This window comes from Paenibacillus senegalimassiliensis (genome assembly GCF_001486585.1).
Taxonomy (GTDB): Bacteria; Bacillota; Bacilli; order Paenibacillales; family Paenibacillaceae; genus Fontibacillus; species Fontibacillus senegalimassiliensis.
This window is the reverse complement of sequence record NZ_LN909046.1, coordinates 1,326,444-1,384,114: the sequence shown is the minus strand read 5'-3', so window position 1 is coordinate 1,384,114 and position 57,671 is coordinate 1,326,444. Positions and strand designations below refer to the sequence as shown.

Sequence of the window (57,671 nt, the reverse complement as noted above, 5' to 3'; positions counted from 1 at the left end):
CGGCAGTTCGTGCATTTGCTCAAGAGAAGCTGGTCGAAGCGGTCAAGATTGCCGAGAAGCATGCACGTCAGGACGCCATTGATGCCATCAATGAAGCAACGGTGGTTCACTTCGAGGAGCAATACATAGAGACACCTGAGTTGCTTGGTGATGTCAAAGAGGTATTGCATGATATCGTGAAGGAAGAAGTCCGTCGTCTGATTACTCATGACAAGGTTCGTCCCGATGGACGCAAGCTGGATGAGATTCGTCCGATCGAATGTGATACCAGTCTATTGCCACGTACGCATGGGTCGGGCTTGTTCACACGTGGACAAACACAGGCGCTTAGCATCTGTACATTAGGCGCGCTGGGTGATGTGCAAATTCTGGACGGTATCGACTTGGAAGAGTCGAAGCGCTTCATGCATCATTATAACTTCCCTCCATTTAGCGTAGGTGAAGCGCGTCCGCTTCGTGCACCAGGCCGTCGTGAAATTGGACATGGTGCCTTGGGTGAACGGGCATTGTCCAAGGTAATCCCGTCGGAGACGGAATTCCCGTATACGATTCGTCTCGTATCCGAAGTGCTTGAATCCAACGGTTCTACTTCGCAGGCCAGCATCTGTGCCAGTACCTTGGCGATGATGGATGCAGGTGTGCCAATCAAAGCACCTGTAGCTGGTGTGGCGATGGGCTTGATCAAGGATGGAGAACATGTATCTATTTTGACGGATATTCAAGGGATGGAAGATCATCTTGGCGATATGGACTTCAAAGTGGCTGGTACAAGCGAGGGCGTAACCGCCATCCAAATGGACATCAAGATTGACGGCATTGACCGGCAAATCCTGACGGATGCATTGTCACAAGCTAAGGAAGGCCGGATGTTTATCTTGTCCAAGATGACAGAACGGATTCAGAAGCCAAAAGAGCAATTGTCTCAATATGCACCGAAGATCGTTATTATCCAGATCAATCCGGACAAGATTCGCGATGTCATCGGAGCTGGCGGTAAAATCATCAACAAAATCATCGAGGAAACCGGCGTGAAGATCGATATCGAGCAAGATGGACGCGTATTTATCGCATCGACTAGCCAAGAGATGAACAGCAAAGCCCAGTCGATTATTGAGGGCATTGTTAAGGAAGTTGTCGTTGGTGAAATCTATGTTGGTACGGTTAAGCGGATCGAGAAATTCGGTGCGTTTGTTGAAATCTTGCCAGGTAAGGACGGGCTGGTGCATATCTCGCAATTGTCTACAGAACGTGTAGGCAAAGTAGAGGATGTAGTCGCTATCGGAGATACCGTAACCGTGAAGGTGACCGAGATTGACCAACAAGGCCGCGTTAACCTTTCGCGCAAGGCTGTATTGACTGCGGAAACGGAAAAGTCTTCTTAATAAGAGGAAGTTCAAAAGTAACTTTTGATCACACTTTATTGGAGACTGCGGGAAAAGAGACAGAATATTTATTCTGGCTCTTTTTTAATGCTGTTTTTCCTGAATGTCGTGGGCTAAGACTTGCCTGGTTGTTGCATAATCCCGAGCTTGTCAACATAAGATGGGGACAACAACCATAGGAAAGGGATGGGCCTTTGCATGGATCGGAACAAGTTTGCCATTATTGCAATATGTATTGCCTTAGTCATGATATTGGGGCAGTTTGCGGGAGTCCGCGCGTTCGTGGAGCGTGGGAATAATACGGAAGTTGATAGTTTTGCTTTTCGATTGCTGACTGGCCTTATTGATGGGGAAGACAGCAAGGTTACGCAGGTTACAGGCGACGGTCGCGATACGTTATCTAGGGAGGAAATCCTGCTTCGCGAAATTCGTCAGGCTGCTATTCAGCGCCGAGTAGAGCCGGTGGATGCCGTGGTAGACCGGGTATGGAAGGCGATTCCCGGATATAACGGTCAGGAAGTTGATATTGAGCGGACTTACGAGCAGGCGAAGCGCTTGCCCAAGGATACGCCAATTCCGTACGTGTATAAGGAAATTACCCCCAAGGTAATGCTGGATGATTTGGGTCCTCAGCCGATTTATCGAGGCAATCCGAATAAACCGATGGTCGCTCTGATGATCAATGTGGCTTGGGGCAATGAATTCTTGGTGCCGATGCTGGATACGTTGGACGAGATGGGGGCCAAGGCAACCTTCTTCCTGGATGGAAGCTGGTTGAACAAAAATGAACAACTGGCCCTGGAAATCAAAAAACGCGGGCATCAGATTGAAAACCATGCCTATTCGCACCCGAATATGAGCCAATTGGAGTCTACACGGGCGCGCCTGGAAATTACAAAGACCAAGAATCTGCTTCAGGAGCGGCTTGGTGTAGAGAATCGTTGGTTTGCGCCACCCTCGGGAGATTTTAATCAGCAGACGGTCAAGCTTGCTGCTGAGGAAGGGTTGAAGACGGTCCTCTGGACGGTAGATACGGTAGATTGGAAGAAGCCACCGGCCTCAGCTATCGTCTCTAAAATCGATAGCAAGATTGCCGCTGGCTCCTTGGTGTTGATGCATCCAACTGCTTCAAGCCGGGATGCGCTAAAGGATATGGTCAAGGTGATACGTAGCAAGGGTTTGACCCTTGGAACGGTGGAGCAAACGCTCTCTTCAGACCGGGTAGAGCAACCGTAAAGTTGAGCTTGCTCGCTTTTTTTGATAGGATAGGAATGCATTTATGATGCTTTTTTGGAAACGGGTTTTGCGGGTTGCAAAACTTTGAAGGAGGGCCTTAGATGGATAAGCTACAATTAAAAAACGGCCTTCGGGTGGTGATGGAGCGCATACCGACCAGCCGATCGGTATCGTTTGGCATTTGGGTGAAGACCGGCTCGCGTAACGAGGTACCTGAACAAGGCGGAATATCCCACTTTATCGAGCACATGTTGTTCAAAGGAACGCAGCGGTTTGGCGCCAAAGATATCGCTGAGCAATTTGATGCGATTGGCGGGAATGTCAACGCGTTCACTTCCAAGGAATATACATGTTATTTTGCGAAGGTACTGGATGAGCACTTGCCGATTGCGGTAGATGTGTTGTCTGATATGTTCTTCCGTTCCTTGCTTGATGAGGAAGAATTGCGTAAAGAGAAGAACGTAATCGTCGAGGAGATTTCAATGTATGAAGATACCCCGGACGATATCGTGCATGATATGGTTTCTCAGGCGGCTTATGGTGAACATCCGCTAGCTTTGCCGATCCTTGGAACCGAGGAGAAGCTTCGGACGATGAGTTCTGAGCATCTGCGAAAATATATGCAGGAGCATTATACAATTGAGAACACGGTCATCAGTGTGGCTGGCAATATCGATGATGGAGTTATAGAGCTCCTTGAGAAATACTTCGGGGATTTCTCCAATCGGGGAGAGGCCGCGGTATCTAGTGCTCCAGCCTTCCTGGGAGGTTTGGAGTATCGGCGCAAGAAGACGGAGCAGAATCATATTTGCCTGTCGTTCCCGGGTCTGCGAATCGGTGATGACAAGCAATATGCGATGGCTTTGCTGAATAATGCCATTGGTGGCGGGATGAGTTCCCGGTTGTTCCAGGAAATCCGTGAGAAGCGTGGACTTGCTTATTCGGTCTATTCGTATCACAGCTCTCATGCCGATAGCGGATTGTTTACGGTATATGCCGGTACTGCACCACGCCAGACCAAAGAAGTGCTCGATTTGACCAAGGAGATATTGGCCGATGTGTCTAAGAACGGAATGACGGACAAGGAATTGATTAAAGGGAAAGAGCAACTGAAAGGCAGCTTGATTCTCAGTCTGGAAAGCACGGGAAGCCGAATGAACCGACTGGGCAAAAATGAGCTGATGTTAGGGCGCCATTATACATTAGATGAGATGATTGCTCGCATTGAGGCAGTAACTATGGATGATGTCAATGCGGTGTTGAAGGGAATGTTCCAACAGCCGTTTTCATTAGCTATGGTAGGCACGTCCGATCGGGTGATATCCGGAATAAGGAGAGATGAACTTGTCATTTGAAGTACAAATCCATCGTCTAGCAGGAAACGAAGATATTGAATTGCCACGTAAAATGTCAGAGCTGGCCTCGGGCTTTGACTTGTATGCCGCCGTCAGTGAGGAATTGACGCTGGCGCCGGGACAACGCTTGCTCGTACCGACCGGGATTGCTATTGCTATGCCCGGGGGCTTGGAAGCACAAATCCGTCCACGCAGTGGGCTGGCTTACAAGCATGGGATTACCTGCCTAAATTCGCCAGGAACGATCGATGCGGATTATCGCGGCGAAATCAAGGTGTTGCTGGCAAATCTCGGCCAGGAGGCTTTTGTCATTCGCCGTAATGAACGCATAGCCCAAATGGTCTTTCAAATTGTGCCTGAAGTAGAACTTATCCAGGTGGACGAGTTGTCTGAGACTATCCGCGGAGCGGGTGGCTTCGGACATACGGGAACGAAATAGGAATAGCAGGTCCCAATAGAAAACCTTCAATGACCGCCTTGAGCGGATATCATTGAAGGTTTTTTGCGTTTCACCACATTTCGGCTGGCGGCATAAGATGGTTTATACTGTGTTGCTTGGAAGGAGTGCCATCTGCGAATGCTGACCGGAATATCGATTGTATTCCTTGGTGGAGACGCCCGTCAGGTAGAAGTCATTAATAAATGCGTGGAACTGGATGCTGGAGTATCGGTCGTTGGCTTCGACCGGCTGAACCCTCCGCTTACGGGAGTATCTCAGGAGAAGATAAACCCTGCTTTGCTGGCTAACGCTGATGTAATCATACTTCCAGTAACCGGTTGTGATGATCAAGGCGCCATTCCGGCACCGTTCTCGGCAGAACAGCTTGTCATTGAGCAGGAGTGGTTCTCGTCTATTCGGCAAGGCACCTTGGTGTATACAGGCATTGCCAAGAAGCTGCTCAAGCAAATGGGAACAGAGCATGGTTTCCGTATTATTGAGTTGCTGGAACGTGATGATATCGCTATTTACAATTCTATTCCTACGGCCGAAGGCGCTGTAATGATGGCGATTCAGAATACGGATATCACGATTCATGGCTCGACATGCATCGTGCTGGGTATGGGACGAACCGGATTTACCCTGGCCAGCACATTGCAAGGGTTGGGAGCAACGGTGAAGGTTGGAGTGCGGCGGGAGGACGATGTGGCAAGGGCTGTGCAAATGGGCTGGAAGCCTTTTGCAACAAGGGATTTGGCTGCGAATATCGGGGAAGTTGACTTGATTTTTAATACAATTCCGACTATGATAGTCACAGCGCAAATCATCTCGAAATTGCCCCGTAGAACAGTTGTCATTGATCTGGCTTCCGCTCCCGGAGGAACGGACTTCCGCTTCGCGGAGAAGCGGGGGATCAAGGCAATTTTGGCTCCCGGCATCCCCGGAATCGTTGCTCCCAAAACGGCTGGAATCATTATGGCCAATACGACGTGTCAGTCGATTTTGGAAGAGTATCATTTACGGGGGGATGAAGAGTGAATTGGCAAGGGAAAACGGTAGGATACGCCATTACGGGCTCGCATTGCACGTTCGCCGAGGTTATGCCGCAGGTTCAGCGCTTTGTGGACGGAGGCGCGAAGGTGGTGCCGATCATATCCCATACGGTGCTGATGACAGACACCCGTTTTGGTAAATCGGAAGATTGGCGGAAACAGTTGAAAGATATTACCGGGAATGATATCATTTCTTCAATTGTGGAGGCTGAGCCGCTTGGTCCAAGCAAATTGCTTGATGTCTTGGTTATTGCTCCCTGCACAGGGACTTCAACAAGCAAGCTGGCGAATGCCGTAACGGACAGTCCTGTATTGATGGCGGCGAAGGCGCAATTGCGAAATGGACGGCCGCTAGTTATTGCAGTGTCCACCAACGACGGTTTAGGATTTAATCTGGCGAATATCGCCAAGCTAATTGTAGCGAAGAATGTGTACTTCGTGCCGTTTGGTCAAGATAATCCTACAGCCAAACCTAACTCGCTGGTAGCGGACATGAGTTTGGTGCCGGAGGCTTGCTATGCGGCGCTGGAAGGCAAACAGCTTCAACCTTTAATTATTGAACGCTTTCATGCTTGAATTTCGTCGCATTCATCATACAGTGGTGTTTCGGAAGAGAAACTACGCACCGGATGAGCAACAGAACATGAATATCGCGGGGGAAGCCCTGCGATTCCGAATCAGTGTACTTGGAACAGGTGGAACGTGCCCTGTAGATTGCTCTGGGGGCGCAGCTCGGAATGCTGTAGGATTGCGGAGAGATCAGAAAGCCAGGGGACCAGGGGGAACGGTACAATTGATTCCATCTGGTGCCCCTGGCATTTGAACAAACGGAATGAAGTCATCGCTTTACTCCGCATTTATTAACTGGAGGAATACCCATGCGCATTTTGGTGCAAAAATTTGGCGGCACGTCTCTATCTACGCAAGCAGCCAGGGAACATGTCGTTTCACACATTCGCCGGGAGCTGAACAATGGTTTCCGGCTCGTCGTAGTGGTGTCGGCCATGGGACGTAAGGGTGATCCTTATGCCACGGATACGTTGCTTGGATTGGTAGCCGAAGGGGGCGGGAGCTTGCCGCCTCGGGAGCAGGACATGTTGATGGCCTGCGGAGAGATTATATCGGCATCCAAGCTTTGCAGCCTATTGACAGAACGGGAGATTTCATCAGTCGTTCTGACTGGAGCACAAGCAGGCTTCCGCACGGACGGTCAATATGGCAATGCAAGAATTCTAGATATTGTCCCAACCAGAGTGCTTGAAGAAATGAAGCATAAGGACGTCGTCATCGTAACAGGCTTCCAAGGACAGAACCAGAGCGGAGACTTTACGACGCTTGGACGCGGGGGCAGCGATACGTCAGCAACGGCGCTTGGGGCCGCTCTGCATGCCGAGATGGTGGATATTTATACGGATGTGAACGGCATTTTAACGGCAGACCCGAGAATCGTGGAGGATGCCAAGCCGCTAGAGTATGTCAGTTATGCAGAGATATGCAATATGGCGCATCAAGGTGCCAAGGTCATTCATCCGCGTGCGGTCGAGATTGCCATGCAGGCGGGCATTCCGGTGCGCGTACGCTCCACGTTTTCGCAGGGAGAGGGAACCTTGGTGGCTAACCCGGAAGGCTTTCGGGATGTGCAAATGGGTGTGGTTGACCGCTACGTGACAGGCATTGCTTATGTGGCTAACATTACGCAGATTCGCGTCGAGTCTGCGGATACGGGAGTCCATCATCTGCAACTTCAGGTCTTTAAAGCGATGGCGGAAAACGCGATCAGCGTCGATTTTATTAATGTGACCCCGTCGGGGGTCGTTTATACTGTTTTTGACAAGGATGCGGACAAGGCACTGGCGGTACTCAAAGCCTTGAAGCTATCACCGCAAATATGTTCGGGCTGTGCCAAGGTATCTGTGATTGGCGGGGGCATCAACGGGGTTCCAGGCATCATGGCCAATATTGTTGAGGCTTTAACGGATCAAGGCATTCAGATTCTGCAGTCAGCGGACTCCAACACCACCATTTGGGTGCTTGTGCATAAGGATGACATGGTTGATTCCTTACGAGCCTTGCATGCCAAGTTCGAACTCGCACGGTAATAAAACAACAGGGATTATGAAATGAACATAAATCGCACAGCGGGAGATGGGAGGAGGGAATGGCGTGATTGATTTTGGACGAATGATTACAGCCATGGTAACGCCTTTTGATGAGCAAGGAAAGATAGATTGGGACCAAGCGGCAAGCTTAATTGACTACTTGGTGGAGGAGCAGAACTCGGATAGTCTTGTGGTCTGTGGTACGACGGGGGAATCACCAACTCTGACGGACGAGGAGAAGCTGGAGTTGTTCGCTTTCGCCGTGAAGCATGCGGCAGGGCGTTGCAAGATCATTGCCGGTACAGGCAGCAATAATACGGCTCATTCCATTCATTTAACCAAGCAAGCTGAAGAGCAAGGGGCTGATGGCATATTGCTGGTCGCTCCTTATTACAACAAGCCAAATCAGGAAGGGCTTTACCAGCATTTCAAGGCGATAGCAGAGGCGACAACGCTCCCGGTGATGTTATATAATGTGCCAAGCCGTACGGCTGTCAGTCTGACCGCAGAAACGACGTTGCGTCTGGCTCAAATCACTAATATCGTAGCTACTAAGGAATGTGCCTCACTGGACCAAGTGGCGTCTGTGGTCGCGGCAGCTCCTTCTCATTTCAGAGTGTATTCTGGCGATGATTCTTGTGCATTGCCGGCCATTTCCGTAGGGGCTTACGGAATTGTCAGTGTAGCCAGCCATATTGCTGGCCGTTCCATTCAAGACATGATCCATTGTTACCTGGAGGGTAAAGTGGAGGAGGCGGGCAAGCTGCACCGTAAGTTGCTTCCGTTATTCAAGGGGCTGTTCGAGTGTCCAAATCCGGTAGCGGTCAAATATGCATTAAACGAGATGGGCCATCCGGTGGGCTCGGTGCGGTTACCACTGGTACCGCCAAATGAGCAGGAAGCGTCTCGCATTCGCGGCTTATTATAAAGTGAGCAAACTCCACAACCAAATCTGTGCTGTACTTCCAGAAACCGATGTCTTCTTAGAAGGCATCGGTTTTTTTCATGTTGAGCAAGGTAATGTTAAAGAGAGGTAAACCTATCTGACTTGTGTTTTGCCAAAATAATCATGTATAATGGTGTCAAGTGACTGGGTGCGGTGAATTTTTATGAAGATAATGACTTTGAGACTCGGCAAGACCGTCCATATATTCGAGGCGGTTGTTTATTCCTGCGAATATGTTGTCGCCATGCAGTGATCGGAGCCATTTCCATATGAAATAAGAAAACAACGTCCAATAAATTAGGAGGGTTAGATAGACTTGTCTAAAAAAATGAATAATGAAAAATTGACGATCTTCGCTTTGGGCGGCGTCGCAGAAATCGGGAAGAACATGTATGTCGTCCAATATGGCAATGACATTGTAGTCATTGACTCCGGCTTGAAATTTCCGGAAGAGGACATGCTGGGCATTGATATCGTCATTCCCGATATCACTTACTTGACGGAGAACCGTGACAAAGTAAGAGGGATTGTGCTGACGCACGGACACGAGGATCACATTGGCGGATTGCCTTATGTACTGAAGAATTTGAACGTGCCGGTTTACGGGACGAAGCTGACCTTAGGGCTGGTGGAGAACAAGCTTAAGGAAGCGGGATTACTCGGCGAGACCAAGCGGATACTCATTCATGCCGATTCCGTCATTGAACTGGGTTCGACGATGAAGGCCAGCTTCTTCCGTACCAACCACAGTATTCCCGACTCGGTCGGCGTATGTATTGAAACACCGGAAGGCAATGTTGTTCACACGGGGGACTTCAAATTTGATCATACACCAGTCAATGATCAATATGCAGACTTGCACCGAATGGGCGAGATTGGCAAGAATGGCGTGTTAGCTCTTTTGTCGGATAGTACCAATGCAGAAAAACCAGGCTTCACTCCTTCGGAGAAAAATGTCGGCCTTGTGCTGAATGATATATTCTATAAAGCGAAGCAACGTGTGGTTGTGGCTACATTCGCTTCCAACGTGCACCGGGTTCAGCAGGTGATTGATGCAGCTTATGCAACGGATCGCAAATTGACAATTATCGGTCGGAGCATGGTGAATGTAGTGAACATCGCAAGCGAGCTTGGTTATCTGAATGTTCCTGACGGCATATTGATTGAGCCGGAGGAAGTTAACAAGATGGCTGCAGATCGTGTAGTTATTTTATGCACCGGTAGCCAAGGGGAACCCATGTCCGCTCTGACGCGCATGGCGCGCTCGACACATCGTAAGGTTGATATTTTGCCAGGAGATACCGTGATAATTGCGGCTACGCCGGTTCCGGGTAACGAGAAATATGTGGGACGAACCATTGACGAACTGTTCCGTCTGGGAGCGGAAGTGATCTACAGTGGCTCCAATTCGGGAGTTCACGTATCTGGTCATGGTAGTCAAGAAGAATTAAAGCTGATGCTGAATTTGATGCGTCCGAAATATTTTATTCCGATTCACGGCGAATACCGTATGCTACGTAAGCATGCCCTGTTGGGTGAATCCGTCGGGGTAGATCCGGAGAATATTTTCCTGATCGATATCGGCGAAACGATTGAAATTCAGAATGGTCAGGCACGTAAGGCAGGCAAAATCCCTGCAGGGAACGTCCTCATTGACGGTCTGGGTGTGGGTGATGTCGGAAATATTGTATTGCGCGATCGCAAGTTGTTATCGCAAGACGGTATACTGGTCGTTGTCGTTACGTTAAGCAAGCAAGACGGCAAGATCGTGTCAGGACCGGATATTATTTCGAGAGGTTTTGTCTACGTTCGGGAGTCCGAAGGGCTGTTGGATGAAGCGAACCGTATTGTCTCAAGCACGCTTGAGAAGCTAATGAGTGAAAATGTGAATGAATGGGCTTCCCTGAAAACGAATGTTAAAGATTCTCTGGGACGTTTCCTGTTCGAGCAAACGCGCCGTAGACCGATGATCCTGCCGATCATCATGGAAGTATAAATACAAAGATAAATGCACACAGTCGCCTCTTCTTCCCACTGGTAATTTTGGACGGTTACCAGTCGGGAGAGGGGGCTTTTTTTGTTTTGTGCGCGCTGGGGAGTTTTTCTTCTGTATAGAGTCGGGAAGGTTGTCGGCATACTAAAGCTTATATATTGTTGACTACCTCTAACAAGGCTAATGGCTGAACCGAAAGGAAGGCTTACCATGAATCCCAATCCAAATCAACCAAATTCTCGTGAAGAATCAGAGCTGCCCGCCATCCAACCACCGCCTGTTGCCGATCCTGGGCCCAAGGAGGCTACGGTTCCCGAAATCATTCAACAGCTAGGACAGACCAGTGTGCCAACGCCGGGGGAATCCAATGTCTACTGCTTGACGATTATCGGTCAAATTGAAGGCCATCTGGTGCTACCGCCACAGAACAAGACGACCAAGTATGAGCATCTGATTCCTCAGCTTGTAGCCGCCGAGCAGAATCCACGGATTGAAGGGTTGCTTATCATTTTAAACACGGTAGGTGGCGATGTGGAGGCTGGCCTAGCTATTGCAGAGATGATTGCTTCTCTGACGAAGCCAACCGTCACGGTCGTTATTGGAGGCGGGCATAGCATTGGTGTGCCTATTGCTGTGGCCTCGGATTATTCTCTGATTGCGGCGAGCGCAACGATGACTATTCATCCCATCCGGATGACGGGCCTGGTCATTGGTGTTCCTCAGACCTTCGAGTATATCGAGAAGATGCAAGAGCGGGTCGTGCGCTTTGTGACCACTCACTCGCATATTACGGAGAAGCGCTTCAAGGAACTGATGTTCAAGACGGGCGAGTTAAATCGGGATATCGGAACCGCTGTCGGAGGCAATGACGCGGTGAAGTATGGCCTTATCGATGCCATCGGCGGGATCGGGGAGGGACTGACCCGGCTGCAATCGTTGATGGATACCAGGCGGCAAACAGGGGCTCCAGGAGGGATGCCGCAATGACTCATTACACGATATTACCCGAAGAAGTCTATTGGGAGAATGCCGAGAACCAGGCGGCTTACAACGAGATAGAAATGCAGGGAATTCTAATGCAGGTCAGAATGGAGGGAGGTAATCGGGCTACGATCATCCGCTTGTTGCGTTGTCAACTGGACGATTACCTGAATCCGGATTTGGCACCGGGCCAAGAGATCGCTTTCTACCCGGTACTTATGGCGAAACAGCAAAATTAAGAACATATGCCCGCATTCCTCCTAGGTTCCCCCCAGATGAATATGGTATAATATTCATCTGGGGGGTGTTTTCGTTTTGGCACGGAAACGGAAGAAGAAGAAAGCTGCCCTGGGCAGCATGCTTAAATATGAAATATACGGAATCATCCTGATTACGTTATCCATTATAGCTTTGTCGGGGGAAGCGGCTGTCGGCAGGACATTGTCCAAGATGGCAGCACTGGTCCTCGGCAAGTTTTATTTTGTGATACCGCTGGTTGGCATTTACATAGGCCTGTCCGTAATGATTCAGCGGAAATGGCCCAATCGCTGGAATACGCGGCGAAGTGGGGTGCTACTGGGCGTGTTAGCCCTTTCGCTCATGAGCACCATATCCGCCATGGGGCAGAAGCTCGCTCCTACCGGATCGCTCGGAGCGGGTAGCATTCTTGGACAGATCCACCGTGATTTACAGGGAGCATTGTTCCAGTCCGCTTCGCCAGATGCAGGCTTCAGCTTACTTGGGTTGGACATAAGCGGCGGCTATGTGGGCGGCTTGGAATTTGCAATGTTGTTCTCTTTGTTTGGTATGGCAGGAGCTAAATTAATTATGATCGTCATGCTCGCAATCAGCTTTATGCTAATTACCGGACTTTCCTATGTCGATTTGTTCCGTCTTCTGCGCAGCAAATTAGGCACGCTGGGTGAGCAATTGGGGCAGAAGATACGTATGCTTCGTCCGGTGCCGGTTCGCGGAAGAGCGAAGAAGGTGAAGAAGCCCGCTCCGGTCGTAGCAATGGCAGAGCAAGCGATGCAGGATGAGGAAGAAGAACCGTACGTTGCCGGTAGCGAGGAAGAAGTTCCCGCGATGGCCTCGGCTCGCAAGAAGCCGGTGTTCTTCCAGTTGTTTGGTTTTAAGGGACGCCAGGAGCGCCCTGAGACGCAAACCTCCAGCATCCCGGAGACCGAAGAAGCTGGGAATCATGGAGCCGATACGATGGCTCATGACATACCAGGGGGAGCAGTCAACTGGAACGAGCTGAGTTATGCGGGCAAAGGAACACCAGAATCCTTCGGAGCTGCCGGACCGGATCTTACCGGGGAGTCTGAGGGGAATACGGGTCCGATTATTCGTGATTTCTTCGATCATATTCAACGGGAAAGCTTGCATAGCGACGAAGAACAGGATGACAGCGAGTTTGACGCAACTGCATCTCCAGTGGCATCGTTTGACGAGGGCATGGAGCTAAACACTGACTTATCCGCTGTTCTGGACGAAGCTCATGGTAACGTGGGTGAGGGAATAGACGGACCGTTGGATGGAGAGCTACAGGGCAGTGGTGAAGCTGTTCTGGAAGCACCTCTTCCACCCAAGCCGGCTCCGAAGCCGTACAAGCTGCCCTCCTTCCGCTTGCTAGCGAAGCCGGCGGGCTCGGGCAAAGCTGGAGATCAGGCCGATTATATGCAGACAGCACGCAAGCTGGAAGCGACGCTCGAAAGCTTTGGTGTTCGTGCCAAGGTGCTAGAGGTTGTGCGGGGACCGGCGGTTACCCGTTATGAAATTCAGCCGGACATCGGGGTAAAGGTGAGCCGGATCGTCAACTTGACGGACGACATCGCGTTGGCACTCGCTGCCAAGGATATTCGGATGGAGGCACCGATCCCTGGCAAATCGGCCATTGGTATTGAGGTGCCGAATAATGAAGTCTCAGTAGTTACGATGCGTGAGGTGATGGAGACCCCGACGTTTATGGATGCCGAGTCCAAGCTGACAATTGCCTTTGGGCGGGACATTTCAGGACAGACTATTGTGGGTAACCTGGCCAAGATGCCCCATTTACTAGTCGCAGGGGCTACAGGCTCAGGGAAGTCGGTGTGCATCAATGGGATTATTACGAGCATTCTGTTCAAGGCCAAGCCGGACGAAGTGAAATTTCTGATGGTTGACCCGAAAATGGTTGAGCTCAATGTATATAATGGTATTCCCCATTTGCTAGCTCCGGTTGTTACCGATCCGCGCAGGGCGTCATTAGCATTGAAGAAGATCGTTGTCGAGATGGAGAAGCGTTATGAGTTATTCTCCAAATCGGGGGCTCGGAATGTAGAAGGTTACAATCAGATGATGAAGGATAATCCGGAGGCGATTCTGCCTTATATCGTGGTCATTGTCGATGAGTTGGCCGATCTGATGATGGTGGCAGCCAGTGATGTTGAGGATGCGATTGCCCGCTTGGCCCAAATGGCCCGTGCCGCTGGTATTCATCTAATTATCGCTACGCAACGTCCTTCTGTAGATGTCATTACCGGTGTAATCAAAGCGAATATACCGTCACGGATTGCGTTTGGCGTGTCCTCCCAGGTTGATTCACGGACGATTCTCGATATGGCGGGAGCCGAGAAGCTGCTGGGTCGCGGAGATATGCTGTTTATGCCGATGGGAGCCTCGAAGCCGGTTCGGGTGCAGGGTGCTTTTATGAGCGATCAGGAAGTGGAGACGATTGTTAATTACGTCAGAGGCCAAGGTCAGGCTGAATATGACGAGAGTCTGGTGCCAGAGGTAGACGACGAGGTGCAGGAGCATGAAGAGGTATTGGACGAGCTGTATGATCAAGCCGTTCAGATTGTACTTGAAGCCAAGCAGGCTTCGGTCTCTCTCTTGCAACGCCGTATGCGTGTCGGGTATACCAGGGCAGCCCGGCTCATTGATTCCATGGAAGCTCGGGGAATCGTAGGCCCCTATGAAGGTAGCAAACCACGTGAAGTGTTGATGTCGATTGAGCAATATAAGATGGGCAAGAGTGGGTAAGATAAAGCCGACATGTTGGATTTTCCGCATGTCGGCTTTTTATTATGGGAGCCGATATATTTGACATTAGGTAACTGGTTGCCTATTATAAAGGTAACTAGTTACTTATATGTGGAGGGGTAAGGATGGAGGAATTGGAAAAACAAGCTTATATCTTCGGGGGGATTCTAACCTTGGCTAATCGGTTGCAAGTGCTGGGAGATCAACTGGATAAGCAGGTTACGCTCAAACAATGGCTGCTCGTTGCCATCATCATGAAGATGGAGCCATCTGCTCCCACCCTAAGCGAAGTTGCCAGCATCACGGGCAATTCGCGACAAAATGTCAAGAAAATGGCGACTATTTTGGATAAGCAAGGGTTTGTGAGTTTAGTTAAAGATGATCTGGATGCAAGAATCGTCAGAGTTCATCTGACAGCAAAATGCAAAGCTTACTTTGAGAGCAGGGCTGAAAAGGAACAGAGGTTTATGAGTGAACTGTTCGACAACTTCGATGGAGACTTAACGGACGGTCTGTACCAAGGGATGATGAAGCTGGCAATAAATGTGAACCAAATGGAGCAGAAGTAATGAGAAGGAGGCACAGAAGGATGTGGTTGACGATTTCGGTCGTTGCGCTGTTCGTAAGTGGAATGGGTCTGCTTCTAGGATGGCCCCATTCCAGAACGAAAGCTGAATTTGTACGTTTGGCTGCAGATCATGTCAGCAGCCTGGCGCTCAGTGAGTCCAATGAGTTCACACTAGAAGATATCAAAGAACTCCCAGCCCCGGTTCGGGCCTATTTCAAATATTCCGGATTTCTAGGCCAGCCCAAGATGGCCTACATGAAAATAAGTTTCCAAGATGTTGATTTTGTGATGTCACCTCAAAACAAGAAGCTGAAGATGGATTATACGCAATATAATCTTGCTTCTCAGCCTGTTAGACTGGCTTACATTGATGCAGCCATGTACGGCATTCCCTTTGAAGGACTGGATACCTATATTGGCGGCCATGGAGGAATGAAGGGGGTATTAGGCAAGTGGATATCCTTATTTGATCAGCAAGGAAAAGAGATGGATCGGGCGTGTCTCGTTACCTTTCTATCGGAAAGTCTGATTTTGCCCAGTGCAGCCTTGCAGCCGTATGTGGTCTGGGAGTCGATGGATGATCCCAATCAGGCCAAAGCGACGATTACCTACGGAGGACTCTCGGCCAGCGGCATCTTTACGTTCAGCGAAGAGGGGGAACTATTGGTTTTCACTACAGAGGACAGGGCTTTGATTACAACGGATGGTGAACAACGGCATATCCCTTGGTCGGCTTTATTTAAGGACTATAGATTAATTAATGGAATAAGGCTCCCAACTCATTTGCAAGCGGTATGGAATCAGGAGCAAGGCGATCTTATCTATTTTGACAGCAATCATTTTATGGTTAGTTACCACTAGCTTCAAATAAAAGGTGTTTGGCTTGTCTGAATTTTAGGGTGCATAGGAAGGGATAGTGCTTGTCATACTAAAGTTACCCATCCTTGTTAATCCACTAAAAGAAAGGTAGAGCTAAACGTATGAATAAAGCGAAAATCTGGTTAGCCTTCGGTCTAGTGCTGCTTCTGTTCGGAATCGGATACGGAGCAGGTACGTTATGGCATACAATTCAGGCCAGCGGCTTCCCCTCCCAGGAAGCGGAGCCAGCGTTCAGCGATCAGATCATTGATTACGGGGCATATGGCAAAGACGTGTATGAGCTCCAGGGCCGGTTATCCTACCTTGGCTTTTACCATGGTAAGCTGGATAGTCAGTTTGGCTCCAAAACCCGAGATGCTTTGAAATGGTTTCAATCGGAGTTCGGGATGACGGTCGATGGTCTGGCTGGTCCGAAAACGAAGCTGAAGCTATACAATGCTACGAAAAATTGGAAGCCGGGCATGGAATACGCAAATAGCGGCGGCGGTAAGGGCAGCGGGAATGCAGGTTCCGGGGAAAAGGCCAAGCCGGAATCCGAGCTGGCTCCGTCCAATGCTATGGGATTATCGGAAAATGACCTGAAGATTATGGCTAATGCCGTTTACGGTGAGTCGCGTGGCGAGCCCTTTGAAGGACAAGTAGCTGTAGCGGCAGTCATTCTCAATCGGGTTAAATCTCCAAGCTTCCCGAACACCGTGTCGGGTGTTATTTTTCAGCCAGGTGCGTTCACTGCGGTAGCCGACGGGCAGATTTGGCTGGAGCCTAATGAGACAGCACGGAAGGCGGTGCAGCAGGCGCTTAATGGTTGGGACCCTAGCGGCGGATGCTTGTACTACTTCAACCCCAATACGGCCACATCCAAATGGATTTGGACCAGACCACAGGTCAAGACCATCGGGGAGCATATCTTCTGCATGTAATTGAATAAAGGAAGTGAAGGGAGCAGCCCGTCGTTGTCAGGTTGCTTCTTTCCTTTGAATTGGTATAGAATGGAACTGAATTTCAGGATTGATAAAGTCTCTGGCAAAGGAGTTTTCGTTTTGAACAAAACGGTATTTGAGCGCGGCAGTGTGGGGCATATTCGGTTGCATGTATTGCCGACCACCCGATTTAAGACGTTTGCGATATCCCTCTACGCAGGTTTGCCGCTGGATGAACAGAAGGTAACAACTACGGCTCTTACCCCCTTTGTTCTGCGGCGGGGCACGGAATCCTATCCGGAAACGACTCAGTTCAGGGAGCAATTGGAGCATTTGTACGGAGCCGGGTTCGGGTTTGATGTATATAAACGCGGGAACTATCAGCTTATTCAGTTTCGTATGGACACGATCAATGATTCCTTTGTACAAAGTGAAGGATCATTACTGGACAAGAGCTTTGCTTTTCTAGGTGAGGTACTTACCAAGCCTGCTCTGGAGAATGGGGCCTTCCGTAAGGGATATGTCAATTCAGAACGGGAATCGGTGCGCAAGAAGCTGGAAGGTATTATTAATGATAAAATTCGCTATGCCGCCGAGCGCTGCATGGAGGAGATGTTCAAGAACGATCCCTACCGGTTGCACCCGCTGGGAGAACGCAGCGAACTGGATGCCATTACACCAGAATCGCTTTATGGTGCTTATCAAGAATGGCTGCAGCAAGCTCATTTGGATTTGTATGTGGTGGGAGACACAACTCTGGCCGAAGTGGAAGAGCTGGTTGCTCAGCATTTTAGCTTGAGCCGTTCAGCCACTCCGCAGTATGAGCCGGAGAAGGTGAGCTTAAGCTCAGGAGAAGTAAGATCAGTTAAGGAAGTACTGGATGTCAATCAAGGCAAGCTGAATCTGGGGATGCGAACATCGATTACCTATGGAGACGAACGTTACGCCGCTGCCTTACTCTATAATGGTGTGCTCGGAAGCTATCCACATTCCAAGCTGTTTATCAATGTTCGGGAGAAGGAAAGCCTGGCTTATTATGCATCTTCAAGGTTTGATGGTCATAAAGGGATTGTAAGTATTCAATCCGGGATCGAAATTGCTAACTATGAGAAAGCCCTGCAAATTATCGAAGCGCAATTGGCCAGCATGCGTGCCGGAGAGATCAGCGAACTGGAGATGTCGCAAACCAAAGCCATGATCCGCAACAGTTTACTGGAAATGCAGGATTCTGCTTTTGAAATGATTGCGTACGACTTCAACCGCGTATTGTCGGGCAAGGAGCGTTCTGCTGAGCAACTGCTGCAGCAAGTCGAGCAGGTGACCGTTCAGGATATCGTGCAGGCGGCGGAAGCCGTACAACTGGATACGATATACTTTTTGACAGGTCGGAAGGAGGAGTAGCCGGATGGATACCATTCGTTACGATGCGTTGCAAGAGACGCTTTATCATGAAACGATGGATAACGGGTTGCAGGTCTATGTGCTGCCCAAACCCGGATTCCAAAAAATATATGCAACGTTCTCCACGAAATATGGATCAATTGATAACCATTTCCGTGTAGAAGGCGAAGAAGACATTGCCGTCCCGGACGGTATTGCTCATTTCCTGGAGCATAAAATGTTTGAGGAGCCGGAAGGCGATATTTTTGCTACCTTTGCTTCCCAAGGGGCATCAGCCAATGCGTTTACGAGCTTCGATCAGACGGTCTACCTCTTCTCTGCGACAGACAATATTCCAGCTAATTTGGAGACGTTGATTAATTTTGTGCAGAATCCTTACTTCACGGATCAAAATGTGGAGAAGGAGAAGGGGATTATTGGCCAAGAGATTGGCATGTACCGTGATAATCCGGATTGGCGGGTTTACTTTGGATTAATTGAAGCGATGTATAAAGTGCATCCCGTCCACATTGATATCGCCGGGACGGTAGAATCGATTACAACGATTACCAAGGAAACCTTGTACACGTGTTATAACGCTTTTTACCATCCTAGCAACATGCTGTTGTTCGTTGTAGGGGGCGTTCAGCCAGAGGATGTATTCGACCTGGTTCGCCGCAATCAAGCGGAGAAGAAATATGAGCTGCAAGGTGCCATCGATCGTTTGTTTGATGATGAACCTGGCGAGGTTTCGGAGAGACGTCGGGAATCGCGCTTACCAGTCTCGCAGCCTAAATGCTTGTTCGGGTTCAAGGAGACCAAGTTAGGATTAAGTGGTGAGGAACTGCTGCGCCGCGATTTAACGACCAAACTGGCACTGGATTTGTTGTTTGGGGCCAGCACGAAGCTGTATCAGAAGCTGTATGATCTGGACCTGATCTCCGATAGCTTCGGTCATGAATACAATAGCAATCCGAACTACGCGTTCTCAGCCATTGGTGGGGATACAAAGGACCCGGACCAACTGCTTGCTGTCATTCGTGAGGAGGCAGATGCCTTGTTATCCGCGGGCTTAAAGCAGGAGGACTTCGAGCGGGCACGCAAGAAGAAGATTGGTGGTTACTTGCGTATGTTGAACTCGCCGGAGAACATTGCCCATGAATTTACCCGTTATCGGTTCAGAGGTGGGGACTTGTTCGCCATATTGCCACTGTATGAATCGTTAACGCTAGATGAGGTGAATGCCCGGCTGCGCGAGCACATGGATTGGGAGCAGTTAGCGGTGTCCATCGTGGTGAGTCCTTAAATGGAGCAGCTGCATGGGGGAGGAAAAAAGTTCAGCGATATGACCGTATTGATTACTGGTGCAAGCCGGGGGATCGGAGCTGAGGTGGCTCTGCGGTTTGCTTCGGTAGGCATGAATGTGGTCATTCATTACATGAATTCTCACGAGGCGGCCAATGAGGTCGCCCGTAAATGTTTGGAGCTTGGGGCCAAGGCCTACACTATGGCAGCGGATCTGAGAAGCAGGGAAGAAATCGTCAGAATGAAGGAACGACTTGATCATTATGAATTATATCCTGACATTCTGGTGAATAATGCCGGGATATCCCATTATGGCATGCTCTCGGACGTAACCGAAGAGGAATGGGACGATATGATGAACGTGAATCTGAAAAGCGTCTTCCTCTGCACGCAATTATTCATGCCATATATGATCGGTCAACGTTTTGGGCGAATTATTAATGTTTCCTCCATTTGGGGAATCTCCGGCGGGTCTTGCGAGGTGGTCTATTCGGCGGCCAAGGGTGGAGTTAATGCCTTTACCAAAGCGTTAGCCAAGGAGCTGGCGCCTTCGGGCGTGACGGTCAATGCTATAGCGCCAGGTGCGGTGAAAACGGATATGATGGGAAGATTTGACCCGGAGGAACTGCGGCAACTGGAGGAAGAAATTCCAGCCGGACGCCTGGGTTCGCCGGAAGAGATATCGTCGCTCGCTTATTTCCTGGCCTTGCCGGAATCGGGGTATATTACGGGGCAGATCATCAGCCCCAACGGCGGTTGGCTTACTTAAAGAGGTAATTCTTCATCGCATAAAACCACCGGCATTTTCGCATATTACAACTGTTGATCTTAAATCGTCAACCAAAGGAGGATTTATCATGTCAACAGTACTCAAAAATTTTGATAACTGGAAGAAGTTCCTTGGGGAGCGCGTGGAGGATGCCGAGAAGGTGGGCTTTAGCGATGAGACCATCACTAATTTGGCCTACGAAATTGGCAGCTTCTTGGATCACAAGGTGGATCCACAGAATGAATCCAACCGTGCCATCAAGGAAATTTGGGATGTGGGTACCGAAGAAGAGCGGAAAACCATTGCTCGTTTGATGGTCAAGCTGGCCAAGAAAAACGCATAGTTGGACCCTTGAAAAGCTCCCGATCTGGGAGCTTTTCACCCATTTATCCCATTGGCTTGCCTTTCATTTTCATTTTATATATCATAAAACACATATGCACATGCCCGTTAAATACGTGCGTCAAAAATCATTCTCCAGCTTTTGGAGATTTTTTGACAAACAAGCAGGAATTAAGACCTAATTTGTCGAATGGTGCATGAGGAACTGAAGAAGGTGTTTGGCTATGACGCAGAAACAATGGTATCTGGAGTATACAATACATAAAAATCGCCCGGGACTTTTGGGGGATATTGCTTCTATGCTAGGGATGCTGGAGATCAATATTTTGACGATCAACGGTGTAGAAGGCAAAACGCGGGGTCTGTTATTGGAAAGCGATGATGATGGCAAAATCGAGCAAGTCAGCAAAATTCTGAGCAAGGTGGACAGCATTACGGTGACTGCCCTTCGCAATCCGCGGCTCGTTGATTTGCTGGCCGTTCGTCATGGCCGCTATATCGACCGTGATTCCGATGACCGCAAGACGTTTCGGTTTACAAGAGATGAGCTTGGCATTCTGGTCGATTTTCTCGGGGAATTGTTCAAGAGGGAAGGACATCAGGTGATCGGGCTTCGGGGAATGCCGCGCGTTGGCAAGACGGAATCGATCATAGCTGGTAGCGTTTGCGCCATGAAGCGGTGGACCTTTGTGTCCTCGACATTGCTACGACAAACGGTACGAAGTCAGCTATCTGAGGATGAAGTCAATCCGCATAACGTATTTATCATTGATGGGATTATCAGTACCTTGCGATCCAACGAGAAGCACTATCAGTTGCTTCAGGATTTAATGACGATGCCATCCACCAAAGTGATTGAGCATCCTGATGTTTTTGTGAAAGAATCGGAGTACAGTTATGACAACTTTGATATAATTATTGAATTGCGTAACAATCCGGAGGAGCAAATCGTATACGATACGTTTACGACAATTTATACAGACGATGTGTAATGACTAACAAACATAACTATGATTGCAGGAGGTGATGGCCGTGTCGGATTTGGGACAACAGTTGCGGGAAGCCCGTCTTGCCCGGGGTTTGTCGCTTGATGATGTACAGGAAATGACTAAAATTCGCAAACGCTATTTGGAAGCCATCGAATCGGGTGATTATAAAGTGTTGCCGGGGAGCTTCTATGTCCGGGCCTTTATTAAAACATATGCGGAAACGGTTGGGGTAGATGCGGATGAACTGCTGGCCGAACACCGTCAGCATGTACCCGCTGCGACTCCCGAGGCGACCATGGAGCCGGTGATGCAGAAGCGCCGGAGCCGCCAACATTCGGAGCGCAATTCGAAGTGGCTGTCTACGACACTGATGTGGTCGTTTGCCATTTTAATTCTTGTCGTTATTTATATGTATTTTACCGTATGGGGCAATCCGAGCCGGAATGCGGACGGACATGAGCCGGACCCTACGCCGGTAACGCAAGATAGCAATATTGATAGCAACAAGGGGAATACAGGCAATCCGCAGACCGACGGGGATGCCGTGGGTGGCGACAACGGTACGGATAGCGAAAGCGGGAACGATTCGGGTACGAATGCCGGAAATAATCAGGGTAATCAAGGGACCGAAACGGGCGAGCCTGGGGATGAAGCAACAGGTGAGTTGACGCTTGTACCGGACGGTAAGCAAGGAAGCACAACCAAATATAAGGTGCAAAATGCTGGGAATACACCCGTCATGGTTACTATAACGGCGAGCGGCGAAAGCTGGGTGGAAGTTAGAAAAGGTAGCCGGAATGGCGATAAGCTGTATTTTGGAGGAACCAAGGACGGCGATGTGCTGACCTATGAGATTGGTCCAGAGGGCTTGTTTGTGATCTCCGGGGCTTCCAAGAATACGACAATCACGGTGGCAGGAGAAACGCTGGAGGATGGTAAAGCAACCTCAAGATTTTTGCTCAATCTCGATAACGGCGAGTCTGCTGGCGGTGATTCCGCAACTGGGGAAGAAGAAAGTACAACTAGCGGCGGCGAATAGTCAGGGTATGGACATGCCGCTGGGATGCGATTAGAAAAGGATGTGTGAATGATGGCTTCAGAAAGTGCTTTTGATATTGTCTCAAAAATGGATATGCAAGAATTAACTAACGCCATTGATCAGACAGAACGAGAAATTGCTAACCGCTTTGATTTTAAGGGAAGCAAGAGTGAACTTAAGGTGGAGAAAGATGTGCTTGTCGTTGTCTCGGATGACGATTACAAGCTGAGCGCCGTCATCGATATTTTGCAATCGAAGATGATTAAGCGAGGACTGCCGATCAAGAACTTGGACTATGGCAAGGTAGAGCCGGCTTCTCTTGGCACAGTTCGTCAGCGCATCAATTTGAAACAAGGTATCGATCAGGAGAATTCCAAGAAGATTAACATCTTGATTCGCGACTCCAAGCTGAAGGTAAAGAGCCAAATCCAGGGCGATCAAATTCGCGTAACTGGCAAAAGTAAGGATGATCTGCAGCAAGTTATGCAAATGTTGCGCAAAGCGGATTTGACGGTAGATTTGCAATTTACCAACTTTAAATAATCGTTATGAATGGTCTCTTGCAGTCCCTGACGGGCTGTGTGAGGCCCTTTTCATATTTTTGACAGCCTATGTGGTGGAATATTATACTTGTATAGGTTGTTGAAATCCTTGCTAGAGTGGGATGAATGGGGTTAGAAATATGATGGAGGATAGGACGGATGACTGAAAAAGTGAAAATTTGCAAGGATTCGATTGGCGAGTTGACTAGAGTGCAGATGACACATGCTTATGATTATGATTTGTCCGGGGAGGCCGTTTTGTGAATTTGCCCAATCGTATTACATTAACACGTATTTTTATGATTCCAGTAATGCTGGTGTTTCTGCTGGTGGATGTTGGCTGGCTCTCTTACGAGCTTGTTCTGGGCAGCTATTCCTTGCCGGTACATCAGTTAATCGCTGCGATCTTGTTCATTATAGCCGCCAGCACCGATGGTATCGATGGCTATATCGCCCGTAAATATAATCTGGTGACCAATCTGGGCAAGCTGCTTGATCCGTTAGCGGATAAGCTGCTGGTAGCTACGGTACTGATTGGACTTGTTGCCATGGGCAAATGCGATCCCTGGATTGCGGCCATCATTATCAGCCGTGAATTTGCCGTTACCGGCCTGCGTGAGGTTGCGCTTCTGGCGGGCTCGGTCATTGCGGCAAGCAAATGGGGGAAGGCGAAGACAGTGACGCAGATTATTGCTATCTCCGCCTTGTTGTTGAACAACTTCCCGTTTGAATGGTTATCCATTCCGTTTGCTGACATTGCTATGTGGCTGGCGGCTGTTATTACGCTCTATTCGGGTATAGACTACTTTGTGAAGAACAAAAGCGTGCTTTCTTTTTCCAAAGCGTAATCCGGGCATAAGCCGGAAGCTATTAGAGGGGGCTTATTGAAAAATGAAAGCGGAAATTATTGCGGTGGGCACAGAACTGCTGCTGGGCCAAATTCTCAATTCCAATGCGCAGTACCTGTCTCAGGAACTGGCCGCTCTAGGTATTGATGTGTACTTTCAAACTGTGGTAGGCGATAATATGACCCGGCTTGCTCATGCCGTAGAGACCGCAGCGGGCCGGGCGGATATATTAATATTTACTGGAGGAATCGGACCTACTCAGGATGATCTGACCAAAGAAGCACTAGCGGGTGTGCTCGGGCGTTCCTTATATGAGGATGCTGAAGCCATGGAGAACGTGGACCGTTTCTTTCAAGGACGTGGTGTTCCGATGACGGAGAATAACCGGCGTCAAGCCCTCGCGATTGAAGGGGGGACGCCGCTACCTAATGAGACAGGCCTGGCCGTAGGGAATGCTATCGAACAGGATGGCAAGTTCTACATTGTGCTCCCCGGTCCGCCGAAGGAAATGAAGCCGATGTTTGAGCGTCAAGCTAAGCCCTGGATTTTGGAGCGGGCATTAACTGGAGAGCAGCCCATCTTCTCGAAGATGCTGAAATTTGCCGGGATTGGTGAATCGGCTCTGGAGACCAAGCTGCTTGACTTAATTCAGGCGCAAAGCGATCCGACGGTGGCCCCTTATGCAAAGGAAGGCGAGGTTACGATTCGCATATCAACCAAAGCACTGGATGAACGGGCGGCTATGTTGAAGCTGGATGCGGTAGAACGAGAAATTGCTTCGCGCTTGCCAGAGTATTTGTATGCTAACGTTGATGTGCCTATCGAGCAGGTGATTCTAGACACTATGCAGGAGCGTGGCTTGAGCTTGAGTGCGGCGGAGAGCTGCACCGGTGGCCTGCTTATGGAGATGTTCACGGCCTTGCCAGGCAGCTCTGCTGTCTTCCAAGGTGGGATCGTTTGCTATTCCAATGCGCTCAAGGAGAAATTGCTGAACGTTCCTCATGAGTTGCTGGAGGGAGAAAATGCGCCCGGCGCAGTGAGTGCGGAAACGGCTAAAGTGCTGGCAGAGCAGGTTCGTCTCATAACAGGCACCGATTTCGGTCTATCCATTACAGGGGTGGCTGGTCCGGGGCAATCGGAGCGCAAGCCTGCTGGCCTTGTCTATATGGCCATTGCTAGGCAAGATGCTGATACGGCAGTGTTCGAGCTTAATATTAAAGGAAACCGTGATACGGTGCGTATACGTTCGGCAAAGACGCTATTATATCGCCTCTGGCGTGCTCTTCAGGACTAGGAACGCAGGGCCCTTGACGTTATTACGGATACTCACATATAATCAGGGTACGGAAGAACCGTGGCAAACTGACTCAGTTGTGCTGCGGTTCTTTTTTTGTCGTCTGGCAACAAAAGCAAATAAAACTACAAATGCTGATGAAGAAAGGGGGAGTGAAAAATACGAATATATGTTCGAAAAAAGTGCTTGGCAAACCTACCAAAACAAGGTACAATTATAAACGAAAAGATGAAATAAGCGGTTATTAATCATGTATTTTATATAAGGATGTGAGCTGATTGTCAGATCGTAAAGCAGCGCTGGAGATGGCGCTTCGCCAGATAGAAAAGCAATTCGGTAAGGGGTCGATCATGAAGCTGGGCGAATCGACACATATGCAAGTGGAGATCGTTCCGAGTGGTTCAATTGCTCTTGATATTGCGCTTGGCACAGGTGGACTTCCACGTGGACGGATTATTGAGGTCTACGGACCGGAATCGTCTGGTAAGACGACAGTAGCGTTACATGCAATTGCAGAAGTACAGAAGATTGGTGGACAAGCTGCCTTTATTGATGCCGAGCATGCGCTTGACCCGTCCTATGCAAGCAAATTGGGCGTTAACATTGATGAATTGCTGTTATCCCAGCCAGATACGGGAGAACAAGCGCTGGAAATTGCGGAAGCACTTGTGCGCAGTGGTGCGGTGGATGTCATCGTCATCGACTCCGTAGCAGCTCTCGTCCCTAAGGCTGAAATTGAGGGCGAAATGGGTGACTCTCATGTGGGTTTACAAGCACGTTTGATGTCGCAGGCTTTGCGGAAGCTTTCCGGGGCAATCAGCAAGTCCAAGACAATTGCGATCTTCATTAACCAGTTGCGTGAGAAGGTAGGCGTGATGTTTGGTAATCCGGAGACAACGCCGGGTGGCCGGGCCTTGAAGTTCTATTCGACGGTACGTTTGGATGTGCGTCGTATTGAGACAATCAAGATGGGCAACGATATGGTTGGGAACCGTACAAGAATTAAGGTAGTCAAGAACAAGGTGGCTCCACCGTTCAAACAAGCAGAAATTGATATTATGTACGGTGAAGGTATCTCCAAGGAAGGCAGCATCATCGATATCGGGGTAGAACTGGATATTGTGGACAAGAGCGGAGCGTGGTATTCCTATGCTGGCGAGCGTTTGGGTCAAGGCCGTGAGAATGCCAAGCAATATTTGAAGGAGCATGGAGATATTGCCGATGTGATTGAACAGAAGATTCGGCAGGCCAGTAACTTGACCACCTCGGTAGCTCCGGCTTCCCCTGAAGATGTGGAAGCCGAACTGCAGGAAGAACAAGCGCTTCTTGAAGATAAATAGTCTTTTAGAGTAGACGCTAGTGAGCGCTCTGATCCTTGGCTGTTGCCAGGGCAGAGCGTTTTTTATTGAAATTAGTCGTCAGGGAGGTAGCTGGTTTGGATAATGGTATGAAGAATCAAGGTAACTCGTGGCAGCAGAGGGCAGACAAAGCCAGAGGACCGAGAGAGGAACGGGAAATCGTTGATATCTCAGACGAATCCTTTTGGCAACCTCTCCCCAAATCAGCGGACCAGGGGCGGCCTCAGGAGATTGAAGAGGATATTCAGGGGTTGGACGCTCTCCCGGAAGACATGGAGTTGACCATTACCTCTGTACTGATGCTGAAACGCCCCAAGCATAGGTATCAAATCCGGTTTGGTAGCTACAGCCTGGAGGTTCATGAAGATGTGATGATTAAATACCGGATGATCAAAGGTACGGTATTTACTAAGGCTGAGCTGGAGGAGATTGTGGCTGCAGACGAGCGTCAGCAGAGCTACGCCGATGCCCTCAAATATTTGAGCTTAAAGCCAAGAACAGCCTACGAAATTTCTCAACGTTTAGGGGAGAAGGGATGGGGGCAACTCACCATAGAGGATGTTTTGGCACGTTTGCAGAGCGAAGGGTATATCGACGATGCTGTATACGCTCAGGAATGGGTCTCCCAGCGAGTGAGAAACCGTGGCAAGGGGAAGTTATGGGTAAGACATGAACTTCGCCAGAAGGGCGTCTCTAAGCCTCACATCGAGGAGGCCTTGGGCCGTTTAAGCGAAGATGATGAATATGACAGTGCTTTGCAGCTAGGAAGCAAGAAATGGAGAAGCCTATCAGGGGAACTGTCTGACAAGAAGCGGAAGACAGGGGCATTCTTGCAACGACGAGGATTTAGCGGTGGTGTTGTCTCCCGGGTGATGCGCGAGCTAAGCGGGCGTAGCGATATGAATGGATTGGACGATTGGGAAGAAGAATAGGAAAAGGGAGGTAACTCCTGTCATGGCTTGACAATATCTTTTGTCAAATAATAAAATGAAATATGAACCTATATCGCATCATCCCTTTTTTCCTTCCAAAATAACGGGTGGCGATGGATTCTGTTCTTCAATCATGAAGGCAAGGCACGGCCTTAAGCGGTGCGTTGCTACATGAAACCGCCGAACTAAATGGGCAAGTCATGTACGTTTTTAAATGATGATGAACTAAGAAACGAAAGTAACTAAAAACTGCAAACATCCCAAGGAATGCCTTGGAGGAAACAACGGGGAGGTGAACAGATGAATTCTGTAACCTGGAGCATTCTCGTTGCAGCCGCATTATTCTTTGGGTTCGTGATCGGATATTTTATTCGCAAGTCTCTTGCAGAAGCTAAAATTTCCAGTGCCGAGCAAGCTGCCATTCAAATCGTAGAAAATGGCAAGAAAGAGGCAGAAGCACTGAAAAAGGAAACGGTTCTGGAAGCTAAGGATGAAGTCCATAAGCTAAGAGCCGAAGCTGATAAAGACATTCGTGAACGTCGGAATGAAATACAACGACAAGAAAGACGATTGTTGCAAAAAGAAGAGTCGCTGGATAAAAAATTGGATTCGCTAGAACGTAAAGAAGAACAAGTGGTCAGCAAAGAGAAACGCATTGAAGAGACACAACAGCAGATTGACTTGATTTACAAAAATCAAGTGCAGGAGCTTGAACGTATTTCCAACCTCTCGATGGAAGATGCTCGTACGATCATCTTGAACAACGTGGAGCAGGAAGTTCGCCATGAGACTGCACAGATGATTAAGGACATTGAACAGCAGGCAAAAGAAGAAGCGGATAAGAAATCCCGCGAAATTATTACGCTCGCTATTCAACGTTGCGCAGCCGATCATGTTGCGGAGACTACGGTGTCTGTTGTAACGCTGCCTAACGAGGAAATGAAAGGCCGGATTATTGGTCGGGAAGGCCGGAATATCCGTGCTCTTGAGACGCTTACCGGGATTGATCTTATTATCGATGATACGCCGGAAGCGGTTATTCTGTCAGGCTTTGACCCGATTCGCCGCGAAATTGCTCGTACGGCATTGGAGAAATTGGTCGCAGACGGACGAATTCACCCGGCAAGAATCGAAGAGATGGTCGAGAAATCGCGTCGGGAAGTGGACGAACGTATTCGCGAATACGGCGAGCAGGCTACCTTCGAGGTGGGCGTGCACGCACTGCATCCTGATTTGATCAAAATTTTGGGACGTCTCAAGTTCCGGACAAGCTATGGTCAAAATGTATTGAAGCACTCGATGGAGGTTGCTTACCTGGCAGGCTTAATGGCCGGGGAGCTTGGCGAAGACATTACACTCGCCAAACGCGCAGGTTTGCTGCATGATATCGGTAAAGCGCTGGATCATGAAGTGGAAGGATCTCATGTCGAAATCGGCGTAGAGCTGGCTAAGAAATACAAAGAGCATCCGGTAGTCATTAACAGTATTGCCTCGCACCACGGCGATTGTGAAGCAACATCCGTCATTGCCATGCTGGTTGGCGCAGCCGATGCATTGTCGGCGGCCAGACCAGGAGCACGTCGTGAAACGCTGGAAACGTACATTCGCCGTCTTGAGAAGCTCGAAGAAATTTCCGAGTCTTTCGAAGGTGTCGAGAAGTCGTTTGCTATTCAGGCGGGCCGTGAAGTTCGCGTAATGGTACAACCGGACAAGATTGATGACGCAGAAGCGTTCCGGTTAGCCAGAGATATTACGAAGACCATTGAAAGTGAACTGGATTATCCAGGTCATATCAAAGTTACCGTGATCCGCGAGACGCGGGCGGTTGAATACGCCAAGTAAAGGTTATGCTGAAGAAGTGGCCCCTCGCGGGCCGCTTTTTCATTGCCCGGCAGGGCCAAGCGATCTGCTGCGTTCAAGCGGCTGGTTGGTAAGTGGAGGAGGTAATATCATTAAAGTTCTATTTATCGGAGACATTGTTGGAAATACGGGACGCAAGGCACTTAAGGCAACATTACCCCATTTGAAGTCCAAATATAATCCTCATATTATTGTAGCCAACGGGGAAAATGCGGCGGCAGGCCGGGGAATCAACGCTAATATCGCCAAAGAGTTCTTCGAGCAGGGCATTCATGGCTTAACGATGGGCAATCATACCTGGGACAATAAAGAAATTTTTGATTTCATTGACGATGAACCTCGCATGGTTCGTCCGGCGAACTTCCCTCCGGGTACGCCCGGCCTGGGATTTACCGTGGTCAAAGGAAACGGTAAAGAGCTGGCGATTGTCAATCTCATGGGCCGGACCTTCTTGCCAGCGATCGATGATCCTTTTCGAGCAGCGGATGAAATCGTGGCCCAATTGGCCAAGAAACATAAATGCATTTTGGTGGATTTCCACGCCGAAGCGACCTCGGAGAAAATCGCTATGGGCTGGCATCTGGATGGCAGAGCCTCTATGGTAGTGGGTACGCATACTCATGTGCAGAGTAATGATGACACGATCCTTCCACAAGGGACGGCCTATTTGACCGATACAGGTATGGTAGGCTCACGTGAAGGCATTCTTGGCATGGAGCGTACAGCGGTGTTGCGCAAGTTCACGACCCAGCTTCCGGTTCGCTTCCAGGTCTGTGAAGGCAAATGGCACTTCCATGCGGTCATTGTCGATATCGATGAGGCCACAGGCAAAGCGCAAAAAATCCAAAAGATTCGTCTGTTAGAGGACGAGTGGTTGATGGACTAAGCAGCCGAGACATGGAGTACACCCCGGGAAAAAGGAGGAATTATTTGAGTTCTCACGAATATCTTCTAAGTAGTGGAATTCAACCAATTTCCCAGGGAGGTACGAACGATGGAAGTATTAAAGGTTTCAGCAAAATCCAACCCCAATTCCGTTGCTGGCGCGCTTGCTGGAGTTCTTAGAGAACGCGGCAACGCTGAGTTGCAAGCCATTGGGGCAGGTGCTCTCAACCAAGCCATTAAAGCTGTAGCGATCGCCCGGGGATTTGTTGCTCCAAGCGGTGTGGACCTGATTTGTATTCCGGCGTTCACGGATATCGTCATTGACGGTGAGGATCGTACGGCCATTAAATTGATTGTAGAACCAAGATAATTATTTCAATAGAAAGACTGCCTGTTTACAACCGTAAACAGGTTTTTTTGTGTTTATTTTTCATAACCTAAGGTATAAGCGCGTGTTTTGAAGGAGGAAGTCCTATGAGGCTAACGGTAAGTGATTTTCACTGTGATGCTTTATCCAAGCTGCAATTGAACCCCAAGTTGAATTTTGCCAGCTCCCGGAAGCTGGATGTGAACCTGCGAAGGATGAAGCAAGGTGGCGTTAGGCTGCAATGTTTTGCTATTTATTTATCTGAAAAGCTAGGTACGTCCCGTTATGGATACGTCCAGGAACAAATAGACCTGTTCTATCATCATATCGTTCGCTTGGGAGTACGTCCCATAGGCTTCGTTGAAGATTTGGAAGAATTGGAACAGTCTCAGGGAATAGGTGGATTATTATCGATTGAAGGAGCAGATGGCCTAGAGGGAAATCTTGATCATGTACGTGAGAGCTATGAACGGGGCGTACGTATACTAGGATTAACCTGGAATTACGCGAATTGGGCGGCTGATGGTATTCTTGAGCCGAGAAATGGAGGGCTGACACCGGCAGGAAGAAATCTTGTGAAATTGTGTCATGAGCTTGGTATCATTCTCGACGTGTCGCATTTGTCGGTGAGGGGATTTTGGGAGCTGCAAGAACTGGCGGCCGCCGCGGGTCGCCCATTTATAGCTTCGCATTCCAATGCCTTCAGTGTGTGTGATCATGTCCGCAACTTGCGGGATGATCAGATTGAAGCCTTAATCAGTCTAGGTGGGCGCATCGGCTTGACCTTTGTTCCATGGTTTGTGAAGAAGGGAAGAAACCCATCAAGCGAGGATCTTCTACCTCATATTGAACATGTATGCGCACTCGGCGGCGCTGATCATATCATGTTTGGCTCAGATTTTGATGGGATTGAGTCACATCTTAGGCATTTAAGGCATGCAGGCGATTATGCCAAATTCCAGGAAATGCTGCTAAAGCATTATCCGGAGGGGCTTGTTCGCGGGTGGTTGTCCGGCCATGCAGCCGCATTCCTATGCGATTGGCTACCCTTACGAAAGAAAGCGCTTTAATTGATCCAATTACGAGATAGGAATGATCGAAAACTACTATATGAAAAAAGGCGCGAAAACGCTTGCTTTTTACGTAGATGCGACATAAAATTGACATGAATCCGAAACACAATGTTCGCAAATGTTCATGTTTATATTATATTTTTCCATTGCGATACGATTAAAGGGGTGGGCGATCTTGATTAATCAATTGTCTTGGAAGATCGGTGGTCAGCAAGGTGAAGGAGTTGAAAGTACGGATCGTATTTTCTCGACAGCCTTAAACCGGTTAGGGTACTATCTGTATGGATATCGGCATTTCTCCTCTCGGATCAAAGGGGGGCATACCAACAATAAAATACGGATCAGTACTCAGCCGATTCGTGCGATTTCCGACGATTTGGACATCTTAGTCGCTTTTGACCAGGAAAGTATCGATTTGAATGCGCACGAGCTTCGTAGTGGTGGGGTGATTGTGGCTGACGCCAAGTTCAACCCGACGGTTCCGGAAGGCCAGAAGGCCCGCTTGTTCCCGGTTCCAATTACGCAACTAGCTGAAGAACTGGGTACATCATTAATGAAGAACATGGTTGCTTCTGGAGCCTCTTGGGCTTTGCTCGGACTTCCACTGGAAGTGTTCAATCAAGCCGTGGAAGAAGAGTTCGGCCGCAAAGGTCAAGCTATCGTGGATAAAAATATTGAAGCGGTAAAGCAAGGTGCAGAATATGTGCTTGAGTTGGCAGGAGGGCCACTGGAGGAATTCCGGCTTGGGCCTGCGGACGGCAAGCAGAAGTTGTTCATGATCGGAAATGACGCGATTGGCTTGGGGGCCGTTGCGGCAGGCTGCCGAATTATGAGTGCTTATCCTATTACGCCAGCTTCGGAAATTATGGAATACCTGATTAAGAAGCTGCCTAAATACGGCGGAACTGTGGTACAGACGGAAGATGAGATTGCGGCCATCACGATGGCAATCGGCTCCAGCTATGCAGGTGTGAGAACCATGACCGCCTCGGCTGGCCCTGGTCTATCTCTGATGATGGAGGCCATTGGTCTGGCTGGTATGACGGAGACTCCGGTTGTCATTGTGGATACGCAACGTGGCGGACCGAGTACAGGTCTTCCAACCAAGCAGGAGCAAAGTGATATCAATGCACTGATCTACGGGACTCACGGGGAAATTCCGAAAATCGTCATTGCGCCAAGTTCTATTGAGGAATGCTTCTACGATACGGTGCAGGCATTTAACCTGGCAGATAAATATCAGGTACCAGTCATTGTGGCTACGGACCTGCAATTGTCCCTTGGTAAGCAATCCTGTGAACCGCTGGATTACAATCAAGTGACTATCGATCGGGGTTATCTGGTAAAGGATATTCCGGACCGCGACGATTCCACTATATTCAACCGTTATGCATTTACTGAAAACGGCATATCACCGCGAGTCTTGCCAGGTGAGAAGAATGGTATTCATCATGTTACCGGGGTAGAGCATGATGAGTCGGGACGTCCGTCGGAAAGTCCGATCAACCGGAAGAAGATGATGGATAAACGCTTGCGGAAGTTGGCTCAACTGGAAGTGAATGATCCTATTCATTTGCAGGCCCCTCATAGCGAGCCAGATTTGCTCATTATCGGTATGGGCTCAACAGGAGGGACCATCGATCAAGCGCGTTTGCGTTTGGCTGAGGCTGGAGTCAATACGAACCACATGACGGTACGGCTGATGCATCCGTTCCCGACAGAGCAGGTGCTACCGCAAATCGTCAAGGCGAAGAAGGTAGCGATTCTGGAGAATAACGCCACCGGCCAGTTGGCCAATCTGATTAAGCAGAATGTTGGGTATCATGATAAATTAGTTAATATCCTTAAGTATGATGGGAATCCTTTCCTTCCTTCGGAAGTTTATGAAGAGTGCCTGAAGGCCGTCTCGGATCAAGCCAAAACGCAGGAGGAGTTGGTGAGAAATGGCAACCTTTAAAGAGTTCCGCAATAATGTAAAACCGAACTGGTGCCCAGGCTGCGGCGATTTCTCCATCCAGGCTGCTATCCAGCGGGGAGCGGCAAATGTTGGCCTGGAGCCAACAAATTTAGCCGTCATTTCCGGGATTGGTTGTTCCGGCCGAATATCCGGTTATATTAATGCTTACGGTCTGCATGGTATCCATGGACGTGCGCTTCCCATTGCTCAAGGGGTGAAGCTGGCTAACCGGGACCTGACCGTCATTGCCTCCGGGGGCGATGGAGATGGCTTTGCCATTGGGATGGGGCATACTATCCATGCTATACGCCGTAATATTAACATCACTTATATCGTGATGGATAATCAGATCTATGGATTAACCAAAGGGCAAACTTCTCCGCGCAGTGGAGAGGGGTTTAAGACCAAGAGCACGCCGGAAGGCTCGATAGAATCGACGTTGTCACCGCTGGAAATTGCGTTGGCTTCGGGTGCAACATTTGTAGCTCAGTCGTTCTCCAGCGACATTAAGCAATTAACCTCATTAATTGAACAAGGGATTCAACATGAGGGCTTCTCCTTGATCAACGTATTTAGTCCATGTGTGACGTTCAACAAGGTGAACACCTATGATTGGTTCAAGGAGAACATCGTTAATCTGGATACAATTCCGGATTATGATGCCAGCAACCGTACGTTGGCAATGACGAAGCTGATGGAGACGGGGAGCATGATTACCGGCCTGATCTATCAGAATAAGCAGAGAAAGAGCTACGAGGATTTGGTACATGGCTTTAAGAAGGAGCCGCTTGCTCATCAATCCTTGGCTTTGCCTGAAGAGGAGTTTGACAATCTTGTAGCAGAATTCAGATAATCAGTCAAAAAGGCGTCCATTTCTCATGGACGTCTTTTCCTTTTTTGCGGCAATAGGTGTATAATGAAGGACGATGTCAATTGTTAACGATATAGAGAAAATACGAGGAGTGTTAGTAGACATGAGCAAAAATGTACCTGTCGGCGTATCTGCACGTCATATCCATCTGACCCAGGAGCATATCGAAATTTTGTTTGGACAAGGATATCAGCTTACTGAATTCAAGCCTTTGTCGCAACCTGGCCAATTTGCTGCCAATGAGCAAGTAGCCGTCATCGGAACAAAAGGGCAGTTCGATAAGGTTCGCATTTTGGGCCCAGCTCGTCCAGCGTCCCAATTGGAAATTTCCCGTACAGATTCCTTCGCCATCGGTGTGAAAGCTCCGGTTCGTGAATCCGGGAACATTGATGGAACACCTGGAATTACGGTTAAAGGTCCAGCGGGTGAAATCGAATTGAAGGAAGGCGTCATCGTCGCAGCACGCCACATTCATTTCCATACCTCGGATGCCGAGAAATGGGGCATTAAGGACAAGCAAATGTTGAAAGTTCGTTTGGGCGGAGAACGTGGTCTCGTATTGGAAAATGTCGTTGCTCGCGTGTCGGACAACTTTGCCTTGGATATGCACATTGATACAGATGAAGCGAATGCTTCGGGTGCCAAAACGGGCGATACGGCTGAAATCATCGACTAATTCGGCCAAACATTACTTTAAAATGAACATAGGGCTAGCCTTGGCGCAAAATTCGCCGAAGGCCAGCCCTTTTTGATTCCTCCATCTAAGGGTAATCGGGTTTAACTTTAATGCTGAGGCATTCGCTTGGCCAATCCCTTCATCTGATCAATCACTTGTTCCAGCGTGGATGAGCAATTCCCGTAGAGCTGCTTGGTCTTATCATCGGCGGCTGAGTGGGCCAGTGATTGCAGCACCTTTTCGCATTTCTTGAGTTGAGCTAACAGAACGGCTTGCTCCTGCGATTGGGGAATATGGATTCGGTCATCGTACAAGTCGACGTAAAATTGGCCATAAGCGTCAACTTGGCCTAGGTTGACCTGCTTGAGCGTCACGCCCAGCTTGTTGAGTTCGTTATGCAACCAGCGATGGCTAAGCCCTAGATTGGCTAGTGGCTCGTTCATGATGATACCATCGAGAATAATGGTCTGCGGCTCAGACTCCGGGGCAACCTCAAGTCCAAGCTGCGCGGGGGTGAGTGGCTGGTGTTCTGTTTTCAATAAGGCGTTGATTTGCCCATCGGGCTCCATCACAGCAAATTCTACCTCGGCTGTCTTGAAGATACTCTTCTTTCTTAGTTGCTCCAGCAGTTCCTCATTGGTGAGTCGCTCTTTTTTTAGATTACCCTCCAAAATCTTTCCGTCCTTGATCAACACGGTACTTGTGCTGTCAATCCAGCTTCGAAATCGTTTGCTCTTAAGTTGCACATATTCTACGCCAATGGAAATGAGAAACCAGACGCCTACCGCCACCAGCCCAATGTACCACTTGACATCCACATCCAGTGAGATGTAGGCAGCAAGACTGCCTATGGTGATGCCGGTTGTGTATTCAAAGAAGCTAAGCTGGGAGATTTGCCTTTTGCCGAGCAAACGGGTGATGATGAACAGCACCACCGCGGCTACCAGCGTACGCAGAATGACTTCCACCCATGTGGGCATAAATAGGCTCCTTTCAGCAGAGACCAGATTGGAAATATATGCTGATTATTTGCAAAAAAAGGAGTTTTTAATAAATCCAATATATGGAGAATATTCACTCTCGCATTCCAGGAACGATGGATGCAGCGCCCATAACCCCGGCTTGTTCACCCAATCCAGCAGGGTAGAGGTGAATTCCATCGCCTTGATATACAGGCATGACCATCCGGTGTAACGGCTCCCGAATGTTTTCCAGCAGAAACTCGCCTTGCCCAGTAATCGCTCCGGCGAGCAGAAAATGGCGGGAATTAAGCGTATGTGTCAAATTGGCCAGGCCTATGGCAATCCGCTCTCCATACAGAGCTACGATCTCCTTTGCTAGCGAGTCGCCGCCTCGGGCTTGGGCGAACAGTTCTCTCGGATTCTCAATCCAGAGTCCCGGAGCCCCTTGCTCACGCATCAGTAGCTTCAGTCCACTCACAGAAGCATAATTCTCCCAGCAGCCGCGATTGCCGCAACTGCAAGGGAGTCCGCCCATGGCGATGATGTGGTGCCCGAAGCCACCGGCATAACCGTCGTCTCCTGCAAATATGGCGCCATTTCGGATGATACAACCACCGATTCCCGTTCCGAGAGCAACGCAGATTAAATTAGCCATGCCTTGGGCCGCGCCTTGCCATTGCTCACCGAGCGCAATCGCGTGCACGTCGTTCACAACGACGCAAGGCAGCCCGAACTCTTGCTCCAGCAGCTTGCGGAGCGGGGTCCCCGTCCATCCGGGCAGATGCTCGGTCGCGTAGGCTACGGTTCCGAACGAATCCACCGTTCCTGCGGTTCCTACACCGATGCCTAGCAACGGCCAGCCTTCTTGCTCAGCAGTTCGGCGATGATCTGCAATAAGCCGGAACAGCTTGGACAGCAAGGCCTCCCGGCCTTGTCCCGCTTCTGTGGGTACGGTGTGAAAGTGTTCTACGCTGCCATCTGTGCCAACCAGCGCTGATTTGATGCCGGTGCCGCCTAGATCGATGGCGATAGCGTAGCGTTGGCGGCTCATCGACCTTCCTCGATCTTGCTGGCTCCCGCGCGCAGAGCGTGGGCAAATTCTCCAGTGATTGTATGTGGACGAGTGATGACAGTGCCGACCACCACAGCATATGCTCCGGCTTGGAGGGCCGCTGCTGCTTGCCCGGGTGTGCGGATTCGACCTTCGGCAATCACGGGAACCTCTACGGAGCTGGACAGCTCCTCTAGCAGCTTGAAGTCCGGGTCCTTACTTTGCGTGCTGTAAGGAGTGTATCCAGACAGGGTGGTTGAGATGAGGTCGAAACCAAGTTCTGCTGCTGCCAATCCTTCTTCCAGGGTGGACACATCAGCCATCAGCAAACGTCCTGGTTGCCGTTTGACACCGGCTATCAGTGCTTCCAAGGTCTCACCTCCAGGCCGTACCCGTCCCGTCGCATCTACAGCTACAATGTCGGCACCAGCGGCGAAGAGCAGCTCTACGTCAGATCGGCAGGGCGTAATGTATACCTCCGAATCGGCATAGCTTTTCTTCCAAATCCCGATAATGGGCAGCCCGCAGCCTTCTTTGATAGCAGCGACGTCCTGCGGGGAATTGGCCCGAATAGCGGCGGCTCCGCCATCTTTGGCGGCATTCGCCATAGCGGTCATAATATGACTGCCGTATAATGACTCTCCTGCGTAAGCCTGACAGGATACGATAAGTTGCCCTTTTAACTGCTCCAGTAGTTGCTCCATGATCAATTACGACTCCTTTGACTGTATAAATTTTGTGGGAATAAAACGCATACATTAATCTATTACACAGTATAAAAATTAGAGATCAATAAGTAAAGAAAATAATTTTCTAAATTAACGGAAATTAAGAAAAAAATAAACATAATCATTTACAAAGCGAATTTGATCTGTTAATTTAGTACACATGAAACAGCCAAACCGCAAATAAGGAGGAGTAAAACGGATGGAAGCATTGGACGTCATTGTGGTAGGAGGCGGCATTTCCGGCGTCATGGCTGCTGTAGCAGCCGCCAAGTCGGGAGCAAAGACACTGATCGTAGAATCTCAGGGCTATTTGGGAGGGACTCTGACCGCTAACGGCGTAGGTCCCATGATGACCTTTCACGCTGGAGAGAAGCTGGCAATTCAAGGCTTGACCAACGAACTGATCGAGAGATTGAAGAGAATAGGGAAATCACCAGGACATATTTTCGACACCGTAGGATTCACGTATTCGGTCACCCCGTTTGATGCTGAAGCGCTTAAGGTGGAACTGGAATCAATGATTCTGGAAAATGGGGGACAAATTCTGTATCACACTATGCTGGCCGAGGTGCATACTGAAGACCAGCGAATCACAGAGATTACCGTATGCAACAAGTCTGGCTTAAGCAAGCTCGCAGCCAAAGTCTTTATTGATGCGACCGGCGACGGAGATCTGTCCGTCCGTGCAGGTGCAGCCTTCACCAAGGGGCGGGAAAGCGATGGAGCCATGCAGCCGATGACGTTGAAAATGAAGATGATCAATGTGGATATCGCTAAGGTAAAGGCCTATATCCATGCCCACCCGGAAGATTTCCCGTTATACAAAGGGGATACTTCCATTATTGAGGATGCTCCAAGATTGTCAACCGCTGGCTTCGTCAGCCTGTTCAAGCAAGCCAAGGAGCGAGGCGAAATCTCCATTCCGCGCGAGGATATTCTCTTCTTCGAGACCAATACCCCCGGCGAGGTGATTCTGAATACAACGCGCATTCTCGGACATGACGGAACAGATGCCTGGAGCCTAAGCCGCGCGGAGACCGTGGGACGGAAGCAGTGCAGAGAATTGGAGTTATTTGTTAAGAAGTATATACCGGGTTTTGAAAACGCTATCGTAGAATCAACCGGCCCTTCGATCGGTGTGCGAGGTTCCCGTCAAATCGTTGGCCTATACACGCTGACTGCGGCTGATATCCTCTCCCAGACTCCATTTGAGGATACGATTGCCCATTCGGGATATCCCATTGATATCCATAACCCTGACGGGGAAGGGACGAAGCACGAGAAGCTGGAATGGGGCGGGATGTACAGCATTCCGTACCGCTGTCTTGTGACGCCGTCTCTTCATAACGTCATCGTAATTGGACGTTGTCTGTCGGCTACCTTTGAAGCCCAGGCTGCGGTGAGAACGACGCCGACCACCGGGGCCATTGGACATGCGGGCGGGGTTGCTGCTGCGCAGGCCGCTTTGCATGACTTGAACGTTCAGGAGGTGGACGTCGCCAAGGTGCAGCAAGTATTGAAGGAGCAGGGAGCTTATCTGGAGGTATAAGAGGCTGGAGGAGAACTCCAATTTGAACATTAAAAGGAGATTTGAACGATGAGTTCGATAATGTGGATACAGGCGATTGGTATATTACTCGTATTTATTCTGTTTGCAGCGTTAATGATGACCCGGAAGCTGCCTACCATCCTGGCGCTGCCAAGCATGGCGATATTGTTTGCACTGATTGCGGGCGTACCATGGTCTTCAGGTGCTCCTGATACAGCTACGATTAGCGGGACGATCCTGGCTCAGGGGTCCATGCGGCTCTCTACCGCAATAGCAGGCTTGATCTTTGGTGCCTGGTTTGGTCAAATTCTGAACAAAGTAGGCGTAACTAAAGCAATCATTCGTAAGGCTGCCGAACTGGCAGGGGATAAGCCGATTCTGATTGCGCTGCTGTTCTTTGTAACCGCTTCGGTGATCTTCTCCGCCGCAAGCGGCCTGGGAATGGTTATCCTCGTGGGTACCATTATTATTCCGATTATGCTGACCGCCGGGATTAGTCAATTCTTGTCCTCAGTTGTATTACTGACCTCCGTTGGCGTGGGTGTCCTGTTTAATGTCTCGAACTGGGCGGTTTATGTGGATGTGATGGGATTGCCGGTAGCTACGATTGCTAATTACACGCTCATTGCAGCTCTGCCGCTGATTGTGATTAGCATGATCATGATCGTATTTTATGCCCGCCGGGATGGAAAGGGCCGCAAAGCATGGGCGATGCCGGCGAACTCACCGTCTTCCGATGGTCGCAAGGTACCTACGATCGCGCTGATCAGTCCAGTGGTACCTGTAATTATGGTGTTCGTATTTAAAATGGATATCGTGCCTGCTGTTATTATCGGCGCGGTGGCTACGTTGTTATTGTCCTGGCCGAAGCGTCCTGTGCACGTGCTGTCCAGTTCGCTGGTCGAAGGTATTCAGGATGTAGCCGGGGCTTTGGGATTGATGATCGGCATCGGTATTCTGGTAAATGCCGTTATGGCACCACAGGTGACGGCTATTATTTCGCCGTTGATTGAGGCGGTACTGCCGGGAAGCCCACTCATGTACATCCTGTTCTTTACGATCTTGTCACCGCTGGCTATTTACCGTGGTCCGTTGAACGTATGGGGACTTGGGAGCGGCATCGCAGCCTTATTTGTTGGCGCAGGTATGACTCCAATTGCAGCCATGCTGGCACTTCGGGTAGTCAGTAATGTGCAGGCGGTATCCGACCCTACCAACTCCCATAACGTTTGGGTAGCTGACTTCACCAAGAGTGATATCAATGACATTCTGAAGCGGACATTGCCTTGGATGGTGACGGCTGTACTGATTTCAATGATCTGGGGTGCGTTTGTTGTTTTTTAACGGTGCGAGAGCACTTTGGGCAGCATGGTAAACAAGTCGCCAAGCTTATAGAGAGATAGGAGGGAGCAATGAAATGGGTAGAAAAGTAAGGGTGGGCATCGACGTCGGTGGAACATTTACAGACGCGGTCGTGCTGGACAATGAAACATTCGAAATTATTGAAAAGATGAAAATTCCGACCACCCATCATGATGAAGATGGTGTGGCCAAGGGGATCGTTCAGATCTTGCAGACGATTCTGCAAAGCAAGGGTATCGCTCCGGAGGATGTGGCCTTTATCGCTCACGGAACCACGCAGGCAACGAATGCACTTTTGGAGGGGGATGTGGCGAAGGTGGGCATCCTCGGCATGGGGGCAGGCATTGACGGCCTCAGTGCGCGTAGTGAATCCAATCCGGGGCAAATTGAGCTGGCGCCGGGCAAGTATCTACACAGCTACCATACGTATCTGGATTCCAAGCATCTGAAGGATGAAGCGGTGGAGCAAGCTCTGGACGAATTGCTGAGCCAAGGGGCGGAAGTCATTGTGGCATCGGAAGCCTATAGTGTGGATGACCCGGCTAATGAGCTGGCTATCGCCCAGACGGCGGCGAGACGCAATGTGTTTGCAACAGGCGGGCATGAAATATCGCAATTATATGGTCTGCGTACAAGAACAAGAACGGCAGTTATTAATGCCAGCTTGATTCCGAAAATGATGGAAACCGCCAATATGACCGAGAAATCCGTCATTAATGCCAACATCACTTCTCAATTAATGATCATGCGTTGTGATGGCGGGGTGATGAGCATTGAGGAGGTGCGGAAGCGCCCTATTCTGACGATGCTCTCCGGACTTGCGGCAGGCGTTGCAGGAGCGTTGATGTACGAGAAAATATCCGATGGTATTTTCTTTGAGGTTGGCGGCACCAGCGTAGATATTTCCGTCATCAAGAACGGGAAAGTCATGATTCAAAATGCGCAGGTCGGTGGACACCGTACTTACCTGCAGTCGCTGGATGTCCGTACTCTGGGGATTGCGGGCGGCAGTATGATTCGCGTCGCGGGCGGCCGAATTACCGATGTAGGTCCACGAAGCGCCCATATTGCCGGGAAGGCCTATGAGTGCTTTGCTTCCCCGGCTGGGCTGCAAGACGCTGCCGTTGTATTTATCAGCCCGCGTGAAGGAGACGCCCAGGAATATGCCATCATTCGAGGTGGTTCCGGCGAAGAGTTCTCGCTGACTTTGGCGGGAGCGGCCAATCTGCTTGGCTACGTTCCTGAGGGGGACTATGCTTATGCCGGGAAAGAAAGTGCCCGCTTGGCCTGGGATGCGCTCGGGGTACACCTTGGCATTTCCGGTGAGGCGGCGGCGCGGCAGGCTCTGGATCTCGCCATCGAGAAAACGATGAAGACTGTGAATGAGATGATCGCAGATTATGAACTGGATCGCTCTTTCGTCACTTTGGTTGGCGGGGGTGGCAGCGGGGCTGTCTTGATTCCGGCCATGGCGGAGAAGGAGAACATGAAGTGGCAGATCGCCAAGAATGCACCGTATATTTCAACAATTGGCGTGGCACTGGCCATGGTAAAGGAGCAGATCGAACGCACGGTCATCAATCCTACCGAGGCAGATATCAAGCGGATTCGCAGTGATATTATGGAGAAGATTGTTCAGTCCGGAGCAAGTGAGGACACGGTAGAGGTCACGATTGAAATTGATAATCAGAAGAACATCCTGCGTGCTATCGCTACCGGATCAACGGAACTTCGGTCCAAGGATTTAGGGCAAGCCGCTATGACGGAAGCGGAGATGCGTGCCATCGCTGCAAGCTCTGTAGATGCCGCGGTAGATGCTATGTTCCTGGCGGCTCAAACGGGTCGTTGGCATTTGTTCGTCAGTGAAGAGGTACGTAAAGCGTTCTTTGGCTTGATCAAGAAGAAGCGGACTTCGGTCAGTGTGGTGGACAGGGAAGGCGTTGTTCGCTTTAAGCAGGCCGGGGTACATTACGGGGAATTCAGCAAGAAGCAGCGGGATGAGGGGTTTGTTGGTTTTCTTGATGAGCATACGATATATTCAGACGCCAACGCGACGATTCCGAAGGTCTTCTTGTTCTTCCGTGAGAAAATGCTGGATCTGACGGGCATGCAGACCAAGGAACAATTGCTATCGATTGTGGACATGGAGACGGAGATGCTGAGTGAAGAGGAAGCGTGGCTGGCGGTAGCTTATCAGTAAACGGGCTAAGGGTAAAGGTTAAGCAAGGAGAGGTGATGTAGAGATGGCGGGCGGGCAAAATGAGGTGCAGGCGTTCGATCTTTGCGCTTTGGGGCTTGATGATGACATATTGGCTTTGGCCGAATTGGAGCGGGACCCGGTATTCCATAAGCTGGACTCCGGCAGATATGGCTATTATCTTGAACAGTCCTTGGGGGCGGGGAGACGTGCTGCCCTGCCGCTTCAGGGTCAGGATATCCGCGTGCTTCTGGAGGAAGCGGGTATTGAGTTCAGGCTGGCTGAGTCTGCGGGAGCGGGGACAATGAAGGTGGCGCTGCGGGCTCAATTGGATTGGAGCGGGAAAGTGCCGCATATTACGGTGTATCGTGAGTCGCTGCGTCAATTGCAGACTGCGGCTGAGACAAGAGGTGCCCTCGGTCCGGTTACCTTTGATAGAATTGTGGACATTCATTTGGCTCATGAATACTATCACTGGCTGGAGTATCGCAGCGGACAATTTACTAATGAGCTTCTGGAGTCGGTAGAGTGCCTCAGAATCGGCCCGTTCCGCAGGAAGGCAACAGTCTTGCAGACCAGCGAAATTGCGGCGCACGCCTTCTGCAAGCAAATGCTTGGACTTCCCTATTTGCCGAGCTTACTGGACCATATGTACCTGATACAAACGGGTGAAATCAAGATGGAGCAATTCGCAGAAAATGTGAAAAAGTGGAAGGAAATTTTAGCTAGTATGGACTCCGTATGCTATAATAGGTAAATCGTTATTGCGCGAGACCGTTTTCGAAAGAATCGGTATTCGCACAAGCAGGAGGACATGTCATGGCTTCGCAAGTACCCGCGGTAATTGCAAAAATTATTTCGCTGAACAAGAAGTTCACTTATGGTGAAAATCAGATTGCCCAGTTCGTCATTCACCAACCCGAATTTATTACCCAACATACGATTACGGCGCTGGCCAATGAGATTGGCGTCTCGGAGACTAGCATTAACCGTTTTTGCAAAAAGATTGGCTTCAAGGGCTTTAACGACTTCAAGATTGCCATCGCCCAGGATACCTTCTACCGGGAAATGCAAACGCGGAAGAAGGAGCGTCGGGAGATTACCCCGATCGACGGGCTGGCACTTGATTACAATGAGCTTGTAATTAATACCTCCGCGATGATCACCGAGGATGCGCTGCGTTATGTAGCGGAAGCGCTCAAGCAGGCCAGACGCATCCATATCTTCGGCATCTTCGATTCCTTCCTGTCGGCTATGGCTCTTAAGAACCGCCTGTCCTTGATCGGAATCAGTGCCGAGGCGAGCAGTGACAGCCGCGCGATGAAGATTGCTGCGTCGCAGGCTACGCCGGAGGACGTGGTGATTGCCTTTTCCCGTTCGGGGGCAACGCAGGAGATTATTGCTGCGGTGTCAACGGCCCAGATGAATCAGGCGAAGACGGTGGCGATTACCTGTTATGACTCATCTCCCATCACGGAAGCAGCCGAGATGAACATCATCGTACCGGACAAGATGTCCGTCAACAACAGCGCCATGATGTCGAACCACATTACCTTTTTATTCGTTGTGGATGCAGTCATGAGTCTGTTGATCACTTCGGACAAATCTTATCTGAAGAAGAAGCTGGATAGCGAGGGAATTATCTCTAGCCGTCCTTCGGTCACAGAATACTATTAATCTCTCTTCTAATCATGTATTAAAATAGGAAGCGGCCCGCCATGATGGCGGGCCGCTTCTGTAATATATACACAAGTGCTGAACGAGCGTATTAATCAGGTTACGATTTGCTCAATACCAGTTCAAGGCGAACCTGAATGTCATTTTCAGCAGATAAGACGACACTATGCGGGTTCTCCAAGCCGAAGTCGTCAAAAGTGACCATTGTGCTGCTGGACAGCAGTAGCTCTTCTCCTTGGTACATGGCTGTACCTGCAAAGGTAACCTCTTTATCAATGCCTCGTACATTCAGTGTTCCTGTCATCGTAAAATAGTAGGCAGTGCCTTCGGTCCAGTCTGTTGGCAGTCCCTCAAAGCTTGCGCCCTCAAAGGTTGCATTCGGATATTGAGCAACATCGAAGTAATCCGCAGATTTGATATGCTCGTCCCGCTGCGCATTGCTGGAGTCTACCGCGTTCATGTCGATTGTTCCTATGGCTGTGCTTTGAGCCAGGTCGTTCACATCAAGCTGCCACTGTCCGCTAACGATATTGTTAACGAAGTTAACTGTTTCTTTGGAGGTGGTAACAGAGAAATACACTTTGGAAGCGTCAGTAATACTCCAATTGCCATTCACCAAATCTTGCGAGACCACTTCTCCGGCAGCGGCGCTGGCGGTTTGTTTAGGATTGCCCGAAGCGTTATTCGCAGGAATGACGGTCTCAATCTCAACGTTGTTTCCCAAATAATTGTTCATTAGGGCATAACCACCGCCGCCGATGACACCTGCTAGTACAACACCCGTAATTATCCATGTCATTGTTTTTTTCTTCACTGTAGGTTCCTCCTGAAAGCTTTATTTTTTCTCTATTGAATGTTGCTTGCGTAATAGTCTAACAAATAAATAAGTCAGGCAAATGTCAAACTAAAATTTGTTAATTAAGTTTCTATTTCCCCTTGCAGGGCGGGACTGTCTATGTCAAATTAAAGATTACATTAAGCACTATACAAAGAGCTGGAGGGGTCAGTGTGAAGTCGATCCTGATTGTGGAGGATGAGGAAGCTATCTCGCGTGTGCTTGCAGCATACTTGAAGAAGGCAGGGTTCCAGATTGCCCGAGTTCGTGATGGACAAGAAGCGATGGAGCAATTTGAAGCGGGAGATTACGCTCTCGTCTTACTGGATGTGATGTTGCCGGGGATGAATGGATGGGAACTGCTGAAGCAGATTCGCTCCAAAAGTCCTTGTCCGGTAATTATGCTAACTGCTCTTGGACAATTAGAGGAGCGTTTGGAAGGGTTAGAGAACGGGGCCGATGATTATATGACCAAGCCATTTGTTCCCGAGGAAGTCGTTGCCCGGGTACAGGCTGTGCTGCGAAGAAGACCTCATTGGACGGATGGCGATAGCAAACGATACTTTGGCAATCTGCTGCTGGACTACACCTCGCGTTCTGTTTATTTGAATGCAGCCGAGGTGGCCCTGACGCCGCGAGACTTGTCGTTGCTACTATTTCTGGCTGAATATCCAAATCGGATTTTTACCAGGGAGCAGCTTATTGAGCAGGTCTGGGGCAACGATTATGACGGTAGTGACCGGGCGGTTGATTTATCGGTTAAAAGATTGCGTCAGGCTTTGACCCACTGGCAGACAGACGCAGGAGAAATACGCACATTGCGAGGAACGGGGTATCAATTTTGGATCGGAGAGTAAAGCCGCGGAAATTGACTTCCATTTTGACCTATTGGACGGTTCGTTATTGCATCATCTTGTGTGTGGGATTTGTGATGATCTGGCTGATCGCCATATATGGCGTGCGGGCTACAGCTATGGATAGCAGGCTGAACACTGCGGGTCTGCTCGGGCAAGAGTTAGCCGATTATGTGGTGTCAACGGATGGTCAATTGGTGATCCCCCAGAATATTAATGAACGCCTGAAGAGTCGGCTTGACTATTTCAACTTTAAAGGCGATCTATGCCTGTTTATCTCGGATCAGGAGGGACGTCTCTTGTTCTCCGTTCCCCAAACGACCCAAGAGATCATTGATCGGCGAATGAATGAGGATTATTCCGATGTGGAAGAGCCGCAGACCAAGGCGGTGATTACTCCTGTGCAGCATAACGGAGCCCCATTAGGACAGGTCACCTTCTTGCTATCGAAGCAGTCCTTGGCCTCCAATCCGCATGAAGTTACGATAGCCGTCGTCGCGTTGTTTACCTTGATTATGGCTGGTTGGCTGACGCTTTACCTGCTGTCGCGCAAGTTAAGTCGCCCCATTCGCCAAGTCGCAGAGGGCGCGCATCTAATTCGCGAGGGTCATTATGATATTAGGCTGGAGGTAGCTACAGGGGAACGTGAAATTCAGGAATTGGTGGACGCCTTTCGTGAGATGGCGCAACGCCTGAAGCAGCTTGAGGAATGGCGTGCCTTATCCCTTGCAGGAGTGACACATGAATTGAAGACACCGGTTACCTCCATTAAAGGACTTCTGCTGGCGGTGCGTGACGGGGTTGTAACCGCAGAGGAGGGCGGGGAGTTTCTGGACATTGCCCTTCAGGAGTCAGGTCGGCTGGAACGGATGGTGGCCGATTTGCTCGATTACAACGCCATGTCTGCCGGAAGTGTTCAAATATCAGCTTTAGAAGTGGATTTGAACGGACTGATCTCGGAAATAGTGTATCAATGGGAGATGACAAATAAACTTCCCGGTGCCGAGATCAAGCTTGTGCTGTCGGAAGAGAAAATACGGAGCATTGGTGATCCGTTGCGTATTCAGCAAATCATACTGAACTTGCTCAACAACGCGCGTCAGGCTCAGTCCGAGGCTTCTTCCGCATTGATCGAAGTCCGTGTGTCTGTAGCATCCGGAAGAGCGATAATTGAAGTCCAAGATGATGGCACCGGAATTGCTCCAGAGGAAGCGCCGTATATCTTTGATCGTTTCTTTCGAGGAGCGCAGAAGAAGCTGCGTACAAGGGGGCTAGGCTTGGGATTGACCTATAGTCAGTTGCTTGCGCGGGCACAGGGAGGAGAGCTGGAGCTTGTCCAAACTTCTGTAGAAGGAAGCGTCTTTCGCCTGATTCTTCCTCTTGCTCATGAGTAAGGAATAAGTCGCGTTATTTCCAGATTTAGCATCAGGAGTTGTGGAATCGCCAATAAGCCTATGGTATAATTTTTTATTGATGCTTATAGAAGTTTTGAAGCGCACGCATGAATAGCAAACTCAAGAATTAATTGACGGTTTGATATGAAATATAGAGCGATATCGAAACGAGGAAGTGAAGTTAAACGATGAAGGACCCCAAACCGCAAAACAAGCCTCTTGATAAGGACTATTCCCAATATTTCAACTTCAGCGATGCCAAGCTGATCAGTGAGGAAGAGGGGAAGACGACTTACCGTATCCGTGGGCGCAATATTCAGATTAACTCCAACCCTGACTATAAGGAAGGCAAGCGTCGGGGTAAGGAAGACACCCAGGTGCATTATGACTTCAGTATTCCCGATGAGATGAAGAGCTTCGGGGAAGGCAAGCTTTACAATATTACGACCTATGGTTGTCAAATGAACGAGCATGATACGGAAACCATCAAGGGCTTGCTGGAGCAGATGGGCTACCGCTCCACCGAGGATCGCAAGCAGGCTGATATTATCCTGCTCAATACGTGCGCTATTCGCGAAAACGCCGAGGATAAGGTGTTTGGCGAACTAGGGCATCTGAAGGGGCTGAAGACAGAGAAGCCTAACCTATTGCTGGGCGTCTGCGGCTGCATGTCGCAGGAAGAAGGTGTGGTCAAGCGAATCATGCAGAGACATGGATTTGTCGATATGATCTTCGGAACCCATAATATCCATCGGTTGCCTCATCTGATTCAGGAAGCAATTTTCAGTAAGGAGATGGTCGTCGAGGTCTGGTCCAAGGAAGGCGACATTATCGAGAACCTGCCGAAGAAACGGGAAGGTATGCGAGCCTGGGTGAACATTATGTACGGCTGCGATAAGTTCTGTACGTATTGCATCGTACCGTTTACGCGGGGGAAGGAACGCAGTCGGCGTCCTGATGATGTCATTGCCGAGGTACGGGAGCTGGCTAGGCAGGGCTATAAGGAAGTTACCTTGCTGGGACAGAACGTGAACGCTTACGGCAAGGATTTTACCGATATCAGTTACACCTTTGCCAATTTAATGGATGATATCCGTCAAATTGATATTCCGCGCGTAAGATTCACTACTTCGCATCCACGAGATTTTGATGATGCGCTTATTGAGGTGTTGGCTAAGGGCGGCAATCTGGTGGAGCACATCCATCTGCCCGTGCAATCGGGTAGCAGTGAGGTACTGAAGAAAATGAGCCGCAAATATACGCGTGAGCACTACGTGGAGCTGGCGCGTAAGATTAAAGCCAACATTCCCGGTGCCGTCCTGACAACGGATATTATTGTAGGATTCCCAGGAGAAACGGAAGCCCAATTTGAGGAAACTCTATCATTAGTCCGTGAGATCGGCTATGATTCGGCATATACCTTCGTCTACTCACCACGGGAGGGAACGCCGGCAGCGGTCATGGAGGACAACGTGCCGCTCGAAGAGAAGAAGGCCCGGTTAGCTCGCTTGAACGATACGATCATGGAATATAGCCGGCGCAGCAATGATGGGACGAGGGGCCAGGTGGTGGAAGTGCTGGTTGAAGGGGAGAGCAAGAACAACGCCCAAGTGCTGGCGGGACGTACTCGCAGCAACAAACTGGTTCATTTCGAGGGAGACAAGGATTTAATCGGCACCTTTGTGCATGTGGAAATAACGGACCCGATGACTTGGTACATTAAAGGCAATTTAGTGAAAGAGACTGCCAATTTAGCATAGTCCCAAGGAGGTTGTAACGGTGGAACATAAAGACCAAACCGATTGCGGGATTCCCAAGTTTGATTCCCGGGATCTAGTGATTCGCGAAGATATTATGTATAAAGCCAGAGAATTGGCCGAATTGATCGGCACAAGCGAGGAAGTACAGCAATTTCAGAAGGCGGAAAAGCTGATTCAACAGCACGAACGGGTGCAAGGGCTGATTAGTATGATTAAGAAGAAGCAGAAAGAAATCGTCGCCTTCGAAAGCTTTCAGAACCAGTCGATGGTCCAGAAGATCGAACGGGAAATCGAGGAACTGCAAGACGAACTGGATGGCATTCCAGTGGTTACCGAATTCCAGCAAAGCCAAAGCGATATCAATTATTTGCTGCAACTGGTCGTTTCGGTGATTCGGGATACCGTGTCGAGCAAAGTCAATGTAGAATCCGGCAGCGAACCGGCGGTAACATCCGGTTACGGGGAATAAGCTGAATTCGTCGGTGCGCAAGGCATGTTGAGGCATGTCCTTCCGCACCTTTTTGAATCTTCTTCAAGAACATGATATTGATAAATAGACAGAGACAGAGATAGGATAGGAGGACCATGCATGGAATGGAATGAAGAGGTAAGTCGCCGTAATGAGCAGTCCTTCTGGGGACTGCTGGGACTCAAGATGATTAATGCTGATTCAAGCCAGGTAGAACTTGGACTTACGGCGGGGGATTCACATTTAAATGCGATGGGCATTGTCCACGGGGGCGTATTATCGTCCATGATGGATCAAGCCATGGGAACGATGGTGGCTACGTTGAAGGGCAAGTTTGGGGTCACTACCCATCTTAACGTCAACTTCCTCAGCCCGATGCGGGCTGGAGAGCTGGTGGCTACGGCCTTCCCTCTGCACGAGACGTATCGTACGATCACGCTTCGCTCAGAGGTGCGGGATGAAGAGGGAACTCTCGGCTGTATCTCCACCGCCACTTTCCGGCTCCTGAAACAAGAGTAAACCCGAAATGCCAGGCCGGGCTGAGTAAGTTGAACTTGAAATATGCAGATTAAGCAAGCGAGAAAAATGATTCTGAAGAAGGTCAAAGCTTTCTGTAAGAAAGCTGCATCGGAAGCCTACGCTTGTTCGCCTTTGTGAGTGGATTTCTACTTCATCTGAATTTATAAAACAAGAGAAATCCATGAACAACAGCGATCGTAAGAACATTTTCTCGTCTGCTTCTTTGCATATAATAATAAGTTCAACTTACATAAGACATGGTCGGCGTTATCATATGACTGATGTGGTGATACGTGATGAACAATGAACAAGAGCATGGCGAATCAATTAATGAGGTTAAGAAATATCGTACACCTGACGGGATACCGGCAGATATTGTGATGTTTACATTAACCCGGCAGGAGCGTAAAGCCTCCACCAAGTCTTTGCCCCACTTCGACTTGAAGGTCATGCTGATCCGCCGACGCAGTTGGCCGTTTGCCGGGGCTTGGGCCCTGCCCGGAGGCTTCTCACAAGAGGATGAATCCCTGTATGAAACGGCTCGCCGAGAGCTCAAGGAGGAGACGGGGGTGGATGGCTCCCATCTGGAGTATCTGGGGGTATACAGCACGCCCGGGCGCGATCCACGCGGCTGGATAATCTCTCATGCTTTCTTTGCGTTAGTGGAAGAATGGGTGCTGGAGAAACGCCAATCTGCAGATGATGCACAGGAGGTAGGCTTGTTCACTGTGCGCGAGGCCCTGGAGGAGTTGCAGCTTGCCTTCGACCATCGGGAGATTTTGCAGGATGCCTATAAGCGTATTCAGCAGCAGATGCTTCATACGACGATTGCCAAGCAATTCCTGCCACCACATTTCACACTAGGTGAACTGTATCAAGTGATTCAAACCGTTGTTCCCGATTTTGCCGAACTTAATTTTATTCGAAAAATAACGTCCACACGCAGCCGCCAAGGCATATTGGAAGAGGTGCGCGACGAGAATGACAAGCCGATGCTGTCCAATCAGTATTCGCAGCGGCCGGCACAATTGTACCGGTTTACCGACTTTACCCCTCAGTTGTCGATCTATACATAGCAGGGTACAGAAAGGGATGAACGTACATGCCAGCCACGGGGTTAGCATTGCATACCGATAAATATCAGATCAACATGATTTATGCCCATTGGGTGAATGGCACGCATCTGCGGGAGACGGTGTTCGAAGCCTATTTCCGTAAGCTTCCGTTCGGTAATGGTTATGCTGTATTCGCAGGTCTCGAACGAATAGTCAACTATATTCGCAGCCTACGCTTTACGGAGGAGGACCTGAACTATCTGGACAGGCAGGAAGAGAATTACAAGCCTGAATTTCTTAAGCTCCTGCGCGATTTCAAGTTTCAGGGAACGTTGTCTTCGCTGCAAGAAGGCGCTATCTGCTTTCCCAATGAGCCGTTAATTCGGGTACAGGGCACCATCATGGAGACTCAATTGATCGAAACGGCGATGTTGAACTTTATGAACTTTCAGACCTTGATTGCAACGAAGGCTTCTCGCGTCAAGCAAGTAGCTGAACAAGATGTGCTGCTGGAATTTGGTACACGCCGTGCCCAGGAAGCCGATGCCGCAATTTGGGGAGCAAGGGCAGCTTATATTTCGGGCTTTGACGCTACGTCCAATCTGCTCGCAGGAGAGCGCTTTGGCATTCCTACCAAGGGAACGCATGCCCATTCCTGGGTGCAGATCTTCGATTCGGAGCAGGAGGCCTTCGAACTGTACGCCAAGGCATTGCCTGATCAGGTATCGCTGTTGGTGGATACATTTGATACGTTAAAGAGCGGAGTACCAAATGCGATACGGACGGCACGGATTCTGGAAGCAGCCGGGAAGCGACTGAGCAGCATCCGTCTGGATAGCGGCGACCTGGCCTACCTGTCGATTAAGGCTCGTAACATGCTGGATGAGGCCGGTTTGGATTACGTTAAAATTGTGGCCTCCAACGATTTGGACGAGAACACAATCTTCAACCTTAAGGCGCAGGGCGCACGCATTGATATATGGGGAGTGGGCACCCAATTAATCACTGCTGCCGACCAACCGGCGCTTGGCGGGGTCTACAAGCTGGTGGAGAGGGAGAAGAATGGTCAGATGGAGCCGACCATCAAGATCTCTGGCAATCCTGAGAAAGTGACGACACCGGGCAGGAAGGACGTATGGCGCATTGTGAGCAAGGAGAGCGGCAGGGCTATTGCCGATTACGTCTGCTTCCCGCATGAAGAGCAAGCCCGTACCGGGAATAACCTTCGCTTGTTTGATCCGGTGCATCCTTATATTAAGAAGACGGTGAAGAATTTTGAAGCGGTAGCGATGCTCGAGACCATATTCGAGAACGGTGAACTGGTCTTCGAGCTTCCGAGACTGGAGCAAATTCGGCAATATCATCGTGAGCAATTAAACTTGTTTTGGCCCGAGTATCTGCGTAAGATGAATCCGGAAATCTACCGGATTAGTCTAAGCCAGGAGGCTTGGGAATTGAAGCAGAAAATGATTGAGGAATACGTACAACAGCACGACGAGTAACAAACCATAGAGCAACAAGAATTAAGGACTTGCCTGACCGCCAGAGCGGAGGCAGTCCTTTTTTGGCTTGTTGATTATTTCTCGGGAAAGCGCAAAAAACGCTATAAATCGGCGGTCCACAGGCGCATTCGACAAAGTGGTCAACTGGTGACCATCGCTCCGCCGTTGACATGAATGACTTGGCCGGTGACATAGCTGGAATCATGGGAGGCCAGGAAGACGTATACAGGTGCCAGTTCAAACGGCTGACCGGCCCGTCTCATCGGCGTATCCAGCCCAAAGGTCGAGACATATTCAGCGGAGTAGCTGGAAGGGATGAGCGGTGTCCAAATGGGTCCGGGTGCGACAGCATTGACCCGAATGCCCCGGTCTACAAGTGACAACGAGAGCGAGCGGGTAAAAGAAACGACGGCTCCTTTGGTAGACGAATAGTCGATCAGCAGCGGGGCTCCCTGGTAAGCCGTCACGGAGGCGGTGCTAATAATGGTGCTGCCAGGCTTCAAGTAGGGCAGGGCGGCTTGAGTGAGATAGAACATCGGATAAATATTGGTAGCATAGGTCTGATGGAGTTGTTCGGCAGAAATATGCTCAATGCTATGCTGTGGATACTGTACGGCCTGATTCAGTACTAAAATATCAATTGTGCCGAAATAGTGAAGCGTGTGTTCCACAATGGACTTCGAGAAGGCCTCTTGCCGCAGGTCCCCGCAAATCAGCAGGCAGCGTTGGCCTAGCTCCTCCACTCGGTCTTTAGTTGCCTTGGCGTCCTCGTGTTCGTACAAATAAACGATGACGAGATCTGCGCCTTCCTTGGCAAAAGCAATGGCTGCCGCCCGGCCGATACCGCTGTCGCCTCCCGTAAGAATGGCCACCTTACCCTTGAGCTTACCGCTGCCCACATAATCAGGATTCTCCGAGATGGGACGGGGAACCATCAGCGTTTCCAGTCCAGGCTGCTGCGGCTGATGCTGGGGCGGAAATGAAATCGGCTGGACGTGGCACTTCACTTGCGAGCCGTAGTAGGGATACATCGGGATCATCAATTTTTTCCTCCTAAGATATCGGTGTTAACCTATCTTATTCCTATAGCCTAGGGGCGGTGCATTCGCCTAGAACGAGATTGTCTTTATGACATTAGTTACATAAGTCACAACACATTTATGATAAATTTTAAAATTAAGAAAGAAATATTTTTCTGCATTTATTTGACACTTATAAAAACGTCGTTATGAACTCGCCATGTGCGAAGAAGGGAGTCAAACGCGTGGTACAACTACCCAAATTAAATGATCTAGGTTTTTTTGAAATCCGTTTGGAATCCATTGGTGGGCTAGGTGCAAACCTGGCGGGGAAAATGCTGGCTGAGGCCGGAGTAGAGGGGGCTGGGCTGAATGGAGTAAGCTTCTCTTCCTACGGCTCGGAGAAGAAAGGTTCGCCGGTCAAGGCACATATTCGCTTCTGTGATCTGAACACGCCAATTCGTGATACATCGCCGGTGGAACGCCCACATATCGTAGGTATATTCCAGGAGGCGCTGGCCAAGACGGTCAACGTCATCAGCGGCATTTATGAAGACAGCACGGTGCTCGTTAATTCACGCAACACGCCGGAGGAACTGAAAGAACGGATGAAGTTAGTAGGTGGAACCATCGCGGTCATCGACGCTACGGGTATTGCTTTGGAAGAGAAGAACCGTGTCAATATGGCGATGCTGGGCGCGATGTTCCGTCTGTGTTCATTCCTGGACCCGGACACGATGAAGGATGTTATCCGCAAATCGCTGGAGAAGAAATATCCGCAGACCGTGGCTCCGGCTTTGGCTACGTTTGATCGGGGCTACAATGAGGTTGTTTTTGAGACGTTCGCCTTGCCGGAAGGGGTCAGCATGCCTGCCTTTGTCCGTGCTGATACACCGGTGTTGGGTTATGAAACCCAGCCAATCGGCGGGATTGTGGTTAATCCGGGCAACAGCATCCTGAAGGACCTTAGTATTTCGCGTTCCGGGATGATGCCTCACTTCAAGGAAGAGACCTGTATTAACTGTGCCCAGTGCGATAATGTATGTCCGGATAACTGCTTTGTGTGGGAGGAACGTCCCGACAAGAAAGGGCGCCCGCAAATGTTCCTCAAGGGGATCGACTATCAATATTGCAAGGGTTGCCTGAAATGTATTCACGCCTGTCCGACCGATGCTTTGTCAGGAGAACGGGAAGAAGAGGGATACTCGGCTGAGCATAGGGTTCCACATTTATTCGATTTAGCGGCTCGCTAATAGAGGTAGTTCCCTGTAAACCCGACTTTTTGAACTTGTATTAATAAAGCAGAAAGGTGGCAGAACAATGGCGATCGATTTAGAACAAGAACGCCGCGCGGGCACTGTCGAGCAACGCGTGGTTTATGAGTCAGGCAATGAAATGGCAGCCTATGCGGCTAGCCAAATCAATTATCATATCATGGGGTATTTTCCGATCTCCCCATCCACTGAGGTAGCCCAATACCTCGATTTGATGAAAGCAAGCGGCCAACATGATATCAAGTTGATTCCATCGGATGGCGAGCATAGCTCCGCAGGGATTTGCTACGGTGCATCCACAGGCGGGGGCCGGGGATTTAATGCAACCAGTGCGCAGGGATATCTCTATATGCTGGAACAGATGCCGGTTCAATCGGGTACACGGTTCCCGATGGTCATGAACCTGGTTTGTCGTTCCATTTCAGGACCGCTGAATATTCACGGCGATCACTCGGATTTGTATTTCTCACTGAACACAGGATGGCCGATTCTGATGTGTCGTGATCCGCAAGCCGTTTATGACATGAACCTGATTGCGCTGAAGCTGGCGGAAGATCCTGAAGTCAGACTTCCCGTGCTGGTGGCTTCGGACGGTTATTTCACCTCTCACCAGAAGCGCCGGGTACACACCTTTGCCAAGCAAGAGGATGTGTGGAAGTTCGTAGGCAAACACGCACCAGAGGGCTTCGCGCATACATTGGATCGCAATAATCCTATCACCGTTGGACCTTACATGAACGAACCAGATTATATCAACAACTGCTATCAACAGTCGGAAGCCATGTATAATGCGGAGCATGTATTCGAACGGATTTCCGATGAATATGCGATGTTGACCGGACGCGAATACAAAATGCTGGACCTGTACCGGATGGAAGATGCAGAAGTGGCTGTCTTCTTGATGAACTCGGCCTCCGAGATTATCAAGGACGTTGTTGATGACCTGCGTCGTCAAGGGATCAAGGCCGGATCGATTGCGCCGAACATGATTCGTCCGTTCCCGCAGAAGCAAATTGCTGAGGCATTGAAGAACGTCAAGGCGATCACGGTAGGTGACCGTGGCGATTCTTATGGCGCTTACGGTGGCAATATGGTCAATGAGATTAAAGCGGCGTTGTTCACACATGGTAATCACACTACTCAAGTCATTAGCCGGATTTATGGACTGGGTGGCAAGGAATTCTATGCCGAGGACGGACATCATTTGTTCGAGCTGGCTATCGATGCTGTGAAGAAGAACCGTGTTGAGGTTCCGTTTGATTATTACGGCCATACTGCTGGTGATAAAGAAAAGCTGCCCAAGCGTGTTCTGAATCCATTGAAATTCGAGGATTTGAAGACCGGACTCATAACAGTAACCCGCAATGAAGAAACAGGTAAGCTGGGCGTACGTATTCCGCCGCTGCGTTCCTTGACGAAGAAGCCGAAGCGGATTGCTCCAGGACATGGAGCGTGTCCAGGCTGTGGCATATTCTCGGGACTGGAGCTGTTCTTCAAGGGGATTGAGGGGGATATAGTCGCTCTGTTCCATACGGGCTGCGCGATGGTGGTAACCACAGGTTATCCTTATTCCAGTCATAAAGCGACGTACATTCACAACCTGTTCCAAAATGGTGCAGCTACCTTGTCCGGCGTGGTCGAAATGTTCTGGGAGCGCAAACGCAGAGGCGAACTGGATGATTTGGGCTTGCAGGATGACTTTACCTTTGTCATGGTAACCGGCGACGGCGGAATGGATATCGGTATGGGACCAGCTATTGGTGCTGCACTACGTAATCATAAGATGATTATCATCGAGTATGATAATGAAGGTTATATGAATACAGGGGCGCAATTGTCCTATTCCACACCGCTGGGACACCGCACTTCTACGTCCAATATCGGCAAGGTACAGAAGGGGAAGACGTTCCAGCATAAGGATACAGCGCAAATTATGGCTGCGACGAACATTCCGTATGTCTTTACCGGTAGTGAAGCTTATCCGCAGGACTTGGTGAAGAAGGCAGCGAAGGCTCAATGGTATGCGCAGAACGAAGGCCTGGTTTACGGTAAAATTCTGATCGCCTGTCCGCTCAACTGGATCTCTCCGGATGATCAAGGAAC

Annotated in this window: 53 protein-coding genes (2 of these 53 cut by a window edge); 48 read left to right on the top strand and 5 right to left on the bottom strand. The window is 49.6% G+C overall.

Features of this window, described 5'->3' with window-relative positions; translation table 11 throughout:
• From pnp to pduL, 34 genes are all read left to right on the top strand, one after another.
• Positions 1-1,382, top strand: the 3' portion of a protein-coding gene (pnp, locus tag BN3279_RS20410) for a polyribonucleotide nucleotidyltransferase (protein ID WP_059053458.1). It extends 721 nt beyond the left edge of the window; only the last 1,382 of its 2,103 coding nucleotides appear in the window; its start codon lies off the left edge, out of view; it ends in the stop codon at positions 1,380-1,382.
• A 198-nt stretch (positions 1,383-1,580) separates the two neighbouring features.
• The gene (locus BN3279_RS20405) at positions 1,581-2,618 is read left to right on the top strand and encodes a polysaccharide deacetylase family protein (RefSeq protein WP_059053456.1); all 1,038 of its coding nucleotides are present in this window, start codon (positions 1,581-1,583) and stop codon (positions 2,616-2,618) included.
• A gap of 101 nt (positions 2,619-2,719) precedes the next feature.
• On the top strand, positions 2,720-3,973 hold the full coding sequence (locus BN3279_RS20400; RefSeq protein ID WP_059053454.1) for a M16 family metallopeptidase: 1,254 nt from the start codon (positions 2,720-2,722) through the stop codon (positions 3,971-3,973).
• Complete coding sequence (gene dut, locus BN3279_RS20395) at positions 3,963-4,412, top strand: dUTP diphosphatase (protein WP_089153493.1); 450 nt, start codon at positions 3,963-3,965, stop codon at positions 4,410-4,412. The genes BN3279_RS20400 and dut overlap by 11 nt, the downstream gene beginning before the upstream one ends.
• A gap of 138 nt (positions 4,413-4,550) precedes the next feature.
• Positions 4,551-5,450 (top strand): dipicolinate synthase subunit DpsA, encoded by a 900-nt coding sequence (dpsA, locus tag BN3279_RS20390; protein WP_059053451.1) that lies wholly within the window; start codon positions 4,551-4,553, stop codon positions 5,448-5,450.
• Positions 5,447-6,040, top strand: a complete 594-nt coding sequence (locus BN3279_RS20385) for a dipicolinate synthase subunit B (protein ID WP_059053449.1) — start codon at positions 5,447-5,449, stop codon at positions 6,038-6,040. The genes dpsA and BN3279_RS20385 overlap by 4 nt, the downstream gene beginning before the upstream one ends.
• Positions 6,033-6,287: a hypothetical protein gene (locus tag BN3279_RS24085; RefSeq protein ID WP_187377825.1), complete on the top strand. Its 255-nt coding sequence runs from the start codon at positions 6,033-6,035 to the stop codon at positions 6,285-6,287. The genes BN3279_RS20385 and BN3279_RS24085 overlap by 8 nt, the downstream gene beginning before the upstream one ends.
• Positions 6,288-6,342: 55 nt before the next feature.
• Positions 6,343-7,563, top strand: a complete 1,221-nt coding sequence (gene dapG, locus BN3279_RS20380) for an aspartate kinase (protein WP_059053447.1) — start codon at positions 6,343-6,345, stop codon at positions 7,561-7,563.
• A 64-nt stretch (positions 7,564-7,627) separates the two neighbouring features.
• Complete coding sequence (gene dapA, locus BN3279_RS20375; RefSeq protein ID WP_187377824.1) at positions 7,628-8,491, top strand: 4-hydroxy-tetrahydrodipicolinate synthase; 864 nt, start codon at positions 7,628-7,630, stop codon at positions 8,489-8,491.
• 334 nt (positions 8,492-8,825) lie between these two features.
• Positions 8,826-10,505, top strand: coding sequence for a ribonuclease J (locus BN3279_RS20370; RefSeq protein WP_059053445.1), 1,680 nt, complete (start codon positions 8,826-8,828; stop codon positions 10,503-10,505).
• Between the two features lie 207 nt (positions 10,506-10,712).
• Positions 10,713-11,489, top strand: a complete 777-nt coding sequence (locus tag BN3279_RS20365; protein ID WP_059053443.1) for a ClpP family protease — start codon at positions 10,713-10,715, stop codon at positions 11,487-11,489.
• Positions 11,486-11,722, top strand: coding sequence for a YlzJ-like family protein (locus BN3279_RS20360; protein WP_059053441.1), 237 nt, complete (start codon positions 11,486-11,488; stop codon positions 11,720-11,722). Before BN3279_RS20365 ends, BN3279_RS20360 begins: the two co-directional genes overlap by 4 nt.
• A 76-nt stretch (positions 11,723-11,798) precedes the next feature.
• The gene (locus tag BN3279_RS20355; protein ID WP_059053439.1) at positions 11,799-14,507 is read left to right on the top strand and encodes an FtsK/SpoIIIE family DNA translocase; all 2,709 of its coding nucleotides are present in this window, start codon (positions 11,799-11,801) and stop codon (positions 14,505-14,507) included.
• 125 nt (positions 14,508-14,632) lie between these two features.
• Positions 14,633-15,076, top strand: a complete 444-nt coding sequence (locus tag BN3279_RS20350; protein WP_059053437.1) for a helix-turn-helix domain-containing protein — start codon at positions 14,633-14,635, stop codon at positions 15,074-15,076.
• A 20-nt stretch (positions 15,077-15,096) separates the two neighbouring features.
• The gene (locus tag BN3279_RS20345; protein ID WP_059053435.1) at positions 15,097-15,936 is read left to right on the top strand and encodes a DUF6544 family protein; all 840 of its coding nucleotides are present in this window, start codon (positions 15,097-15,099) and stop codon (positions 15,934-15,936) included.
• A 119-nt stretch (positions 15,937-16,055) separates the two neighbouring features.
• Positions 16,056-16,874 carry a spore cortex-lytic enzyme gene (gene sleB / locus BN3279_RS20340; RefSeq protein ID WP_059053434.1) on the top strand — a complete coding sequence of 273 codons (819 nt, stop codon included), beginning with the start codon at positions 16,056-16,058 and terminating at the stop codon, positions 16,872-16,874.
• Positions 16,875-16,994: 120 nt separating this feature from the next.
• Positions 16,995-18,275, top strand: a complete 1,281-nt coding sequence (gene yfmF / locus BN3279_RS20335) for an EF-P 5-aminopentanol modification-associated protein YfmF (RefSeq protein ID WP_059053432.1) — start codon at positions 16,995-16,997, stop codon at positions 18,273-18,275.
• A gap of 4 nt (positions 18,276-18,279) precedes the next feature.
• Entirely contained in the window at positions 18,280-19,560 is a 1,281-nt protein-coding gene (gene yfmH, locus BN3279_RS20330) for an EF-P 5-aminopentanol modification-associated protein YfmH (protein ID WP_059053430.1), read from the top strand.
• Complete coding sequence (ymfI, locus tag BN3279_RS20325; RefSeq protein WP_059053428.1) at positions 19,561-20,328, top strand: elongation factor P 5-aminopentanone reductase; 768 nt, start codon at positions 19,561-19,563, stop codon at positions 20,326-20,328. It begins immediately after the preceding gene.
• Positions 20,329-20,416: 88 nt separating this feature from the next.
• Complete coding sequence (locus BN3279_RS20320) at positions 20,417-20,671, top strand: DUF3243 domain-containing protein (protein WP_059053426.1); 255 nt, start codon at positions 20,417-20,419, stop codon at positions 20,669-20,671.
• A gap of 223 nt (positions 20,672-20,894) precedes the next feature.
• Positions 20,895-21,662, top strand: a complete 768-nt coding sequence (locus tag BN3279_RS20315) for a DUF3388 domain-containing protein (protein WP_059053425.1) — start codon at positions 20,895-20,897, stop codon at positions 21,660-21,662.
• 40 nt (positions 21,663-21,702) lie between these two features.
• Positions 21,703-22,698 (top strand): helix-turn-helix domain-containing protein, encoded by a 996-nt coding sequence (locus BN3279_RS20310; RefSeq protein WP_059053423.1) that lies wholly within the window; start codon positions 21,703-21,705, stop codon positions 22,696-22,698.
• A gap of 51 nt (positions 22,699-22,749) precedes the next feature.
• Positions 22,750-23,241: a YajQ family cyclic di-GMP-binding protein gene (locus BN3279_RS20305; protein WP_059053421.1), complete on the top strand. Its 492-nt coding sequence runs from the start codon at positions 22,750-22,752 to the stop codon at positions 23,239-23,241.
• Between the two features lie 259 nt (positions 23,242-23,500).
• Complete coding sequence (gene pgsA / locus BN3279_RS20300) at positions 23,501-24,088, top strand: CDP-diacylglycerol--glycerol-3-phosphate 3-phosphatidyltransferase (protein ID WP_059053419.1); 588 nt, start codon at positions 23,501-23,503, stop codon at positions 24,086-24,088.
• Positions 24,089-24,131: 43 nt separating this feature from the next.
• Entirely contained in the window at positions 24,132-25,382 is a 1,251-nt protein-coding gene (locus tag BN3279_RS20295) for a competence/damage-inducible protein A (RefSeq protein ID WP_059053418.1), read from the top strand.
• A gap of 278 nt (positions 25,383-25,660) precedes the next feature.
• Entirely contained in the window at positions 25,661-26,722 is a 1,062-nt protein-coding gene (gene recA, locus BN3279_RS20290) for a recombinase RecA (protein ID WP_059053416.1), read from the top strand.
• 95 nt (positions 26,723-26,817) lie between these two features.
• Positions 26,818-27,672, top strand: coding sequence for a regulatory protein RecX (locus BN3279_RS20285; protein WP_232436896.1), 855 nt, complete (start codon positions 26,818-26,820; stop codon positions 27,670-27,672).
• 300 nt (positions 27,673-27,972) lie between these two features.
• Positions 27,973-29,514: a ribonuclease Y gene (gene rny / locus BN3279_RS20280; RefSeq protein ID WP_059053414.1), complete on the top strand. Its 1,542-nt coding sequence runs from the start codon at positions 27,973-27,975 to the stop codon at positions 29,512-29,514.
• Between the two features lie 109 nt (positions 29,515-29,623).
• Complete coding sequence (locus tag BN3279_RS20275) at positions 29,624-30,418, top strand: TIGR00282 family metallophosphoesterase (RefSeq protein WP_059054599.1); 795 nt, start codon at positions 29,624-29,626, stop codon at positions 30,416-30,418.
• A gap of 108 nt (positions 30,419-30,526) precedes the next feature.
• A complete protein-coding gene (locus BN3279_RS20270) occupies positions 30,527-30,787 on the top strand; it encodes a stage V sporulation protein S (protein WP_019005392.1) in 261 nt (86 codons plus the stop codon).
• A 104-nt stretch (positions 30,788-30,891) separates the two neighbouring features.
• Positions 30,892-31,854: a dipeptidase gene (locus BN3279_RS20265; RefSeq protein WP_059053411.1), complete on the top strand. Its 963-nt coding sequence runs from the start codon at positions 30,892-30,894 to the stop codon at positions 31,852-31,854.
• A 178-nt stretch (positions 31,855-32,032) separates the two neighbouring features.
• Positions 32,033-33,814 (top strand): 2-oxoacid:acceptor oxidoreductase subunit alpha, encoded by a 1,782-nt coding sequence (locus BN3279_RS20260; protein ID WP_059053409.1) that lies wholly within the window; start codon positions 32,033-32,035, stop codon positions 33,812-33,814.
• Positions 33,801-34,667 carry a 2-oxoacid:ferredoxin oxidoreductase subunit beta gene (locus tag BN3279_RS20255; RefSeq protein ID WP_059053407.1) on the top strand — a complete coding sequence of 289 codons (867 nt, stop codon included), beginning with the start codon at positions 33,801-33,803 and terminating at the stop codon, positions 34,665-34,667. The genes BN3279_RS20260 and BN3279_RS20255 overlap by 14 nt, the downstream gene beginning before the upstream one ends.
• A gap of 121 nt (positions 34,668-34,788) precedes the next feature.
• Positions 34,789-35,361: a phosphate propanoyltransferase gene (gene pduL, locus BN3279_RS20250; RefSeq protein WP_059053405.1), complete on the top strand. Its 573-nt coding sequence runs from the start codon at positions 34,789-34,791 to the stop codon at positions 35,359-35,361.
• Between the two features lie 107 nt (positions 35,362-35,468).
• On the opposite strand, the gene BN3279_RS20245 is transcribed toward pduL, so the two are convergent.
• The 3 genes from BN3279_RS20245 to BN3279_RS20235 form a co-directional block, all read right to left on the bottom strand.
• Positions 35,469-36,341: a DUF421 domain-containing protein gene (locus tag BN3279_RS20245; RefSeq protein WP_059053403.1), complete on the bottom strand. Its 873-nt coding sequence runs from the start codon at positions 36,339-36,341 to the stop codon at positions 35,469-35,471.
• A 94-nt stretch (positions 36,342-36,435) separates the two neighbouring features.
• The gene (locus BN3279_RS20240) at positions 36,436-37,374 is read right to left on the bottom strand and encodes an ROK family protein (protein WP_059053402.1); all 939 of its coding nucleotides are present in this window, start codon (positions 37,372-37,374) and stop codon (positions 36,436-36,438) included.
• Positions 37,371-38,078: an N-acetylmannosamine-6-phosphate 2-epimerase gene (locus BN3279_RS20235; RefSeq protein WP_059053399.1), complete on the bottom strand. Its 708-nt coding sequence runs from the start codon at positions 38,076-38,078 to the stop codon at positions 37,371-37,373. The genes BN3279_RS20240 and BN3279_RS20235 overlap by 4 nt, the downstream gene beginning before the upstream one ends.
• 223 nt (positions 38,079-38,301) lie before the next feature.
• On the opposite strand from BN3279_RS20235, the gene BN3279_RS20230 reads away from it, so the two are divergent.
• The 5 genes from BN3279_RS20230 (at position 38,302) to BN3279_RS20210 (ending at position 44,887) form a co-directional block, all read left to right on the top strand.
• On the top strand, positions 38,302-39,651 hold the full coding sequence (locus tag BN3279_RS20230) for an FAD-dependent oxidoreductase (RefSeq protein ID WP_059053398.1): 1,350 nt from the start codon (positions 38,302-38,304) through the stop codon (positions 39,649-39,651).
• 48 nt (positions 39,652-39,699) lie between these two features.
• A complete protein-coding gene (locus tag BN3279_RS20225; RefSeq protein WP_082673151.1) occupies positions 39,700-40,995 on the top strand; it encodes a transporter permease in 1,296 nt (431 codons plus the stop codon).
• Positions 40,996-41,068: 73 nt separating this feature from the next.
• On the top strand, positions 41,069-43,213 hold the full coding sequence (locus tag BN3279_RS20220) for a hydantoinase/oxoprolinase family protein (RefSeq protein WP_059053396.1): 2,145 nt from the start codon (positions 41,069-41,071) through the stop codon (positions 43,211-43,213).
• A gap of 43 nt (positions 43,214-43,256) precedes the next feature.
• Positions 43,257-43,967, top strand: a complete 711-nt coding sequence (locus tag BN3279_RS20215) for a hypothetical protein (protein ID WP_059053393.1) — start codon at positions 43,257-43,259, stop codon at positions 43,965-43,967.
• 62 nt (positions 43,968-44,029) lie between these two features.
• A complete protein-coding gene (locus BN3279_RS20210; RefSeq protein WP_059053392.1) occupies positions 44,030-44,887 on the top strand; it encodes a MurR/RpiR family transcriptional regulator in 858 nt (285 codons plus the stop codon).
• Positions 44,888-44,987: 100 nt separating this feature from the next.
• Here the strand turns inward: BN3279_RS20210 and BN3279_RS20205 are convergent, their stop codons facing one another.
• A complete protein-coding gene (locus tag BN3279_RS20205; RefSeq protein ID WP_059053390.1) occupies positions 44,988-45,701 on the bottom strand; it encodes a YceI family protein in 714 nt (237 codons plus the stop codon).
• A gap of 194 nt (positions 45,702-45,895) precedes the next feature.
• Between BN3279_RS20205 and BN3279_RS20200 the strand changes: the two genes are divergently transcribed.
• The 7 genes from BN3279_RS20200 to BN3279_RS20170 all read left to right on the top strand — a co-directional run bounded on the left by BN3279_RS20200 (position 45,896) and on the right by BN3279_RS20170 (position 53,275).
• Positions 45,896-46,579 carry a response regulator transcription factor gene (locus BN3279_RS20200; protein WP_059053388.1) on the top strand — a complete coding sequence of 228 codons (684 nt, stop codon included), beginning with the start codon at positions 45,896-45,898 and terminating at the stop codon, positions 46,577-46,579.
• Entirely contained in the window at positions 46,564-47,970 is a 1,407-nt protein-coding gene (locus BN3279_RS20195) for a HAMP domain-containing sensor histidine kinase (protein WP_059053386.1), read from the top strand. Before BN3279_RS20200 ends, BN3279_RS20195 begins: the two co-directional genes overlap by 16 nt.
• Before the next feature lie 188 nt (positions 47,971-48,158).
• Positions 48,159-49,730, top strand: coding sequence for a tRNA (N6-isopentenyl adenosine(37)-C2)-methylthiotransferase MiaB (miaB, locus tag BN3279_RS20190; protein WP_059053384.1), 1,572 nt, complete (start codon positions 48,159-48,161; stop codon positions 49,728-49,730).
• Between the two features lie 19 nt (positions 49,731-49,749).
• Positions 49,750-50,199, top strand: coding sequence for a YlbF/YmcA family competence regulator (locus BN3279_RS20185; RefSeq protein ID WP_059053382.1), 450 nt, complete (start codon positions 49,750-49,752; stop codon positions 50,197-50,199).
• A 120-nt stretch (positions 50,200-50,319) separates the two neighbouring features.
• Complete coding sequence (locus BN3279_RS20180) at positions 50,320-50,718, top strand: PaaI family thioesterase (RefSeq protein ID WP_059053379.1); 399 nt, start codon at positions 50,320-50,322, stop codon at positions 50,716-50,718.
• Positions 50,719-51,014: 296 nt separating this feature from the next.
• Positions 51,015-51,794 carry an NUDIX domain-containing protein gene (locus BN3279_RS20175; protein WP_059053377.1) on the top strand — a complete coding sequence of 260 codons (780 nt, stop codon included), beginning with the start codon at positions 51,015-51,017 and terminating at the stop codon, positions 51,792-51,794.
• 26 nt (positions 51,795-51,820) lie between these two features.
• Positions 51,821-53,275, top strand: coding sequence for a nicotinate phosphoribosyltransferase (locus tag BN3279_RS20170; RefSeq protein WP_059053375.1), 1,455 nt, complete (start codon positions 51,821-51,823; stop codon positions 53,273-53,275).
• Between the two features lie 140 nt (positions 53,276-53,415).
• Here the strand turns inward: BN3279_RS20170 and BN3279_RS20165 are convergent, their stop codons facing one another.
• Positions 53,416-54,315 carry an SDR family oxidoreductase gene (locus tag BN3279_RS20165; protein ID WP_059053374.1) on the bottom strand — a complete coding sequence of 300 codons (900 nt, stop codon included), beginning with the start codon at positions 54,313-54,315 and terminating at the stop codon, positions 53,416-53,418.
• 224 nt (positions 54,316-54,539) lie between these two features.
• Between BN3279_RS20165 and BN3279_RS20160 the strand changes: the two genes are divergently transcribed.
• A complete protein-coding gene (locus BN3279_RS20160; protein ID WP_089153492.1) occupies positions 54,540-55,547 on the top strand; it encodes a 2-oxoacid:acceptor oxidoreductase family protein in 1,008 nt (335 codons plus the stop codon).
• Positions 55,548-55,614: 67 nt separating this feature from the next.
• Positions 55,615-57,671, top strand: partial view of a thiamine pyrophosphate-dependent enzyme gene (locus BN3279_RS20155; protein ID WP_059053369.1) — the 5' portion only. 250 nt of this gene lie beyond the right edge of the window; the window shows 2,057 of its 2,307 coding nt (coding positions 1-2,057); its start codon is at positions 55,615-55,617; the stop codon falls past the right edge of the window.

What these genes read in the sequence shown, in the direction of transcription:
- BN3279_RS20405 (WP_059053456.1), top strand. Translation starts at nt 1,581, where the DNA reads ATGGATCGGAACAAGTTTGCCATTATTGCAATATGTATTGCCTTAGTC.
- BN3279_RS20400 (WP_059053454.1), top strand. Translation starts at nt 2,720, where the DNA reads ATGGATAAGCTACAATTAAAAAACGGCCTTCGGGTGGTGATGGAGCGC.
- dpsA (WP_059053451.1), top strand. Translation starts at nt 4,551, where the DNA reads ATGCTGACCGGAATATCGATTGTATTCCTTGGTGGAGACGCCCGTCAG.
- BN3279_RS24085 (WP_187377825.1), top strand. Translation starts at nt 6,033, where the DNA reads ATGCTTGAATTTCGTCGCATTCATCATACAGTGGTGTTTCGGAAGAGA.
- dapG (WP_059053447.1), top strand. Translation starts at nt 6,343, where the DNA reads ATGCGCATTTTGGTGCAAAAATTTGGCGGCACGTCTCTATCTACGCAA.
- BN3279_RS20365 (WP_059053443.1), top strand. Translation starts at nt 10,713, where the DNA reads ATGAATCCCAATCCAAATCAACCAAATTCTCGTGAAGAATCAGAGCTG.
- BN3279_RS20360 (WP_059053441.1), top strand. Translation starts at nt 11,486, where the DNA reads ATGACTCATTACACGATATTACCCGAAGAAGTCTATTGGGAGAATGCC.
- BN3279_RS20350 (WP_059053437.1), top strand. Translation starts at nt 14,633, where the DNA reads ATGGAGGAATTGGAAAAACAAGCTTATATCTTCGGGGGGATTCTAACC.
- BN3279_RS20345 (WP_059053435.1), top strand. Translation starts at nt 15,097, where the DNA reads ATGTGGTTGACGATTTCGGTCGTTGCGCTGTTCGTAAGTGGAATGGGT.
- sleB (WP_059053434.1), top strand. Translation starts at nt 16,056, where the DNA reads ATGAATAAAGCGAAAATCTGGTTAGCCTTCGGTCTAGTGCTGCTTCTG.
- yfmH (WP_059053430.1), top strand. Translation starts at nt 18,280, where the DNA reads ATGGATACCATTCGTTACGATGCGTTGCAAGAGACGCTTTATCATGAA.
- ymfI (WP_059053428.1), top strand. Translation starts at nt 19,561, where the DNA reads ATGGAGCAGCTGCATGGGGGAGGAAAAAAGTTCAGCGATATGACCGTA.
- BN3279_RS20320 (WP_059053426.1), top strand. Translation starts at nt 20,417, where the DNA reads ATGTCAACAGTACTCAAAAATTTTGATAACTGGAAGAAGTTCCTTGGG.
- BN3279_RS20315 (WP_059053425.1), top strand. Translation starts at nt 20,895, where the DNA reads ATGACGCAGAAACAATGGTATCTGGAGTATACAATACATAAAAATCGC.
- BN3279_RS20305 (WP_059053421.1), top strand. Translation starts at nt 22,750, where the DNA reads ATGGCTTCAGAAAGTGCTTTTGATATTGTCTCAAAAATGGATATGCAA.
- BN3279_RS20295 (WP_059053418.1), top strand. Translation starts at nt 24,132, where the DNA reads ATGAAAGCGGAAATTATTGCGGTGGGCACAGAACTGCTGCTGGGCCAA.
- rny (WP_059053414.1), top strand. Translation starts at nt 27,973, where the DNA reads ATGAATTCTGTAACCTGGAGCATTCTCGTTGCAGCCGCATTATTCTTT.
- BN3279_RS20270 (WP_019005392.1), top strand. Translation starts at nt 30,527, where the DNA reads ATGGAAGTATTAAAGGTTTCAGCAAAATCCAACCCCAATTCCGTTGCT.
- BN3279_RS20265 (WP_059053411.1), top strand. Translation starts at nt 30,892, where the DNA reads ATGAGGCTAACGGTAAGTGATTTTCACTGTGATGCTTTATCCAAGCTG.
- BN3279_RS20255 (WP_059053407.1), top strand. Translation starts at nt 33,801, where the DNA reads ATGGCAACCTTTAAAGAGTTCCGCAATAATGTAAAACCGAACTGGTGC.
- pduL (WP_059053405.1), top strand. Translation starts at nt 34,789, where the DNA reads ATGAGCAAAAATGTACCTGTCGGCGTATCTGCACGTCATATCCATCTG.
- BN3279_RS20245 (WP_059053403.1), bottom strand. Translation starts at nt 36,341, where the DNA reads ATGCCCACATGGGTGGAAGTCATTCTGCGTACGCTGGTAGCCGCGGTG.
- BN3279_RS20240 (WP_059053402.1), bottom strand. Translation starts at nt 37,374, where the DNA reads ATGAGCCGCCAACGCTACGCTATCGCCATCGATCTAGGCGGCACCGGC.
- BN3279_RS20235 (WP_059053399.1), bottom strand. Translation starts at nt 38,078, where the DNA reads ATGGAGCAACTACTGGAGCAGTTAAAAGGGCAACTTATCGTATCCTGT.
- BN3279_RS20230 (WP_059053398.1), top strand. Translation starts at nt 38,302, where the DNA reads ATGGAAGCATTGGACGTCATTGTGGTAGGAGGCGGCATTTCCGGCGTC.
- BN3279_RS20225 (WP_082673151.1), top strand. Translation starts at nt 39,700, where the DNA reads ATGAGTTCGATAATGTGGATACAGGCGATTGGTATATTACTCGTATTT.
- BN3279_RS20220 (WP_059053396.1), top strand. Translation starts at nt 41,069, where the DNA reads ATGGGTAGAAAAGTAAGGGTGGGCATCGACGTCGGTGGAACATTTACA.
- BN3279_RS20215 (WP_059053393.1), top strand. Translation starts at nt 43,257, where the DNA reads ATGGCGGGCGGGCAAAATGAGGTGCAGGCGTTCGATCTTTGCGCTTTG.
- BN3279_RS20210 (WP_059053392.1), top strand. Translation starts at nt 44,030, where the DNA reads ATGGCTTCGCAAGTACCCGCGGTAATTGCAAAAATTATTTCGCTGAAC.
- miaB (WP_059053384.1), top strand. Translation starts at nt 48,159, where the DNA reads ATGAAGGACCCCAAACCGCAAAACAAGCCTCTTGATAAGGACTATTCC.
- BN3279_RS20180 (WP_059053379.1), top strand. Translation starts at nt 50,320, where the DNA reads ATGGAATGGAATGAAGAGGTAAGTCGCCGTAATGAGCAGTCCTTCTGG.
- BN3279_RS20175 (WP_059053377.1), top strand. Translation starts at nt 51,015, where the DNA reads ATGAACAATGAACAAGAGCATGGCGAATCAATTAATGAGGTTAAGAAA.
- BN3279_RS20170 (WP_059053375.1), top strand. Translation starts at nt 51,821, where the DNA reads ATGCCAGCCACGGGGTTAGCATTGCATACCGATAAATATCAGATCAAC.
- BN3279_RS20165 (WP_059053374.1), bottom strand. Translation starts at nt 54,315, where the DNA reads ATGATCCCGATGTATCCCTACTACGGCTCGCAAGTGAAGTGCCACGTC.